The 57,671-nt window shown below is 59.8% G+C and carries 46 protein-coding genes and 1 tRNA gene (1 of these 47 cut by a window edge); 26 read left to right on the top strand and 21 right to left on the bottom strand.

Features of this window, described 5'->3' with window-relative positions; genetic code table 11:
* Window positions 1-63 precede the first annotated feature (63 nt).
* Window positions 64-3,552 (bottom strand): carbamoyl-phosphate synthase large subunit, encoded by a 3,489-nt coding sequence (carB, locus tag F3H58_RS02045; protein ID WP_003522842.1) that lies wholly within the window; start codon window positions 3,550-3,552, stop codon window positions 64-66.
* Between the two features lie 157 nt (window positions 3,553-3,709).
* Complete coding sequence (locus F3H58_RS02040) at window positions 3,710-4,576, bottom strand: LytTR family DNA-binding domain-containing protein (protein WP_188128735.1); 867 nt, start codon at window positions 4,574-4,576, stop codon at window positions 3,710-3,712.
* 47 nt (window positions 4,577-4,623) lie between these two features.
* On the opposite strand from F3H58_RS02040, the gene F3H58_RS02035 reads away from it, so the two are divergent.
* Window positions 4,624-5,112 carry a DUF2306 domain-containing protein gene (locus F3H58_RS02035; RefSeq protein ID WP_149741041.1) on the top strand — a complete coding sequence of 163 codons (489 nt, stop codon included), beginning with the start codon at window positions 4,624-4,626 and terminating at the stop codon, window positions 5,110-5,112.
* Window positions 5,113-5,209: 97 nt separating this feature from the next.
* The gene (gene ypfJ, locus F3H58_RS02030) at window positions 5,210-6,127 is read left to right on the top strand and encodes a KPN_02809 family neutral zinc metallopeptidase (protein WP_142845468.1); all 918 of its coding nucleotides are present in this window, start codon (window positions 5,210-5,212) and stop codon (window positions 6,125-6,127) included.
* Window positions 6,128-6,167: 40 nt separating this feature from the next.
* Here the strand turns inward: ypfJ and F3H58_RS02025 are convergent, their stop codons facing one another.
* Window positions 6,168-6,647 (bottom strand): DUF2938 domain-containing protein, encoded by a 480-nt coding sequence (locus F3H58_RS02025; protein ID WP_149741040.1) that lies wholly within the window; start codon window positions 6,645-6,647, stop codon window positions 6,168-6,170.
* A 301-nt stretch (window positions 6,648-6,948) separates the two neighbouring features.
* Complete coding sequence (mcpU, locus tag F3H58_RS02020) at window positions 6,949-9,039, bottom strand: methyl-accepting chemotaxis protein McpU (protein ID WP_149741039.1); 2,091 nt, start codon at window positions 9,037-9,039, stop codon at window positions 6,949-6,951.
* Window positions 9,040-9,369: 330 nt separating this feature from the next.
* Between mcpU and F3H58_RS02010 the strand changes: the two genes are divergently transcribed.
* Window positions 9,370-10,767, top strand: a complete 1,398-nt coding sequence (locus F3H58_RS02010; RefSeq protein ID WP_149741037.1) for an MATE family efflux transporter — start codon at window positions 9,370-9,372, stop codon at window positions 10,765-10,767.
* 38 nt (window positions 10,768-10,805) lie between these two features.
* On the opposite strand, the gene carA is transcribed toward F3H58_RS02010, so the two are convergent.
* A complete protein-coding gene (gene carA / locus F3H58_RS02005) occupies window positions 10,806-12,011 on the bottom strand; it encodes a glutamine-hydrolyzing carbamoyl-phosphate synthase small subunit (RefSeq protein ID WP_149741036.1) in 1,206 nt (401 codons plus the stop codon).
* Window positions 12,012-12,346: 335 nt separating this feature from the next.
* Between carA and F3H58_RS02000 the strand changes: the two genes are divergently transcribed.
* From F3H58_RS02000 to F3H58_RS01985, 4 genes are all read left to right on the top strand, one after another.
* Window positions 12,347-12,799 (top strand): GatB/YqeY domain-containing protein, encoded by a 453-nt coding sequence (locus tag F3H58_RS02000; RefSeq protein ID WP_003522833.1) that lies wholly within the window; start codon window positions 12,347-12,349, stop codon window positions 12,797-12,799.
* Between the two features lie 379 nt (window positions 12,800-13,178).
* On the top strand, window positions 13,179-15,164 hold the full coding sequence (gene dnaG, locus F3H58_RS01995; protein WP_149741035.1) for a DNA primase: 1,986 nt from the start codon (window positions 13,179-13,181) through the stop codon (window positions 15,162-15,164).
* A gap of 392 nt (window positions 15,165-15,556) precedes the next feature.
* A complete protein-coding gene (gene rpoD, locus F3H58_RS01990; protein ID WP_065655752.1) occupies window positions 15,557-17,611 on the top strand; it encodes an RNA polymerase sigma factor RpoD in 2,055 nt (684 codons plus the stop codon).
* A 195-nt stretch (window positions 17,612-17,806) separates the two neighbouring features.
* Window positions 17,807-18,727 carry a DUF930 domain-containing protein gene (locus tag F3H58_RS01985; RefSeq protein WP_188128734.1) on the top strand — a complete coding sequence of 307 codons (921 nt, stop codon included), beginning with the start codon at window positions 17,807-17,809 and terminating at the stop codon, window positions 18,725-18,727.
* 26 nt (window positions 18,728-18,753) lie between these two features.
* On the opposite strand, the gene F3H58_RS01980 is transcribed toward F3H58_RS01985, so the two are convergent.
* Window positions 18,754-21,306, bottom strand: a complete 2,553-nt coding sequence (locus F3H58_RS01980) for an HWE histidine kinase domain-containing protein (RefSeq protein WP_149741033.1) — start codon at window positions 21,304-21,306, stop codon at window positions 18,754-18,756.
* 254 nt (window positions 21,307-21,560) lie between these two features.
* Between F3H58_RS01980 and F3H58_RS01975 the strand changes: the two genes are divergently transcribed.
* Both F3H58_RS01975 and F3H58_RS01970 read left to right on the top strand, forming a co-directional pair.
* A complete protein-coding gene (locus F3H58_RS01975; protein ID WP_149741032.1) occupies window positions 21,561-21,983 on the top strand; it encodes a secondary thiamine-phosphate synthase enzyme YjbQ in 423 nt (140 codons plus the stop codon).
* Window positions 21,984-22,133: 150 nt separating this feature from the next.
* Entirely contained in the window at window positions 22,134-22,469 is a 336-nt protein-coding gene (locus tag F3H58_RS01970) for a hypothetical protein (RefSeq protein WP_065655756.1), read from the top strand.
* Between the two features lie 184 nt (window positions 22,470-22,653).
* Here F3H58_RS01970 and F3H58_RS01965 read toward each other — a convergent pair whose 3' ends face one another.
* On the bottom strand, window positions 22,654-23,397 hold the full coding sequence (locus F3H58_RS01965; RefSeq protein ID WP_149741031.1) for an SIMPL domain-containing protein: 744 nt from the start codon (window positions 23,395-23,397) through the stop codon (window positions 22,654-22,656).
* Window positions 23,398-23,577: 180 nt separating this feature from the next.
* Here F3H58_RS01965 and F3H58_RS01960 point away from each other — a divergent pair.
* Window positions 23,578-23,653, top strand: a tRNA-Ile gene (locus F3H58_RS01960).
* 162 nt (window positions 23,654-23,815) lie between these two features.
* Here F3H58_RS01960 and F3H58_RS01955 read toward each other — a convergent pair.
* Together F3H58_RS01955 and F3H58_RS01950 are read right to left on the bottom strand one after the other, a co-directional pair.
* Window positions 23,816-24,187 (bottom strand): hypothetical protein, encoded by a 372-nt coding sequence (locus F3H58_RS01955; protein WP_035261012.1) that lies wholly within the window; start codon window positions 24,185-24,187, stop codon window positions 23,816-23,818.
* A gap of 209 nt (window positions 24,188-24,396) precedes the next feature.
* Window positions 24,397-25,029 (bottom strand): outer membrane protein, encoded by a 633-nt coding sequence (locus tag F3H58_RS01950; RefSeq protein ID WP_149741029.1) that lies wholly within the window; start codon window positions 25,027-25,029, stop codon window positions 24,397-24,399.
* A gap of 444 nt (window positions 25,030-25,473) precedes the next feature.
* On the opposite strand from F3H58_RS01950, the gene F3H58_RS01945 reads away from it, so the two are divergent.
* Window positions 25,474-25,926, top strand: coding sequence for a hypothetical protein (locus F3H58_RS01945; protein ID WP_149741028.1), 453 nt, complete (start codon window positions 25,474-25,476; stop codon window positions 25,924-25,926).
* A gap of 210 nt (window positions 25,927-26,136) precedes the next feature.
* Complete coding sequence (locus tag F3H58_RS01940) at window positions 26,137-26,697, top strand: dual specificity protein phosphatase family protein (protein WP_125145567.1); 561 nt, start codon at window positions 26,137-26,139, stop codon at window positions 26,695-26,697.
* Between the two features lie 146 nt (window positions 26,698-26,843).
* Here the strand turns inward: F3H58_RS01940 and F3H58_RS01935 are convergent, their stop codons facing one another.
* The gene (locus tag F3H58_RS01935; protein ID WP_149741027.1) at window positions 26,844-28,091 is read right to left on the bottom strand and encodes an AGE family epimerase/isomerase; all 1,248 of its coding nucleotides are present in this window, start codon (window positions 28,089-28,091) and stop codon (window positions 26,844-26,846) included.
* A 192-nt stretch (window positions 28,092-28,283) separates the two neighbouring features.
* Here F3H58_RS01935 and metH point away from each other — a divergent pair, with 192 nt between their 5' ends.
* On the top strand, window positions 28,284-32,057 hold the full coding sequence (metH, locus tag F3H58_RS01930) for a methionine synthase (protein WP_149741026.1): 3,774 nt from the start codon (window positions 28,284-28,286) through the stop codon (window positions 32,055-32,057).
* 69 nt (window positions 32,058-32,126) lie between these two features.
* Here the strand turns inward: metH and F3H58_RS01925 are convergent, their stop codons facing one another.
* Entirely contained in the window at window positions 32,127-33,458 is a 1,332-nt protein-coding gene (locus F3H58_RS01925) for an MFS transporter (protein ID WP_149741025.1), read from the bottom strand.
* A 78-nt stretch (window positions 33,459-33,536) separates the two neighbouring features.
* On the bottom strand, window positions 33,537-34,313 hold the full coding sequence (locus F3H58_RS01920) for an AAA family ATPase (protein ID WP_149741024.1): 777 nt from the start codon (window positions 34,311-34,313) through the stop codon (window positions 33,537-33,539).
* Between the two features lie 331 nt (window positions 34,314-34,644).
* On the opposite strand from F3H58_RS01920, the gene F3H58_RS01915 reads away from it, so the two are divergent.
* Entirely contained in the window at window positions 34,645-35,289 is a 645-nt protein-coding gene (locus tag F3H58_RS01915) for a hypothetical protein (RefSeq protein WP_149741023.1), read from the top strand.
* A gap of 44 nt (window positions 35,290-35,333) precedes the next feature.
* Here the strand turns inward: F3H58_RS01915 and F3H58_RS01910 are convergent, their stop codons facing one another.
* The 6 genes from F3H58_RS01910 to F3H58_RS01880 all read right to left on the bottom strand — a co-directional run bounded on the left by F3H58_RS01910 (window position 35,334) and on the right by F3H58_RS01880 (window position 41,587).
* Window positions 35,334-36,377, bottom strand: coding sequence for a zinc-dependent alcohol dehydrogenase family protein (locus F3H58_RS01910; RefSeq protein ID WP_149741022.1), 1,044 nt, complete (start codon window positions 36,375-36,377; stop codon window positions 35,334-35,336).
* Between the two features lie 94 nt (window positions 36,378-36,471).
* Window positions 36,472-37,530, bottom strand: coding sequence for an ABC transporter ATP-binding protein (locus F3H58_RS01905; RefSeq protein WP_149741021.1), 1,059 nt, complete (start codon window positions 37,528-37,530; stop codon window positions 36,472-36,474).
* 12 nt (window positions 37,531-37,542) lie between these two features.
* Entirely contained in the window at window positions 37,543-38,325 is a 783-nt protein-coding gene (locus tag F3H58_RS01900; protein ID WP_035261247.1) for an ABC transporter permease, read from the bottom strand.
* A complete protein-coding gene (locus F3H58_RS01895; protein ID WP_149741020.1) occupies window positions 38,322-39,206 on the bottom strand; it encodes an ABC transporter permease in 885 nt (294 codons plus the stop codon). Before F3H58_RS01895 ends, F3H58_RS01900 begins: the two co-directional genes overlap by 4 nt.
* Window positions 39,207-39,310: 104 nt before the next feature.
* Window positions 39,311-40,417, bottom strand: a complete 1,107-nt coding sequence (locus F3H58_RS01890) for an ABC transporter substrate-binding protein (RefSeq protein ID WP_149741019.1) — start codon at window positions 40,415-40,417, stop codon at window positions 39,311-39,313.
* A 291-nt stretch (window positions 40,418-40,708) separates the two neighbouring features.
* Window positions 40,709-41,587 carry a MurR/RpiR family transcriptional regulator gene (locus tag F3H58_RS01880; protein WP_003522811.1) on the bottom strand — a complete coding sequence of 293 codons (879 nt, stop codon included), beginning with the start codon at window positions 41,585-41,587 and terminating at the stop codon, window positions 40,709-40,711.
* 174 nt (window positions 41,588-41,761) lie between these two features.
* Here F3H58_RS01880 and F3H58_RS01875 point away from each other — a divergent pair, with 174 nt between their 5' ends.
* The 9 genes from F3H58_RS01875 to F3H58_RS01835 all read left to right on the top strand — a co-directional run bounded on the left by F3H58_RS01875 (window position 41,762) and on the right by F3H58_RS01835 (window position 51,556).
* Window positions 41,762-42,535, top strand: coding sequence for an N-formylglutamate amidohydrolase (locus tag F3H58_RS01875; protein WP_149741018.1), 774 nt, complete (start codon window positions 41,762-41,764; stop codon window positions 42,533-42,535).
* A 226-nt stretch (window positions 42,536-42,761) separates the two neighbouring features.
* On the top strand, window positions 42,762-44,276 hold the full coding sequence (locus tag F3H58_RS01870; protein WP_149741017.1) for an amino acid permease: 1,515 nt from the start codon (window positions 42,762-42,764) through the stop codon (window positions 44,274-44,276).
* A 64-nt stretch (window positions 44,277-44,340) separates the two neighbouring features.
* Window positions 44,341-45,708, top strand: coding sequence for a glutamine synthetase family protein (locus F3H58_RS01865; protein ID WP_149741016.1), 1,368 nt, complete (start codon window positions 44,341-44,343; stop codon window positions 45,706-45,708).
* Window positions 45,709-45,726: 18 nt separating this feature from the next.
* A complete protein-coding gene (locus tag F3H58_RS01860) occupies window positions 45,727-47,115 on the top strand; it encodes an aldehyde dehydrogenase family protein (RefSeq protein WP_149741015.1) in 1,389 nt (462 codons plus the stop codon).
* The gene (locus F3H58_RS01855) at window positions 47,112-48,257 is read left to right on the top strand and encodes an iron-containing alcohol dehydrogenase (RefSeq protein ID WP_149741014.1); all 1,146 of its coding nucleotides are present in this window, start codon (window positions 47,112-47,114) and stop codon (window positions 48,255-48,257) included. Before F3H58_RS01860 ends, F3H58_RS01855 begins: the two co-directional genes overlap by 4 nt.
* A complete protein-coding gene (locus F3H58_RS01850) occupies window positions 48,258-48,632 on the top strand; it encodes a hypothetical protein (protein WP_149741013.1) in 375 nt (124 codons plus the stop codon).
* A gap of 162 nt (window positions 48,633-48,794) precedes the next feature.
* Window positions 48,795-49,511, top strand: a complete 717-nt coding sequence (locus F3H58_RS01845; protein WP_149741012.1) for an AAA family ATPase — start codon at window positions 48,795-48,797, stop codon at window positions 49,509-49,511.
* A 145-nt stretch (window positions 49,512-49,656) separates the two neighbouring features.
* The gene (locus F3H58_RS01840) at window positions 49,657-50,304 is read left to right on the top strand and encodes a TetR/AcrR family transcriptional regulator (protein ID WP_149741011.1); all 648 of its coding nucleotides are present in this window, start codon (window positions 49,657-49,659) and stop codon (window positions 50,302-50,304) included.
* A gap of 46 nt (window positions 50,305-50,350) precedes the next feature.
* Window positions 50,351-51,556 (top strand): MFS transporter, encoded by a 1,206-nt coding sequence (locus tag F3H58_RS01835; RefSeq protein ID WP_020813639.1) that lies wholly within the window; start codon window positions 50,351-50,353, stop codon window positions 51,554-51,556.
* Between the two features lie 69 nt (window positions 51,557-51,625).
* Here F3H58_RS01835 and F3H58_RS01830 read toward each other — a convergent pair whose 3' ends face one another.
* Entirely contained in the window at window positions 51,626-53,014 is a 1,389-nt protein-coding gene (locus F3H58_RS01830; RefSeq protein ID WP_020813638.1) for a L,D-transpeptidase family protein, read from the bottom strand.
* Between the two features lie 156 nt (window positions 53,015-53,170).
* On the opposite strand from F3H58_RS01830, the gene F3H58_RS01825 reads away from it, so the two are divergent.
* The 3 genes from F3H58_RS01825 (at window position 53,171) to F3H58_RS01815 (ending at window position 54,953) form a co-directional block, all read left to right on the top strand.
* Window positions 53,171-54,004, top strand: coding sequence for an aldose 1-epimerase family protein (locus tag F3H58_RS01825; RefSeq protein WP_149741010.1), 834 nt, complete (start codon window positions 53,171-53,173; stop codon window positions 54,002-54,004).
* A gap of 220 nt (window positions 54,005-54,224) precedes the next feature.
* Window positions 54,225-54,563 (top strand): protein tyrosine phosphatase family protein, encoded by a 339-nt coding sequence (locus tag F3H58_RS01820; RefSeq protein ID WP_003494827.1) that lies wholly within the window; start codon window positions 54,225-54,227, stop codon window positions 54,561-54,563.
* A 48-nt stretch (window positions 54,564-54,611) separates the two neighbouring features.
* The gene (locus F3H58_RS01815; protein ID WP_003494829.1) at window positions 54,612-54,953 is read left to right on the top strand and encodes a RidA family protein; all 342 of its coding nucleotides are present in this window, start codon (window positions 54,612-54,614) and stop codon (window positions 54,951-54,953) included.
* A 260-nt stretch (window positions 54,954-55,213) separates the two neighbouring features.
* Here the strand turns inward: F3H58_RS01815 and F3H58_RS01810 are convergent, their stop codons facing one another.
* Together F3H58_RS01810 and F3H58_RS01805 are read right to left on the bottom strand one after the other, a co-directional pair.
* Window positions 55,214-55,978, bottom strand: a complete 765-nt coding sequence (locus F3H58_RS01810) for a HugZ family pyridoxamine 5'-phosphate oxidase (protein ID WP_149741009.1) — start codon at window positions 55,976-55,978, stop codon at window positions 55,214-55,216.
* Window positions 55,979-56,165: 187 nt separating this feature from the next.
* On the bottom strand, window positions 56,166-57,671 hold the 3' portion of the coding sequence (locus F3H58_RS01805) for a thiamine pyrophosphate-binding protein (RefSeq protein ID WP_188128733.1). The gene runs 162 nt beyond the window's last position; 1,506 of the gene's 1,668 nt are visible here — the last part of the coding sequence; its start codon lies beyond the right edge, outside the window; it ends in the stop codon at window positions 56,166-56,168.

Here is a 57,671-nt window from a genome sequence, read left to right as displayed (position 1 = left end):
GCGGGCATGGTGACCCGCGGCGTTTTGTTTTCATTCAGCGTTGGAACCTGCGGTTCCCGCAGTTTACTGGAAGTAGCTCTGCAGCGGCTTCACTTCCAGATTGCCGGCCTTCAGCGCCTTGATGGCAAGCGCTGCCGCTTCCGCGCCGGCCATCGTCGTGTAGTAGGGCACCTTCTGCATCAGCGTCGCGCGGCGCAGTGACTTCGAGTCAGAAATCGCCTTGTTGCTGTCGGTGGTGTTGATGACGAGCTGGACCTGACGGTTGCGGATGGCGTCTTCGATATGCGGACGGCCTTCCTGCACCTTGTTGATCTTTTCGGCGTTGATGCCCTTTTCGGCGAGGAAACGCTGGGTGCCGCCGGTGGCCAGCACCTTGAAACCGCTTTCCACGAGAATGCGGATGGCGGGCAGAACGCCTTCCTTGTCCTCATCGCGTACCGAGACGAAGACCGCGCCGGAGCGGGGCAGGTCGACGCCCGCGCCGAGCTGGCTCTTGGCGAAGGCCAGCGCGAAATCGGTATCGAGGCCGATGACTTCGCCGGTCGAGCGCATTTCCGGTCCGAGCAGAATGTCGACGCCGGGGAAGCGGGCGAAGGGGAAGACGGCTTCCTTGACGGCAATGTGCTTGAGGTTGCGCGGATCGGGCTTTTCACCGTAAGCGGCAATCGCGGGATCGAGCTTCTCGCCGGCCATGACGCGGGCGGCGATCTTGGCGATCGGCGCGCCGATGGTCTTGGCGACGAAAGGTACGGTGCGCGAGGCGCGCGGATTGACTTCGAGAACGTAGATCGTGCCGTCCTTGATGGCATATTGCACGTTCATCAGGCCGCCGACATTCAGCGCCTTGGCAAGCGCCGTCGTCTGGCGTTCCAACTCGTCGACGATTTCCTTCGACAGCGAACGGACCGGCAGCGAGCAGGCCGAGTCGCCCGAGTGGATGCCCGCTTCTTCAATGTGCTCCATGATGCCCGAGACGAAGACGCTTTCGCCGTCACACAGCGCATCGACGTCCACTTCCACGGCATTGGTCAGGTAGCTGTCGAACAGCAGCGGGTTCTTGCCGAGCAGGGTGTTGATCTGGCCGGTCTTGTCGTTCGGGTAACGCTGCTTGATGTCCTCGGGTACGAGGCCCGGAACCGTGTCGAGCAGATAGGTCTGGAGCTGGCCTTCCGAATGGATGATCTGCATGGCGCGGCCACCCAAAACGTAGGACGGGCGAACCACCAGCGGAAAGCCGATTTCCGAGGCAACGAGACGGGCCTGCTCGACCGAATAGGCGATGCCGTTATTCGGCTGGGCCAGATCGAGCTTCATCAGCAGCTTCTGGAAGCGGTCGCGGTCTTCGGCAAGGTCGATCATGTCAGGCGCGGTGCCGAGGATCGGGATACCGTTCTTTTCCAGCGCTTCCGCGAGCTTCAGCGGGGTCTGGCCGCCGAACTGCACGATGACGCCGACCAGCTCGCCCTTTTCCTGTTCGGCACGCATGATCTCGATCACGTCTTCGGCCGTCAGCGGCTCGAAATAGAGGCGGTCGGAGGTGTCGTAGTCGGTGGAAACGGTTTCCGGGTTGCAGTTGATCATGATTGCCTCGAAACCGGCATCCTTCAGCGCGAAGGCGGCGTGGCAGCAGCAATAATCGAACTCGATGCCCTGGCCGATACGGTTCGGGCCACCGCCGAGGATGACGACCTTCTTGCGGTCGGAAACCTGCGCTTCCGAGCGGGCTGCGCCGACGAAGGGAATTTCATAGGTCGAATACATGTAAGCGGTCGGCGAGGCGAATTCGGCCGCGCAGGTGTCGATGCGCTTGAAGACCGGACGAACATTCAGGCTGTTGCGCAGTTCGGCCACTTCCTTCGGACGCTTGGACGTCAGGCTGGCGAGGCGGGCGTCGGAGAAGCCCATGGCCTTCAGCATGCGCAGGTTTTCGGCATCCTGCGGCAGGCCATGCTCGCGGATGCGGGCTTCCATGTCGACGATGGCCTTGAACTGGGCGATGAACCAGGGATCGATCTTCGAGTTTTCGTGGACTTCCTCTTCGCTCATGCCCATGCGCAGCGCCTGGGCGACCATGCGCAGGCGGTCCGGCGTTGGCGTGCCGATGGCGGCGCGGATGGCGTTCTTGGAACCTTCGCCTTCCTCATAGCCGGGGATTTCGATTTCATCGAGACCGGTGAGGCCGGTTTCCATGCCGCGCAGCGCCTTCTGCAGCGATTCCGCGAAGGTGCGGCCAATCGCCATGACTTCGCCGACCGACTTCATGGCGGTGGTGAGGATCGGCGAAGCGCCGGGGAATTTCTCGAAGGCAAAACGCGGGATCTTGGTGACGACGTAGTCGATGGAAGGTTCGAACGAAGCAGGTGTCGCGCCGCCGGTGATGTCGTTTTCCAGCTCATCCAGCGTATAACCGATGGCGAGCTTGGCGGCGATCTTGGCGATCGGGAAGCCGGTTGCCTTGGAGGCCAGAGCGGACGAGCGCGAGACGCGCGGGTTCATTTCGATGACGACCAGGCGGCCGTCCTTCGGGTTGACGGCGAACTGCACGTTCGAGCCGCCGGTTTCCACGCCGATCTCGCGCAGCACCGCAATCGAGGCGTTGCGCATGATCTGGTATTCTTTGTCGGTCAAGGTCAGCGCCGGCGCGACGGTGATGGAGTCGCCCGTGTGGACGCCCATCGGATCGATGTTTTCGATGGAGCAGATGATGATGCAATTGTCCGCCTTGTCGCGGACGACTTCCATCTCATATTCCTTCCAGCCGAGAACCGATTCTTCGACCAGAACTTCCGTCGTCGGCGAGGCGTCGAGACCGCCCGAGACGATGTCGAAGAATTCCGAGCGGTTATAGGCAATGCCGCCGCCCGTGCCACCGAGCGTGAAGGACGGGCGGATGATGGCGGGCAGGCCGACATGATCGATTGCCTGAGCGGCGATTGCCATGGCATGCGCCATGTAGCGCTGCTTGCGGTCGGTTTCGCCGAGATTCCACTGGTTTTCGAGATCGTCCAGCGCCTTGTCGAGATCGGGACCGGAAAGCTTGCCCTTCAGCTCGGTGCGCGCTGCCTCGTGCTTCTTGCGGTCGGCATCCTTGATTTCGGTGGCGTTTGCCAGCATGGAGCGCGGGGTTTCAAGGCCGATGCGGGCCATGGCTTCGCGGAAGAGGGCGCGGTCTTCGGCCATGTCGATGGCTTCCGGCTTCGCACCGATCATTTCCACATTGTAACGGTCAAGAACGCCCATGCGCTTGAGAGAGAGCGCGGTGTTGAGCGCGGTCTGGCCGCCCATGGTCGGCAGAAGCGCATCCGGACGCTCCTTGGCGATGATCTTGGCGACGACTTCGGGCGTGATCGGCTCGACGTAAGTGGCGTCGGCAAGGCCCGGATCGGTCATGATCGTCGCCGGGTTGGAGTTGACCAGGATGACCCGGTAACCCTCTTCCTTCAGCGCCTTGCAGGCCTGGGTGCCGGAATAGTCGAATTCACATGCCTGACCGATGACGATCGGTCCCGCGCCGATGATGAGGATGGACTTGATATCTTGGCGCTTCGGCATGGCTCTCTCGTTCCGCTTTTCGGTTGCGCAAAACACCGGCCAGGGTGGATGATCACCGGCCGGGGGGCGCAATTCAAATGTTTTCAGGCTAGAAGCGGCTTATAGGCAAATGTTTTTGAGAACGGAACCCCATAAATTCCGGAATCGACAGAAACTCTTAACGGGCAGGGACAAGCGTGGCGAAACGAGCCTGTACCGCGGCACTGTAAGAGCGGCTGACGGGGATTTCACTGCCGTCTCTGGTCATGACATGCAGACGGCCGGCCTGTTTGCGCAGGGAAACAAAGTCGGCATCGGCAATCCAGTGGGAACGATGCACCTGTAAACCCGCCGTCTGGCCGAGTTCTTTCAGCGCATCGGCAAAACGTAGCAGAACCAGCTGCTGCCCGCGCGTGGTGACGATTTGCGTGTAATGATCCTGCACCGATAGTCGCAGCAATTCTCCGCGCTTTTGCGGCGGCAATCGTTCCAGCAAGGGGATGATGCCTTTCACGTCCCTATCTGCATTTGTATTTGTGTCCGTTTCAGCGTCCGCCACCTTTTCGAAGGACTGGCGGGTCGTAAGGTAACTCAACAGGCAGAAGATCGCGCAGAGCGGCAGGGATGAGAGGCTGCTCTTCAGAACCGGCGCGAACCCCATCTCCTTGCCGTAGAAAATCTGATTGGTAATGGCTAGCAGTAGCCCGATCGGCAGTGCTGCCGTCAGCGAGCCGATCATCATGCGTGTCAGCATGTTGTCGATGTGGCCTGCAAGGATCGTCTTGGCGATGACCGAAAAGGAGATGGCGAGCATCCAGGCGCCCGCCTGAACGATTGTCCAGTAAAGCAGCCGGTCGGCGAAGCTCATGGTTTCGCTGGTCCCGAAAGGCCCGGTCAAGATGAAGATCGCCAGCACGGCAAGAAATGTCAGCCATAGCCTGCGCGATTGCAGCATGGCGTGCATTTCACGAAGCGTGAATTGCAGAGACGGGTGATCCACGAAGTTTTCCTGCTGATGGCGCCAATCCGTTTTTCTTCTCCGCATGTTTTGCCGAAATTGGCTTCGATTTCAACCGAACCGAAACAGCTCCCATGTCATTTCAGCCTTTGTTAGATGCACCGCTTGCCGTGCAGTTCCATGTCGCCACCGTCGTGCCCGCAGCCCTTCTTGGGGCCTTCATTTTCCTGCGCCCAAAGGGCACCGCCATCCACCGGCTGCTCGGCAAGATCTGGGTGGTGCTGATGGTCGCGACTGCGGCCTCCACCTTCTTCATCCATGAATTGAAGGTGTTTTATGGCTTCAGCCCGATCCATCTTCTTTCCGTCTTCACCATCTACGGGTGTCTGCAATCGATCTATTTCGCCCGCCGCGGCGATATCAGACGCCATATGCAGATCATGCAGAGCGTTTATCTCGGCGGCATCGTGATTGCCGGAGGCTTCACCTTCGTTCCCGGCCGCATCATGCATGAGGTTGCTTTTGGTGATGGAAAAGCCGGTTTTGTGGCCCTTTCCGCCGGCGCACTGGTGTTCGTCCTCCTGTTTCTGACGGTATTGAAACAGCGACGCCGAACCGTCTGAAAGGTTCCTTTGGTCGCCTCTGCTTTCTTCCGGAACAAGATGTATTATAGTGCCGTTATAAGGCAGCTTGTTGAGGCGGAACCGCCGGGAGAAGAGCATGGAATGGAGAGGGCGTCGCCAGTCGGACAATATCGAGGACCGGCGCGGGATGTCGGCGGGATCGGGTGATCCTTTTTCCCGCGGCGGTATGCGGGTGCCGATAGGACGTCGCGGCGGCGGCATCGGCATTGGTGGCCTTCTGGTCATTCTGTTGATCAGCTGGGTGCTCGGCATCAACCCGCTGACGCTGCTGACCGGCGGCGATCTGTCGATGGATGGCGGCGGTACGACGCAATCGGGGACCCAGCAGTCCGGCACGCGACCACAGGGACAATCGTCCGACGAGACGACCGCCTTCGTCCGCACCGTCCTTGCCGAGACGGAAGATACGTGGAGCGGCATTTTCCAGTCGGCCGGCGAGACCTATCAGAAGCCGACGCTGGTTCTGTTCTCCGGACAGGTGTCTTCCGCCTGTGGTTATGCTTCCGCTGCCAGCGGTCCGTTCTATTGCCCGGGCGACCGTAAGGTCTATCTCGATACCAGCTTCTTCAAGGAACTGGACCAGCGTTTCGGCGCGGCCGGCGATTTCGCGCAGGCTTACGTGATTGCGCATGAGGTGGGCCACCACATCCAGAACCTGACCGGCGTTCTGCCGGAGTTCAACCGCCGCCGTCAGTCGATGAGCCAGGTGGACGCCAACAAGATGTCGGTGCGCGTCGAGCTTCAGGCGGATTGTTATGCCGGCATCTGGGGCAAATTCACCGAGCAGAAGGGCATTCTCGAAACCGGCGACCTCGAGGAAGCGCTGAACGCGGCCCACCAGATCGGCGACGATACGCTGCAGAAGCAGACCCAGGGCTATGTGGTGCCTGACAGTTTCAACCACGGCACCTCGGCACAGCGCGCGGAATGGTTCAAGCGCGGTTTCCAGAGCGGCCGTGTCGAAGATTGCGATACGTTCTCGGCGAATATCTGAGAACCGGACAGGAGAGGGGGCTTTTCAGCCCCCTTTTCATTTAGCGCATCAAAAGCGCCACGGCATACATGCCGAGCGCGAAAACCGTGTGGGCCACGAGGTTGAGAAAGCGGACCTTGTTCGGGTTGGGGGTCTTCGACGCCGCCCAGCCAATGCCGAGCCCCGGCTGCAACAGGAACCAGCCCGCGCCAACCGTGACGATGCCGACGATCCACGGCTCAATGAACGAAGGATTGGCAAACCACGCGGCCGGGACTACCAGCGCGAGAACGATGCCATAAAGAATGCCGACGGCGTAATGTGAAATCCAGCCGAGCGCCAGTTCATGTTCATAGGGTTCAGCCGTGGCGATGCTGTCGTGAAATAGCCGGCCCTTCGGCACATGCCAGAACCAGCGGCCGACCGGCGCCCAGTTCGGGGCGGACTGGCCGAAGAACCGGTGCAGCACGATTGCCCATATATCCATAAACACGGTGCCGCCAATACCCATGGCAATGCCGCGCCCAATCAGTTCCAGCATGAATCTCTCCGCATGATCATGATCGATCAAGCTCTAGCGGATCGGGACGGTGGCGGGAACAGGCTTTTTTCGATTCCTGCGAATGGACATGAGAATGGCCGGATCGCTCCGGCCATCAGAGTGGTGAGAAAGGCGCAAGACCTCGCTTCCGTCATGCTCGGGCTTGTCCCGAGCATCTGCAACCGATCGGATTTAACGCGACGTGGTTGGATCCTCGGGACAAGCCCGAGGATGACGTCGAGAGTAGGTAGCGGCTGGCAGCGATCTGGTGACGATAGCGCTGGCCATGGTCTTTTCCCCGTCAAGCGGCCCGCCCATATTCCGCCTGCCGCCGGCTGGCCGTGGCGAGCTGGAACTGCGCCAGCAACTCGTTGAGCGCCGCCGCTTCCGAGGCGAGGCCATGGCTTGCTGCCGTCTGTTCCTCGACCATGGCGGCATTCTGCTGCGTGCCTTGATCGATGGTATTGATGGCGGTGTTGATTTCCTGAAGCCCGGTCGACTGTTCGCGCGACGACGTCACGATGGCGTCGATATGGCGGTTGATCTCCTGCACTTCGCGGACGATGGTTTCCAGCGCCTTGCCGGCATTGCCGACAAGTTCGACGCCGGACTGCACCTGCGACGTCGAGGCGTTGATCAGCGTCTTGATCTCCTTTGCCGCATTGGCGGAGCGCTGGGCAAGCTCGCGCACTTCCTGGGCGACGACGGCAAAGCCCTTGCCGGCCTCACCGGCGCGGGCGGCTTCAACACCGGCATTCAGAGCGAGCAGGTTGGTCTGGAAGGCGATTTCGTCGATCACGCCGATGATGTTGCTGATCTCGGACGATGATTTTTCGATGCCTTCCATGGCGCGAACCGCATCTTCGACGATGACGCCGGACTGTTCGGCATTGTTGCGGGCGCGGTCGACCAGACGGCCGACTTCTTCCGCACGGCGGGCGGAATCCTTGACGGTGGTGGTGATTTCCTCAAGCGCCGCCGCGGTCTCTTCCACGGAGGCCGCCTGCTGTTCGGTGCGTCGCGCCAGATCATCGGCCGACTGGCGGATTTCACCGGCACCCGCATCGATTGCGAGGGCGTTCTGGCCGACGGTGCTGAGGGCTGCGTTCAGCTTGGCGACCGAATTGTTGAAATCGCTGCGCAGGCGGTCGATACGGGCCACGAAAGGCGTGTCGATGCGATAATTGAGATCGCCGTCCGAAAGATGCGCCAGCCCCCTGGCAAGAGAATCGACTGCGAACTGGATATCCGCCGCGTCTTTTGCTGCCGTTCTTTCACGCTCGTTGCGCTCCTGTTCGGAGAGCGTACGGTTCTGTTCGGCGTCGCCTTCAAGGCGCAGGCGTTCCATGGCGTTCGAGCGGAACACGGCAACGGCTGCGGCCATAGAGCCGATCTGGTCGGTGCGCTCCTGACCGGGAATGGAGACATCGAGATTGCCGGCAGCAAGGCCTTCCATGGCAGACGTCATCTGCGTGACGGGGCGGACGATGAAGCGGGAAAGGACGGTCGCAAGCAGGGCGATCATGATGACGGCTGCGAGGATCGTAGCGATGGTTGCCGCCAGCCGGAACTGGCCGATTGCGCTGTAGGCAACATCGGCATCGACGACAAAGCCGAGATACCAGTCGACCGAGGGCAGGCCGGCGACCGGAATGAAGCTGGTGATCTTGCCCTTGCCGTCGATCTCGGTCTGGGAGATAGCGGAGGAAATCGCTGGCGTATTGACCTTGAACAGGTCGGCCATCGGCTTGTCGACGAATTTAGGGTCGGGATGGATGAGGATCTTTCCATCCTTGCTGACGAGGAAAGCATATCCATCCGCGCCGGCATCCACCGACTTGATCATCTTCACTAGCGAGTCCAGCGAGAAGTCACTGCCTGTCACGCCAGCAAGCTTTCCATCGATGGAAACGGGAATGGCGGCGGTGATGATGAGGCCGCCGGTCGATGCATCATTGTAGGGTTCGGTCAGAACCGTCTTGCCGGCTTTCACCGCATCCAGATACCACGGGCGCTTGCGCGGATCGTAACCTTCAGGCAGCGGCGTTTTTGGGAAGGTGGTGAAACTGCCGGTGTCGGCATTGCCGAAATAGGTCGACATGAACTGTGCCGTCAGCACGTCGTTTTCCAGAAAATGCAGCTTTGCTTCGTTATCCGGAAGCTTGGCCAGCGTCTTTGCCACCGTTTCGGTCAGCATGATGCGGCCATTCAGCCAGTTGGCGATGCTTTGCGCCGCCTGTTTGCCGGATGAATCGATATTTTCCGCCACTGCTTCCGTCGTGACGCGATGCTGAAGGCTGTCGATGTAAAAAGAGAAGCCGGCAAAGGCGGCGACGACAAGTGATGACGCAGCAACGAGAATGCGCGTCATGAGATTGGTTTTTTTAGGCAAGCTACACGTCCTTGAAACCGGGTGAATCCGTTCGGCTCATCTAGGGGAATGGTGGAGAGAGACATGCCTTAAAGGCGGGAATATTCTGCGTCATGCAGCTTTTGGTTTAGAAGAACTACGCAATATTCTAATAAGTAAATTGAAATGGTAAAATTCGGCTAAATTTGTCTTTTGTCATCGAGGTTCGCCGATGGGTGCGCCAGATTGCCGTTTTGCGTAAATTTTGATCATCGATCTGCAAAGGTTGCGTGCAGGAGGGGAATATTTTATTCATCACCGTGCTGCCGTTGCGCAATTCGCGGGCAATGGCCAAAGTTCAGGTGAATTACAATGTCTTCGTCGGTTGTTGCAGGAACCGTTCCTTCCGGATCGGGGTCGTGGTTTTCGCATTTCAAGGCTACGCTTGTGCTGGGAATTCCGCTTATCGGTGCACAGCTCGCGCAGCTTGGCATCCATACCACTGATATGGTCATCGTCGGCCAGCTTGGCGCTGAAAAGCTGGCGGCCATGGTGCTGGCCGGGCAGTTCTTTTTCGTCGTCTTTATTTTCGGCTCCGGCTTTTCCGTCGCTGTCGTGCCGATGGTGGCGCAGGCTTACGGGCAGGGTGATGCGACATCCGCGCGCCGCTCGCTGCGCATGGGCATGTGGGTGGCAATCGCCTATTGGCTGCTTGCATTGCCGATTTTCTTCAATGCCGAGCGCATTCTCATTTCTCTTGGGCAGAACCCCAATGTGGCGGCGCTGACCGGCCATTATCTCGCCATCGCGAAATTCGGCCTTTTGCCGGCGCTGCTATTTTACGTGCTGCGCGGGCTTGTGAGCGCCATCGGGCGGGCGGGCATCATTCTTTATGTTACCATCATCATGCTGGTGATGAATGGTGTGCTGGCCTATGCGCTGGTATTCGGCCATTTCGGATTGCCCACCATGGGCATGAATGGTGCGGCCGTCGTTGCCGTCATCGTCAATGCCTTCAGCTTCATCTTCATCGTCGCCTATGTGCAGACGCGGGAGGAAACCAGGAAATACGAGCTGTTCGTGCGTTTCTGGCGGCCTGATTGGCACGCGCTTTTCGAAGTGCTGCGTCTTGGCCTGCCGATCAGCATCACCATTCTTGCCGAGGTGACCCTGTTTGCGGCCGCTTCGATCCTGATGGGGCAGATCGGCACGGTGCAGCTTGCGGCGCATGGCATTGCCCTCCAGCTCGCCTCCATCGCCTTCATGATTCCGCTTGGTCTTTCCCAGGCGGCGACGGTGCGTGTGGGCGTGGCGCGGGGGCAGGGGGATTTCAGGAATCTCATCCGTGCTTCCATCATGATTTACGCCATCGCCTGCGGCATCGCCATTTGTGGCGGCATCTTGTTTGCGGCGGTGCCGGAATTTCTGGCGAAGTGGTTCCTCGATCCGAAATTGCCTGAGGCCGCCGAGGTGCTCGCTTATGCCAGCAGCCTCGTGGTGATTGCCGGCATCTTCCAGCTGGTGGACGGCATTCAGGCCGTGACGGCGGGCCTGCTGCGCGGGTTGAAGGATGCACGCATTCCGGCGATGCTGGCGCTGATTTCCTATTGGCCGATCGGGCTGGCGCTCGCCTGGACCATGGCTTTTCCGCTCGGTTTCGGCGGGCGCGGTGTCTGGTTCGGCTTTGTGATCGGTCTTTCGACAGCCGCCGTTCTTCTCACCATCCGCTTCGTGCTGCTTGTGAAGCGTGAAATGCAAACGGCCCGCTGAGAAGCGGGCCGTATAATCTTTCCGGATTTTACGAGGTATCAGCGCTCGGCGAGCGCTGCCTCACCCTTCTTTTCACGCAGCAGGTTGACGAAGCGGCGGAAGAGATAGTGGCTGTCCTGTGGGCCGGGCGATGCTTCCGGGTGGTGCTGGACGGAGAAGACCGGCTTGCCGGTGATGCGCAGGCCGCAATTGGTGCCGTCGAACAGCGAGATATGGGTCTCTTCGACGCCCTCGGGCAGCGACTTGGTGTCGACCGCAAAGCCATGGTTCATGGAGACGATTTCAACCTTTCCGGTGGTGAAGTCCTTGACCGGATGGTTGGCGCCGTGGTGGCCCTGGTGCATCTTTTCGGTCTTTGCGCCGACGGCGAGACCGAGCATCTGGTGGCCGAGGCAGATGCCGAAGATCGGCAGCTCGCTCTTGATGAGGTTCTGGATGACCGGCACGGCGTATTCGCCCGTCGCGGCCGGGTCTCCCGGACCGTTGGACAGGAACACGCCATCCGGCTTCAGCGCCAGAATGTCTTCAGCAGAAGTCTGGGCCGGAACCACCGTCACCTTGCAGTCGAGACCGGCAAACAGGCGCAGGATGTTGCGCTTGACGCCGAAATCGACGCAGACGACGTGGTACTTGGCATCGGCTTCGCCGAGCGCGCCATAGCCCTTGTTCCATACCCACGGCGTTTCCGTCCAGGTGGAGGACTGGCCGGAAGTCGCTTCGATGGCGAGATCGAGGCCGACGAGACCGCTCCACGCCTTGGCTTCCGCCTTCAGCGCTTCGATATCGAAGACGCCGTTCGGATCATGGGCGATGACCGCGTTCGGTGCACCGTTTTCGCGGATCCATGCCGTCAAGGCGCGCGTATCGATGCCGCAGAGGCCGATGACGCCGCGGGCCTTCAGCCAGGCATCCAGATGCTTGACGGCACGGAAGTTCGACGGCTCGGTGATATCGGCCTTGAAGATGACACCGACGGCGCCGCGACGGGCGGCGGGGGTCAGGTCTTCGATGTCTTCCTCATTGGTGCCGACATTGCCGATATGCGGGAAGGTGAAGGTGACGATCTGGCCGAGATAGGAAGGATCGGTCAGGATTTCCTCATAACCCGTCAGCGCCGTGTTGAAGCAGACTTCGGCCTGAACCTTGCCGGTTGCGCCGATGCCCGTTCCTTCAATCACCGTGCCATCGGCAAGAACAAGCATTGCGGTCGGTTTGCGGGTAGTCCAGGGCGCTGTCTCGGTCATCTCGTTCCGTTTCTGCCGCTTCGCACCCCGCCTCTTGAAAGGCAGGGGGTAAGGGGCCATTTTTGTCGCAGGCTTCGTGACATAAAGGGGCGCGCGATAAAGCTCGCGTTCCGACCCTTCGTTAAAATCTCGTGCAGGTGCCGGAAAATAACGAAAGCAGCCCAAGCGGTCAACCGCAGGGCCAAGATTTACGTGGAATTAAACCACCGTATTTTCAAGGTCTTATGCATTTGATTTGCTTGAGCGTGTCTGCTCGTTTATGTCGTTTCGCAAAATGAGGTGGAAAGTTTCCGTATCGAGAAGCTACGGAAAGCGCTTTCCCAAGGAGAAGAAAAATGATGCGCGACACGTTCGCAAACGCTTTGAAGGACGCATTGAAGGCTCGTGATGCACGCCGCACCTCGACCGTGCGCCTCATCCAAACCGCCATCAAGGATCGCGATATCGCCAATCGCGGCGTGGGCAAAGACCCCGTCAGCGATGAGGACATCATGCAGATCCTGACCAAGATGGTGAAGCAGCGGGAAGAGTCCGCCAATATCTATGAAGGCGCCGGCCGCCCCGAGCTTGCCGCTCAGGAGCGCGAGGAAATCGTCATCATCAAGGAATTCATGCCGGAAGAAATCCCGGCCGAGAAGGTGCGCGAACTCTGCCAGGCCGTCATCACCGAGACCGGCGCGTCCGGCCTGCGCGACATGGGCAAGTGCATGAATGCGCTGAAGGAGCGTTATCCCGGTCAGATCGACTTCGCCAAGGCTTCCGGCGTCGTCAAGGATTTGCTGAAGTAAGTTCGGGCATCCTTAAAAAGTAAAGGCAGGGCAGATGTGGGCTGCCCTGCCTTTTTTCTGTCGACGAAAACGCATTCCGGCGGATCAAAATGCGATCCTTCACAGGCTTTTTCGGGGGACGTGCCTGCGGGCGTCGGCAGATTATACGGAGGTCAATTGCTGCCTTCGCTGATGTTTTTACATCGCCGCTGCAGCCGGCTCAAATTACAAAAACATAATTTTCGGTGATGCTGCGGTGCCATAAATTTGCCCGAAGCGAGCGCAATGGCGATGTGATTTCGCCGTCGTGGCCTGTGAATATCGGGTATTCCTGTTCTTTAAGTTTTGTGCTGGCCTCTTTCCGCGCTTATATGAAAGACTGGCCTCGAATAGGTAACCCATGCGCTTTTCCAACTCTTTCCTTGATGAGATACGCGACCGCGTGAACATCTCCGATGTGATCGGCAGACGTGTGTCCTGGGACAAGAAGAAGACCAATGCGCCGCGGGGGGATTATTGGGCCTGCTGCCCGTTCCATGGCGAAAAAAGCCCTAGCTTTCACTGTGAGGACCGCAAGGGGCGGTATCATTGCTTTGGTTGCGGCGTTTCCGGCGATCATTTCCGCTTTCTGACCGAGCTTGAGGGCTTAAGTTTCCCGGAAGCCGTACAGCAGATCGCCGATATGGCCGGCATTTCCATGCCGCAGCCCGATCCGCAGGCGGAAAAGCGCGAGCGCGAGCGCACCTCGCTTCAGGACGTCATGGAAATGGCGACGCTGTTCTTTCAGGACCAGTTGCAGACCGCGCTGGGCGCGCGAGCGAGGGCTTACCTGCGCGATCGCGGGTTGACCGGGCGCACCATCGAGACTTTCCGGTTGGGTTATGCGCCCGATAGCCGCAATGCGCTGAAAGAGCATCTGGCGAGCAAGGGTGTGACGAAGGAGCAGATGGAGGCCTGCGGGCTGGTTGTGCATGAGAATGTGCCAGTCTCCTACGACCGCTTCCGCGACCGCATCATGTTCCCGATCCTGTCTTCGCGGGAAAAAGTGATCGCTTTCGGCGGCCGCGCCATGGCCGCGGATGCGGTGGCGAAATATCTGAACTCCAACGAAACAGAGCTCTTTCACAAGGGCAACGTTCTCTACAATTTCGCTCGCGCCCGGCGCGCCTCGCAGGTGGCCGGCGGTTCGGTCATCGCCGTCGAAGGTTATATGGATGTCATCGCGCTCTATCAGGCGGGTGTGGAAAATGCCGTCGCTCCGCTCGGCACGGCGTTGACCGAAAGCCAGCTCGATCTCCTCTGGAAAATGTCGCCGCAGCCGATCCTCTGCTTCGATGGCGATGGCGCCGGCATTCGCGCCGCCAACCGTGCGGCCGATCTTGCCCTGCCGCATATCAAGCCGGATCGTTCCGTCAGCTTCGCGCTTCTGCCCGATGGCAAGGATCCGGACGATCTCGTGCGGCTTGAGGGACGCGCGCCTTTCGACCGGGTGCTGTCTGAAGCCAAGCCGCTGGCCGCGATGATCTGGAGCCGCGAGACCTCCGGCGTCACTTTCGATACACCGGAAAAACGCGCGCAGCTTGAAAGCCGGTTGCGGCAGATCGTGGCCGTTATCGGCGACGAGACAGTGCGCCGTTTTTACCAGCAGGATATGCGCGACAGGCTGAATGGCTTTTTCCAGCCGCGTTTTCAGCAGGGTGGGGCTCAGAACGGCAATTTTCGCCGCAACGGCGCGCAGCCGGCGGGACGCGGCTTCCAGCGCAATGCGCCGGGGCGGGGCGGGGCGATGGCCGCGCCGGCCAGCAGCATTTCCGACCGGCTGGCGCAATCCGGTCTCGTCAGGGGCTATCAGACCAAGCCTTCGCTCCGGGAAAGCGTTCTTGCCATTACCATCGTCAACCATCCCGAATTGCTGCTCGAGGAATATGACGAGATCGCCGCTATCGACTACGAAAACCGCGATTTGCAGCGCCTGTGGTCGACGGTGCTGACCTATGCGGCGGAAAGTGCGGCGGATATTTCGCGGGCAGGGCTGATCGAGCGCCTGTCACAGCAGGGCTTCGAGGTGCTTTTGAAGGCCATGGACCAGCAGGTGCGCAATGCCCGCCTGTGGACGGCGACGGAGCAGGCGGCGATGGAGGATGCGCGTGAAGGTTATGTGCAGGCGCTTTCGCTTCATAAGAGGACGAAATCCCTGCTCTGGCAGAAAAAGGAACTGGAGCGGGAAATCGCCGAGGCGACGGATGACGAACGCGGTACATTGCTGGTGCGGGCGCTGGCCGAAGTGCAGCTGGAAATCGGCCGTATGGAAAATCAGGAGGCGATCATCGATGGTTTCGGGGTCATGTCCGGCCGGGTGAAGGGGCCGGCCGTCGGCCATGGCTGAGGGCGGTCGGCAGAATTGAAAGGTGTTTGGGGTTGCCTTTTGCGGCAGGCGTCCTAAATAGGGGATAGTCTGGTGATAACCCGCAAAATGCGGCTCTTTTTAAGAATTTCCTTGGTTGTCTCGCCCTCAAAGGCTTGACGGGGCGGGAAATAGCGGGAATCACCATTTCAGGAAAAGTAAGGTGGAATGAGCCTTGGCGGATAGAAATTGCATGAGCAAGCATTTCCGGGTGCACTGTCTTTGCATTCTGCCTGAGGCTGCCGTGGTTAATCGGCAATTAAAGATCACTCCGTTAGGTGTCTGACAGTGATTCGCGGCATGCGCCGGATGCTCAAGGGGCGGACGGCGATGCTGCGGAACAGGTGTTAGCGTCAGGGAAAGCGACGAGATAGATGGCAACCAAAGTCAAAGAAAACGAAGAAGCAGAAAACGAACGCGACGGTGCGACGGACGGCCCGCTTCTCGACCTTTCGGATGACGCGGTCAAGAAAATGATCAAGGCCGCCAAGAAGCGCGGCTATGTGACGATGGACGAGCTGAATTCCGTCCTGCCGTCCGAAGAGGTGACCTCCGAGCAGATCGAGGACACGATGGCGATGCTGTCCGATATGGGCATCAACGTGATCGAGGACGAGGACGCCGAGGAAGCCGCCAGCAGCGACGACGACAGCGATTCCGATAGCGACGATTCCGAGGGCGGGGAACTTGCCCCTTCCGGCGGCACCGCGCTTGCGACCGCCAAGAAGAAAGAACCGACCGACCGTACCGACGATCCGGTGCGCATGTATCTGCGCGAAATGGGTTCTGTGGAGCTTCTGTCGCGCGAAGGCGAAATCGCCATCGCCAAGCGTATCGAGGCCGGCCGCGAAACGATGATTTCGGGCCTCTGCGAAAGCCCGCTGACGTTCCAGGCGCTGATCATCTGGCGCGACGAACTCAACGAAGGCACGACGCTGCTGCGTGAGATCATCGATCTCGAAACGACCTATTCCGGTCCGGAAGCCAAGGCGGCTCCCCAGTTCCAGAGCCCGGAGAAGATCGAGGCGGACCGCAAGGCCGCCGAAGAGAAGGAAAAGACCCGCAAGCTGCGTGCGCCGACCGGCGACGAGGATGTGACGGATGTGGGCGGCGACGGCCTGCCGCCGGAAGAGGAAGAGGAGGACGACGACGAGTCCAATCTTTCGCTTGCCGCGATGGAAGCCGAACTGCGTCCGCAGGTCATGGAAACGCTCGATACCATCGCCGACACCTACAAGAAGCTGCGTAAGCTTCAGGATCAGCAGGTTGAAGCGCGTCTTGCCTGCACCGGCACCCTGTCTTCCGGTCAGGAGCGTCGTTACAAGGAACTGAAAGATCAGCTGATCACGGCCGTCAAGTCGCTGTCGCTGAACCAGAACCGTATCGACAGCCTGGTCGAGCAGCTCTACGACATTTCCAAGCGCCTGATGCAGAATGAAGGCCGCCTGCTGCGCCTTGCCGAATCCTATGGCGTCAAGCGCGACAGCTTCCTCGAGCAATATCACGGTGCGGAACTCGATCCGAACTGGATGAAGTCGATTGCCAATCTGGCCGCGCGCGGCTGGAAGGAATTCGCCCGCGAGGAAAGCAACACGATCCGGGAAATCCGTCAGGAAATCCAGAACCTCTCCACGGAAACAGGCATTTCCATCGCCGAATTCCGCCGCATCGTTTCGATGGTGCAGAAGGGCGAACGCGAAGCGCGTATCGCCAAGAAGGAGATGGTCGAAGCCAACCTGCGTCTGGTGATCTCGATTGCGAAGAAGTACACCAATCGCGGTCTGCAGTTCCTCGACCTTATTCAGGAAGGCAATATCGGCCTGATGAAGGCGGTCGACAAGTTCGAATACCGCCGCGGTTACAAGTTCTCGACCTATGCGACCTGGTGGATCAGGCAGGCGATCACCCGTTCGATTGCTGACCAGGCCCGCACGATCCGTATTCCGGTGCATATGATCGAAACGATCAACAAGATCGTTCGCACCTCGCGCCAGATGCTGCATGAGATCGGCCGCGAGCCGACCCCGGAAGAGCTGGCGGAAAAGCTGGCCATGCCGCTTGAAAAGGTGCGCAAGGTTCTGAAGATCGCCAAGGAGCCGATTTCGCTCGAAACCCCCGTGGGTGACGAAGAGGATTCGCATCTCGGCGACTTCATCGAGGACAAGAACGCACTGTTGCCGATTGACGCCGCTATTCAGGCGAACCTGCGCGAGACGACAACCCGCGTCCTCGCCTCGCTGACGCCGCGTGAAGAGCGTGTTCTGCGCATGCGCTTCGGCATCGGCATGAACACCGACCATACGCTGGAAGAAGTCGGCCAGCAGTTCTCGGTCACGCGCGAACGTATCCGCCAGATCGAGGCGAAGGCGCTGCGCAAGCTGAAGCATCCGAGCCGCTCGAGAAAGCTGCGCAGCTTCCTCGACAGTTAAGCTGTTTGTTTCCTTTAAAATTGAACCCGGTCAGTCAGCGCTGGCCGGGTTTTTTGTTTCCCGCACTGGCGAACTCTGCGACAAGCCTTATGTGTGAGAACAGGCTTTCCGCTTTATTGGAAATGCTCAGCTTCGATTTGGTTCGATGAGATGCAACAGGTTTCGGCAGGCAGATGGCGATGGAAGGGATGGGCTGTGCCCGTCTCCGTTCTGCTGCATCTTGCCGTTGTCGCGCTTTTCCTTTTCGAGCTGCCGGAGCGGATAGCCGAGCCGCAGGAGCCGGAAAGCATCAGCGTCGATCTGGTGTCGCCGCCCGAGGAGAAAAAGGCGGAAGAGGCCCCGCCACCGGGTGAAGAGAAGGCGAAAGAGGAAAAGCCGCAACCCCCACCGCCGCCGCCCGCTCCTCCGGCGGAAGAGGCAAAACCTTTGCCGCAGCCGCAGGCGACGTTGCCGGCCATCGCCATGAGGCCCGAGGAAGCGCAGGCGGACCCTGAGGACAAGCCGGGCAAGACGGAGGAAGCGGAAAAGACCGAGCCTTCCGAGGAGCCTGCTAGCCAGCCTGAAAAAACGGCTGAGGAAAAGCCCGCAGCTCCTGCCGCCAACAGCGATCTTCAGGCTTCCGCCGCACAGGGGGAGATCACGGTTTCACCCGTGAAGGAAGAAGCGCCGCCCGATCAGCCGCCGGTGCCGCAGGCCAAGCCGGCTGAGGAAAAGCCGGCGGAAGTGACGGAAAAGAAACCCGCGAAACTTCCGGCGGCCAAAAACCTCCTGTCTTCGTCGATGCTGTCACCGGCCCAGAGACGCCAGATGTTTGGCGATCTGCCACCGCGTCGCCGCGTCGTTCAGCTTTGCAGCACCGAAGCCTTGGCCCAGATTCAGGGTGCGGGATTTGCCGCCAGGGGCATGATCCCCTATTCTGACACGGGCGGCAGGATTTCCGGTAATTCGATCGATGCTTCCGGCGGCGCGTTCAACACCGGCAGTAGCTGGCATGACGTCTCGTTCCAGTGCGAAGTCGATCTGGAAAATTACACGGTGACGGAGTTCCGGTTTAAAATCGGAAATGAGGTCAGCCCGGAAGACGCGAAAAAGCGGGGCTTTACGAGATTTCAGTGAGGGCGGGTTTCCCAATCATTAGTCTCCTAAACCCGCTCCGCATCTCCCACCAGCAGCCCAATGCCCGCCATCAGCGCATCCTCATCATAGGGCTTCCTGATCACCGGCACGGTGCCGAATTCATCCGGCACCATGCTGCCATCCGCATAACCGGTTGCGAAGAGGAAGGGGACGCCGCGGCGGTGGAGTTCCCGGGCGACGGGGATCGATGTATCGGAGCCGAGATTGATGTCGAGAATGGCGACATCCGGCACATAGGTCTTCAGCTTTTCAATGGCCATTGCCGACGAGGTTGCCGTTTCGATTGCCTTGATGCCGTTGTCTTCCAGCATGTTCTCGACATCCATGGCGATCAGCATCTGGTCTTCGACGAGTAATACTTTCAACGGCTCCTCCCGGTTATAGCGTCTGGGCTGCGGCGCGGTTTCATCTTCGGTTTGCGTGTCGGTGACTGCCGTGGCCGAGGAAACGTGACGGGAGGGCAGGAGAATTTCCGCCTCCAGCCCGTCAGGCAAATAGCGTATCGTGCTGCGTCCGCCGAGATCGTATGGGATGCTGCGGCTGATGAGCGCCGTGCCGAAGCCCGCGCGCGATGGCGGGGGCAGTTTGGTGGGCAGGATTTCACGCCACTCAATCTCGCAATCGCGGTTCTCGTTGATGGTCCAGTGCACATGCAATTGCCCGCCATTTTGCGAAAGCGCGCCGTATTTGGCGGCGTTCGTCGCCAGCTCATGCAGAACAAGAGCCATGACGGAAAAAGCGCGCGAATCGAGCGTCACCTGCGGGCCGGTCAGTTTCACAACGGTTTCCGGCGAGCGATGCGGCGACAGTTCGGCATCCAGAAGATCGCGAAGCGCGCCGCCGCCTTCACCGCGAATGATCTGGTCATGGGCAAAGGACAATGCCTGAATGCGGCCCTTCAGGGCCGTCACATATTCCTGCAGGGTCTTGCCCTCCTGCGAGGGATTGCCGACCAGTGATTTGATGATGGCGAGAACATTCTTGACGCGGTGGTTGAGTTCCTCGTTCAGCATGCGCTGGCGCACTTCCGCGCGCTCTCTTTCGCCCGCCATCAGTTCGCTGTGATGGAATGCGACCTCGACCAGCGCAATCCTCGCCGCTTCCGCGATCTCCCGGTCGGCTTCCGACCAGGGCTGCGCCTGCAGGCGGACCGTCTCTTTCCAGATCGCAAAGCTCTTGCGCGGGGTAAGGCGGTCGCCCATCGGGCCGGTCTCATAGGATTTTTCCGGATTGCCGGCCCAGTTCAGGTTTTGCACGATCTCCTTGCGGAAAAACAGCAGGTAGTCGTTTTTCACCTGCGACAGCGGAATGGCTAGCATTCCGGCAGCCGTGCCGGCATAGATTTCCGCCTCCGGTATGGCCTGCGACAGCGCGTGCGTCGCCCAGACCTTGCCTTCCGACGCCGAGGCGACGAAGCGCGCCAGCCTTGGAATGGCGTCATGCGGCGGTGTTGCGCCATGGCCGTGCCAGTTGTTTCCCACCCACAGGCCGACGCCATCGCAGGGCATCAGATCGGCAAAATCCTGAAAGCTGTCGATCAGCAGTTCTTCGATGTTTGCGTGATGGGCGGCAAGCCGAAGGAAGCGGTCAAGCGCGGCATGGGCATGGTTGACGGTATCGAGCCTGCGCTTCTGTTTGAGAACCTGCAAATGCATGGAGAAAAACTCTCCGAACATTTCAGCGGCGATCCGGACGGGCATTGTCAGTACGCGCGGGGAATAATGATGGCAGGCGATCAGGCCCCAGAGCGCACCGTCGACAATCACCGAAATCGACATGGAAGCCGCAACACCCATGTTGCGAAGATATTCGCAATGGATGGGCGAGACGCTGCGCAGATGCGCAAAGGACATATCGAGAGCTTCGCCCGATGCGTCGAGCGCCGGCAGCACGGAAACCCGGGCGCCGCTGGCGTCGGATATGATGCGCAATGTGTTCTTGAGATAGAGCGCGCGGGCTTGCTGGGGTATGTCGCTGGCGGGGAAATATTGACCGAGAAAGCTTTCCAGCTCCGGCTGCTTCGCTTCCGACACGACCTTGCCGGCGCCGTCTTCCTCGAAACGGTAGATCATCACCCGGTCGTAACCGAGCGTCGCCTTTATCAGTCGCGTCGTTCTGGAGATCAGGCTTTCGACACTGTCCGCCTCGCGGATGCGGTCCACCATCTTGCGCGCGGTGCCCAGCGGCTGCGTTTCGCTGCGGGAGGGTTCGAATTCGATGATCGTGGTGGATTTGTAGCGGTGCAGGGAAATATCGAAGCTGCGGCCGTCGCTCATTTCCATGGCGGGCAGCATGGCGGGACGCGTGGTTCTGCCGGTGACGGTGAGCGCATTGCGAAGATCGTGGACGAGTTTTTTGCCGAGCACCTCCTCGGCCGTCCTGCCATTGATATCGCCTTGGACGCCCAGCAGTTCGCGGCAGTTTTCAGAATGCCGCAGCACCATGCGCATGGCATTGTCGCAGGCGATGAGACAGCCATGCGGTTGAATATAGCCTGGGATGTGGATGGGTTCGCGGTCGCAATTGGTCAGGTCGACATGATAGTCACTGGGGGCCATGAATCAGTCTTTCGCACCCTGTGCCTGTCTTGTACGGGGAATATTCTGTTCGTCGAGGAACGGGTAAGCTTGAATAATTCATTCTGATAGTGCCAACCCTTCCCCGTTTTTTTGCAACTGTGACGCCGGTTTTCCGTTCTGCTCTTATAGGCCGTCGTCACGCACTTGTCGTATCCCTTACGTCATCGGATACAATTTGACATGCTGAAACGTTGGCAGCGCCGATTTTGTTCCAACCCGTTGAAGGAAAAAATGTGCCGCAGAGAAAAATGATCGTCGCCACCCGGGGGCAGGGTCTTTATGAATTCACATCCGAGGCCAAGGCATTCGTCAGCCATGCCGGCGTGGAAGAAGGCCTGCTGACGATCTTCGTCCGCCACACATCCTGTTCGCTGCTTATCCAGGAAAATGCCGATCCCGATGTGCGACGCGATCTCACGGTGTTTTTCTCCCGTCTCGTGCCGCCCTCCGACGATCCATCCATGCGCTGGATCATCCACACGCTCGAAGGCCCGGACGATATGCCCGCCCATATCAAATCGGCGCTCACCACGGTTTCCATCGGCGTGCCGATCAGCGACGGCAGGCTCGTGCTCGGCACCTGGCAGGGCCTTTATCTTTTCGAACACCGCGATGAGCCGCATCGGCGCGAAATCTTGCTGCATATCTCGCCGTGATATCCGGATCCGGATCGAGGCGTTCCGCGTTAACCTCCCTGAACGCCTGCTGAACATTCGGTTCTGCTGATATTCAGGCGGGCGAGTCTAGGGTCTCGTCAATCGCAGGGGGATGTTCCCCTGTCGGCAAAGAAACAACGGAGTGAGTTCATGTTCAGCACCTTCGCAAAAGCCGGCCTGGCTGCCCTCATCGCCCTCGGTGGAATTTCCTTCACTGCGCCGGCGGCTTCCGCTGGCTCGGATGTTCAGTTCAGAGTTCAGGTTCAGGATGGCTATGGCCATCGTCCCGGCTGGGGTCGCCCGGACCGCCCGCGCCGTGGCTGCTCGCCCTGGCTGGCGGAAGAGAAAGCGAGCCGCATGGGCCTTCGCCGCGCCCGCGTGGTTGATGTATCGCCGCGCCGTGTCGTGGTGGCTGGCTTCAACCGTTACGGCCGCGACCGCGTCGTTTTCGCCAATGAGCGCGGCTGCCCCGTCATCCGCCGCTAATATGTAATCCGCCGCTAACAGCGGCGACCTTATCGATCTGCCGATATCGCCGTATGGTAGATGGATCAAAAATGCCCCTCGCTTGTCCGGAAAGGCAGGCGAGGGGCATTTTATTTCGGGTTATGTGAATGGCTGAACGCAAGATGGGGCAGGAGCGGTGCCGAGGCGCCGCCCGCCGTCGATCTTATTGCTCGAGAGCGAAGGTGACGTTGACCACCACGCTGTAGCTGTTCTCGCCCGAAGCGACCGGAACGCTGTCGGCTTCCTTCATCATCGAAGCGCGCATCATGCCCGCCGGTACCGGCATCGGGCGCTGCGAGTTTTCGCTGATCTGAATGACCCGGCCAAGCTTCACGCCTGCCGCTTCCGTCAGCGTCTTCGCCTTGGCCAGCGCATCGGCAACGGCCAGCTTGCGGGCCTCGGTCACCGTCGCTTCGGGCTTGTCATTGGTGAAAGTGATGTCGCCGCCCTGGTTGATGCCGAGCTTGACGGATGTATCGAGGATCGCGCCAAGCTTTTTCAGGTCGCGCACGCGCACGGTCAGGCCGTTGGACACCTGATAACCGGTGATCTCGGGCGCGACATAGACGCCATCCTTGGGTTCATAGTGCTTGTAGAGCGGCTGCACCGAGAAATTGCTGGTCTGCAGGTCGCGCTCCTCGATGGCGGCCTCTTTCAGCGCCTTCAGAACATCGGCAAGCGCCTTGGAGTTTTCGGTCAGCGCCGCAGCTGCGGTCTCCGCCTGCTTGACGACGCTGAAGGACAGGATCGCCATGTCGGGGGCAATGGCCGACTGGCCCTCACCGGAAACACTGATGGTGGCTTCGCGAGGAGTAGCCTCCTGCGCAGACACCTGGGCGGCAAGCGGCATCATGGCTGCTGCGGTCATTGCGGTGAGTGCGAAAAGGCGGGCCGTTTTTGTCTTCATGGTGTTTCCTCGTTGATTGAGTCCCTTTGAAGGGTATTGCCTTAGATTGTGTAGCTAATACGGCGGCACTGCTTTGCGAAAGCATCATTGGCTTGTCGGGCTCAAAAAATTACGTTAGAGCGTGACCCACCGGATTCGAGCCATTGCGAAACCGGTGTTTCGGACTGGTTTTTCCGAAAAGGGCCTGTAGCTCAATGGTTAGAGCCGGCGGCTCATAACCGCTTGGTTGGGGGTTCGAGTCCCTCCGGGCCCACCATTTTCTTTCAAGATCAATTGCTTGGGATGTTTCGCGACTCTTCGCGAGCGCACGTCTGATGCGTGATCTGCTATGCCGATGGCAAAGTCCGGCTGCGGAATGAATGCATCGGTGCCGATCCGGCGTGCCGATGGGGCAAGCCGGATCGAGAAAGCTTTAATGTCAGTTACAAACCCGCATACTTTCCGTATGCCAGCCGCCGTCATAGGAATTGGGAACGCGGCGGTCTTCGAACCAGCAGCGCGGGCGGGGCGGCGGTGGCGGTTCGTAGTAGCGCGGGCCGTTGTTGCTGTTGGCGATGGCGCCGCCGATCAGGCCGCCGATGACGCCTGCGGCGAGGCCGCCGGCAATCGCTGCGCCGTCATTGTGGCGGCGGTGTTCGCGGTAGGGCGGCGGGGGTGGGCCGCCGCGGTCGTAGCCACGGTCATAGCGCGGGCGATAGGGATAGTCCTGCGCGGCAGCGGTGCCATAGGATGCAAAAATGCTGCCGGTGGCGACCAGCGCGGCAATAGTGGAAAGAATTATCTTTTTCATCTGGGCTACTCCATAAGCCTGCTTCGGGAGATAGAGGCTCATTATGCCCGGATCATGGCACGGGACGGGTGAACGGCCTGTGAATATTCCATTTCTGCACAGTTCATATTTTTCTGGTTTCAAAATGTAGAATTTAAGCCGGTTCAGGCTTTCAGTGACGAAAAAGCCCGGCGGATGGCCGGGCTTTTTGTCGAAACGATTGGTCGCGATCAGAATTTTACGCCGAGACCGACCTTCACAGTGTGCTGGTCGACATCGGTGTTGATGCCGAAGATGTCCTTGTCGCTATAATCGTTGTAGCGATATTCCAGCCTGCCGAACACATTGTCGGTGAAGGCATAGTCCAGACCCGCGCCAACGGTATAGCCGTTGAAGGTGGTGCTGTCCTTGCCAGCGCCGGGCGTTTCGATGAAGCCGCGTGTCGCGGTCCAGCCGGCGGTGGCATAGAGCAGGGCATGGTCGAAGGCATAACCGACGCGGCCACGGACGGAGCCCTGCCAGTCGGTGCCGATCTCGGTGCCCGCATAGTCATTGTCGTTCCAGTTATAATCGACGTCACCTTCGATGCCGACGACGAAATTATTGTCGAACTGGTAATTGTAACCGGCAAAGGCACCCAGAATGCCGCCATTGAAATTATCCGAAGCGACGGGGCCGCCAGCCGAAAAATCGCCATTCGCCCACCCCGCGCCGCCTTGGATACCCAGATACGGACCAGACCAGGTGAAGACCGGCAGGGTTTCCTGCGCGACCGGAGGTGCCGGCGTTTCGTAGACGGCATCCGCAGCCATTGCGGTGCTGGCGGAAAGGGCCAGAAGTGACGTTACGATCAGCGTTTTCATCGTTTTTCTCCCTGAGCTGACTGACATCCATAGCATAGATTAGCTGCTTTTAATATGGGGCGGGGTTCGGCGGTTCCAAGAGGCGCTCGTGTCCTCCCGGCGTTGCTGGCCGTCTTGCCCCGGATCGCGGCTTTTTATCGCCCCGCCATGCTGTTCTGATGCGGCGAACGTCTTTGGCCGTGTTTGGTTCCCTTCGCCGTTTCGTCAAAAGTCTGGCAGGGTGGCGGGCCGACGTCACGCTTGGTTGTCTTGACAGCGCAGGGCGCGACCATAGAGTTGTGGTAGACTATGGCGGTGCCAATGTTTTTCGCCGCATCGCCGGCGGCATAAGCTGCGGTTGAGACTACACCGTTGCGGCTTCCCGGCGAGGGGGATCGTTGCGGGCGGAAAGGGCATGGGAGGACGAGATCGCATGAGGCTTTATTTTAGCGGAGGAGGGGCGACGTGATTGTCGGAGCCGTTCTCAGCGCCATTCTTCTTCTCGCCCTCATTGCATTTCCACGGCATCTCAAATCCGTCGTTATCTGCCTGCTGTTGATCTGGACGGCCACCGCCGCCTTTGTGATCTATGACTGGTGGCGTGGCAACCAGCGGCTCGACCATATCGTCGCCAGCGCCGGATTCGATGCGGCCTGCCCGGATGCAGCACTGCCAATCCGCGTCAGCTTCCGCAACGACAATAATGTCGCCGTAGAGCGGCTTACCTATACGCTCGAAGGGTTCGAACCGGCCTTCCGTGCCTCCGTTTCCTTCGATCCCTATCAGGTGAGCGAAAGACGGATCGAAGCCGGGGAGACTTTCTCGGCCTGCCGGGCGTTCCGTATGCGCAACAATGAAAGGGTGGAGCCGCAACGGCTGGAATGGCGTGTCACCGTCATTTCCGCGGAATTCGACTGAGCGGTTCGTGTGGCTGCCCGTTATCACGACATTTTGAAAAATTTCGCGCCGGTGAGCGGCGGCCGGAAAATCCCTGCATGACAGCGGTTTCGGGCGGATGGGTGAATTCTCATCGTCCGCAACGGAACCCGCTGGGCAGTCCCTGACTTGTTTTCGTCCATTTGCGATGCCATCTCCCCCTCCATTCGATGAATGTCGCGGGTTGATGTTTTGCGTATTGTTCTGAAGTTTCTGAAAATAACCGCCATCGGCCTTGTCGCCCTGCCGGTTCTGGCGGGTGCGCATATGGGCATCGGCCAGCTCACCGGAAATTTTCACGAAGTCATTCCCGGAGAGCTTTACCGTTCGGCCCAGCCGAGCGGTAAGGACATCGCGGCCTATGCCAAGGCTTATGGCATCAAGACGATCATTAACCTGCGCGATGAAAAGCGTGAAGGCTGGTACGATGCCGAAAGTCTTGCGGCCAGGAACAACGGCATCCGGCTTGTCGATTATCCGCTGAGTTCAAGCGAAAAGGTCTCGGTGGACGATTCGGAAACGCTGGCGGCTGTGCTGCGCAATGCTGAAAAACCTGTTCTCATCCATTGCGAACATGGCGCCAACCGCACCGGGCTCGCCTCCGCCATCTATGTGGCCGCCGTGGCCGGCAAGAGCGAGGCGGCCGCAGAATTTCAGCTTTCCCCCTATTACGGGCATGTGCCGATCCCCGGTATCGGGCGGTATGAAATGTACCAGTCCTGGGACGATTTCGAGGAAACCATCGGGTTTTGAGACGCCGCCATACATCGTCACCCCGAATTTGATCCGGGGTCCAGTGCGATCAAGTCATTGATCGCAAAAGACTCTTTCACGGCGCAGACGCGCCGTGGCTGGATGCCGGCTCAAGGCCGGCATGACGGACGGTTGCGCAGCGCGCCTCAATAATCCCCGCCGCTTTCCCTGATCACCTTCGTCAGGCTTCCCGTCGCCGGGAAAAGCGGGATGAGGCAGGCCTGCAGCGCGTGGTAGATATCGCCCTTGCCGGGGAACAGCGTGTGGGCGGGAACCAGATCTTCCGTCAATTCCTCGTGCCAGCCGCCATTCTCATGGTCGATGAAATTGTTGGCGATGGTGCTCCAGATGCGGCGATAGCTGTCTTCATAGAAGTTGTCCGCCGGCAGGTTCTCGTTGAGGAAGTGGGCAGCGCCCGCCGCTTCGCACATCGGCCACCAGAGCTTGGCGCGCTTGTCCGGATTGTCGTTCCAGTCGAGCGTATAAAAGAAGCCGCCCTTTTCCCGGTCCCAGCCGAGCGCCATGGATTGCACGAACAGCGATTTCGCGGCCACCGGCATCCAGTCATGGCGGCGCTCGCCCAGCACCCATAATTGCAGGATGAGGCGCGCCCATTCCAGCCAGTGGCCGGGGGTGGAGCCGGAGGGGCGGAACATTTCGTTGCCGCGATACTCCTTGTCGAGCGTCCAGTTCTCGTCGAAATGCTCCGGCACGCGGAAATCCAACTCGCCGGCGCGGCGGCGGATGACGAGATCGGCGATGCGCTCCGCCTTGCTGAGGTAGCTATTGTCGCCGGTAACCTCATAGGCCGCCATCAGCGCTTCGGTCAGGTGCATGTTGGAGTTCTGGCCGCGGTAATTCTCGATGGGCGACCAGTCGCGATGGAATTCCTCGGCGATGGCGCCGTGTTTTTCTTCCCAGAAGCGGGTTTCCAGAACCTCGGTAATATCGGCGAGCATCTTGTCTGCCAGCGGGTGGCCGACGGTCTTGGCGGAAGAGGCGGCCAGAAGCACAAAGGCATGGCCGTAACCCTGCTTGGTGGCGTCCACTGGGCCGGCATCGTTCACCTGCCAGAAATAACCGCCATGCTCGCCATCGCGGTGCCTGTTCCAGAGATAGGTCATGCCGTGATCGACGATATCGCCGCAGCCCGGACGGCCAAGCAAGTGGCCGATTGAGAAGCAATGCACCATGCGGGCCGAAGCATGAATGCCGCGCACGGGGTCGTTTGGCTGCAACGGCGCGCCTTTGGCATCGAGATCGAAGAAGCCGCCGACAGGATTGAGGGCACGATACTGGAAGAAATCGAAAAGTCCCTCGGCCTGTTTTACCAGCCATTGGCGATGCCAGGGCAGGGTGTTCCAGTTGCGGCTGTTGTGATCGTCCTCGGGCATTCTCGTCCTCCATGCGGTTTGCTGCTTCGGCTTATATCCTTGCTGTATAAACCTGTCATCTGTCAGCGATATTTCGTAACGTGCTGCAACTGCGCAAAGCCATGCCTGTCCCTTGAAGATATATTGACATAAACATATCTTTATGTGACTTGACGGCTTGCGATCTTGCAAATCGAAATGAGGAGTGTGCCCGTGTTTGACGATCTGTTCGGCCCTGAAGGGGCAAAGCGTGACGGCGCGGAAATTTTCAAGGCGCTGCGCGAAGCCGCCAGCGAACGCATCCTCATTCTCGATGGCGCCATGGGCACGCAGATCCAGGGGCTGGGTTTTGACGAAGATCATTTTCGTGGCGATCGTTTTATCGGCTGTGCCTGTCACCAGAAGGGCAATAACGACCTTCTGATCCTGACCCAACCGGATGCCATCGAAGACATCCATTACCGCTACGCCATGGCGGGTGCGGATATTCTCGAAACCAACACGTTTTCGTCGACGCGTATCGCGCAGGCCGATTACGAGATGGAAAACGCCGTCTACGACCTCAACCGCGAAGGTGCCGCGATTGTCCGCCGTGCCGCCCAGCGCGCCGAGCGGGAAGATGGCCGCCGCCGTTTCGTGGCGGGCGCCATCGGCCCTACCAACCGCACGGCTTCCATTTCGCCCGACGTCAACAATCCCGGTTACCGCGCCGTCAGTTTCGACGACTTGCGTATCGCCTATGGCGAGCAGATCGATGGCCTGATCGACGGCGGGGCCGATATAATCCTCATCGAGACGATTTTCGATACGCTGAACGCCAAGGCCGCGATCTTCGCCTGCGAGGAGCGTTTCGAGGCAAAGGGCATCCGCCTGCCGGTGATGATCTCGGGCACGATCACCGACCTTTCCGGCCGCACGCTTTCCGGCCAGACGCCGTCTGCGTTCTGGAATTCGGTGCGCCACGCCAACCCCTTCACCATCGGCCTGAACTGCGCGCTGGGTGCGGATGCCATGCGTCCGCATCTGCAGGAATTGTCGGATGTCGCCGATACTTTCGTTTGCGCCTATCCGAATGCCGGCCTGCCGAACGAATTCGGCCAATATGACGAAACGCCCGAGATGATGGCGCGCCAGGTGGAAGGTTTCGTGCGTGACGGTCTCGTCAACATCGTCGGCGGCTGCTGCGGTTCGACGCCGGAGCACATCCGGGCGATTGCCGAAGCGGTCAAGGACTACAAGCCGCGCCCGATCCCTGAACACAAGCCCTTCATGTCGCTTTCGGGTCTTGAGCCCTTTGTGCTGACCAAGGATATTCCCTTCGTTAATGTCGGCGAGCGCACCAACGTCACCGGCTCTGTCCGCTTCCGCAAGCTCATCACCGCCGGCGACTATACGGCGGCGCTGGCGGTTGCCCGCGATCAGGTGGAAAACGGCGCGCAGATAATCGACATCAACATGGATGAGGGTCTGATCGATTCCGAAAAGGCGATGGTGGAGTTCCTGAACCTCATCGCCGCCGAGCCGGATATCGCCCGTGTGCCTGTGATGATCGACTCATCCAAGTTCGAGATCATCGAGGCCGGCCTGAAATGCGTTCAGGGCAAGTCGATCGTCAATTCGATTTCGCTGAAGGAAGGCGAGGAGAAGTTTCTCCAGCAGGCGCGGCTCGTCCATAATTACGGTGCTGCGGTCGTGGTCATGGCCTTTGACGAGGTCGGGCAGGCTGATACTTACGAGCGCAAGGTCGAGATCTGCTCGCGTGCCTACAAGCTCTTGACCGAGAAGGCGGGCCTGTCGCCGGAAGATATCATCTTTGACCCCAACGTCTTTGCCGTTGCGACGGGTATCGAGGAGCACAATAATTACGGCGTGGATTTCATCGAAGCCGCTAAGACCATCCGCGAAACCATGCCGCTCACGCATATTTCCGGTGGCGTTTCCAACCTGTCCTTCTCCTTCCGCGGCAATGAGCCGGTGCGTGAGGCGATGCATGCCGTGTTCCTTTACCACGCCATTCAGGTCGGCATGGATATGGGCATCGTCAATGCCGGGCAGCTTGCGGTTTACGACAATATTGACCCTGAACTGCGTGAGGCCTGCGAGGACGTGGTGCTGAACCGTCGCGACGACGCGACGGAACGGTTGCTGGAGGTCGCGGAGCGTTTCCGTGGCACGGGCGCCAAGGATACGAAGGTTCAGGACCTTTCCTGGCGCGAGCTGCCCGTTGAAAAGCGGCTGGAACATGCGCTGGTCAACGGCATCACCGACTATATCGAGGCCGATACGGAAGAGGCGCGCCAGAAGGCGGAGCGCCCCTTGCACGTCATTGAAGGGCCGCTGATGGCCGGCATGAATGTGGTCGGCGATCTCTTCGGTTCCGGCAAGATGTTCCTGCCGCAGGTGGTGAAATCCGCCCGCGTGATGAAGCAGGCGGTTGCCGTGCTGCTTCCTTACATGGAAGAGGAAAAACGCCTGAATGGCGGGGCCGAGCGCAGTGCTGCGGGTAAGGTGCTGATGGCGACCGTGAAGGGCGATGTGCACGATATCGGCAAAAACATCGTCGGCGTCGTTCTCGCCTGTAACAATTACGAGATCATCGATCTCGGCGTCATGGTGCCGACGACGAAAATCCTCGAAACGGCGATTGCCGAAAAGGTGGATGTGATCGGCCTTTCCGGCCTCATCACTCCGTCGCTGGACGAGATGGTGCATGTGGCGGCCGAAATGGAGCGGCAGGGTTTCGATATTCCGCTGCTGATCGGCGGCGCGACGACGAGCCGTGTGCATACGGCGGTGAAAATCCATCCGCGTTATGAGGCGGGCCAGGCGATCTATGTCACCGACGCTTCACGCGCCGTGGGCGTCGTGTCGGCGCTTCTCTCCGCCGAGCAGAAGCCCGCTTATATCGACGGTATTCGCAGCGAATATGCCAAGGTGGCGGAAGCGCATGCCCGCAACGAGCGTGAAAAGCAGCGCCTGCCGATTTCCCGCGCCCGCGAGAATGCGCACAAGATCGACTGGTCGACCTATAGCGCCGTCAAGCCGCAATTCTTCGGCACCAGGGTGTTCGAAACTTATGATCTGGAAGAGCTTTCCCGTTACATCGACTGGACGCCCTTCTTCCAGACCTGGGAATTGAAGGGTCGTTTCCCGGCCATTCTCGATGACGAAAAGCAGGGCGAGGCGGCGCGGCAGCTTTACAGCGATGCGCAGGCGATGCTGAAGAAGATCATCGAGGAAAACTGGTTCCGGCCGCGCGCGGTGATCGGCTTCTGGCCGGCAAACGCCGTGGGTGACGATATCCGGCTTTTCACGGATGAAAGCCGCGGCGAAGAGCTTGCGACCTTCTTCACGCTGCGCCAGCAGCTTTCCAAGCGCGATGGTCGCCCGAATGTGGCGCTGTCGGATTTCGTCGCACCTGTTGATAGCGGCGTTGCCGATTATGTCGGTGGCTTCGTGGTGACGGCGGGCATTGAGGAAGTGGCGATTGCCGAGCGTTTCGAGCGGGCGAATGACGATTATTCGTCAATCCTCGTCAAGGCGCTGGCAGACCGTTTCGCGGAAGCCTTCGCCGAGCGCATGCATGAGCGGGTGCGCAAGGAATTCTGGGGTTATGCGCCGCAGGAAAACTTCAACGGCGATGAGCTGATTGGCGAAGCCTATGCCGGCATTCGCCCGGCACCCGGCTATCCTGCCCAGCCCGACCATACCGAAAAGAAGACGCTGTTCGCCCTGCTCGACGCCACCAATGCGGCGGGTGTGGAATTGACGGAAAGTTATGCCATGTGGCCCGGCTCTTCCGTCTCGGGCATCTATATCGGCCATCCCGAGAGCTATTATTTCGGTGTCGCCAAAGTGGAGCGCGATCAGGTTCTCGATTATGCGCGCCGCAAGGATATGCCGGTGGAAGAGGTGGAGCGCTGGCTCGGACCAGTCCTCAACTACGTGCCGACGAACGGCGCTGAGGAAATCGACAGCGCGGCCTGATGTTCGGTGTGCGGCCATTCAATAAAAAAGCGCGGGTAAGACCCGCGCTTTTTGTATTCATTGGGTCGTTTAAGACCGTAACGCCGCCAGTTCCTCGATGCCGACATGGCTCTCCACCTCGCTGCCGCGCAGATAGAGGTAAAGGCCAATGCAGAAGGCGAGGACGGCGATGAAGACCAGATACCAGGCGTGGGCCATGGGGTTAATCGCAAGCGCCGTGGTCACGCCGATCGGCGTCAGCCCGCCGAAGACGGCATAGGAGACGTTATAGGCAAAGGAGAGGCCGGAGAAGCGCACCGAGGCCGGGAAGGCGCGGACCATGACGTATGGCACCGCGCCGGCCATGCCGACCGACAGGCCCATGACGCCGTAAAGCACGAACATGGTTTGAAGGGATGTGCCGGCATAGCTGTAGAAGGTGAAGGTGGCGATGCCGAAGAAGATGCTGGCCCCCATGAAGAAGATGCCGGAGCCGACACGGTCGATCAGCGCGCCGGCGATGATGACGCCGAAGATCAGGAACAGCGTGCCGAAGCTGGTGCCGGCCAGCGCCTGTGTCGGGGTATAACCGTAAAGCTTCTGCAGGAAGGTGGCCGTCATCAGTGTCGTGACGACGATGGCGGCCGAGAGAACCCAGGTCAGCAGGGCGGAAATGACCACGCCGCGCATATGGTGCTTCAGCACCAGCCCAAGCGGCAGCTTGTCTGTCAGCGATTTCGACTTCTTCATCTCGGTGAAGATCGGCGTTTCTTCCAGCCAGCGACGCAGATAGACGGCGATGAGGCCGAAAATGCCGCCGAGCAGGAAGGGAATGCGCCAGGCGTAACCGGCCACGTCTTCCGGTGTGAAGAGCGAGTTGATGGCGAAAGCGATCAGCGAACCCAGCATGATGCCGAAGGAAAGGCCCGATGTGAGGAAGCCGCAGGCGAGGCCAACGCGGCGGAAGGGCACATGTTCGGCAACGAAGGTCCATGCGCCCGGCACTTCACCGCCAATGGCAGCGCCCTGCAGCATGCGCAGGACGATGAGCAGGATGGGGGCGGCCACGCCGATGGTGGCATAGGTCGGCATCAGCGCCATACCGAGCGTGGAGAGCGCCATCAGCAGGATGGAGAAGGCGAAGACGCGCTTGCGGCCGTAACGGTCGCCATAATGCGCGAGCACGATGCCGCCCAGGGGGCGCACCAGATAACCGGCGGCAAAGATGCCGAAGGTCTGGATCATCACCAGCCAGTCCGGCATTTCCGGCGGGAAGAACAGATGGCCGATGACGGTGGCGAAAAATACGAAGATGATGAAATCGTAAAATTCGAGCGCGCCGCCGAGGGCCGAAAGGCCAAGAGTTCTGTAATCCTGACCGTTAAGGGGCCGGGCTACCGCCGGTGTGGTGGTGGGAGACATGAGGCTGCTTCTTTTCTAAATTACGTATTACTTATGGGCATGCGGCAAGAGCGGCGGGATTTCAAGCCTTATCGGTCGTCAATCGTTCAGGTATTTGGATGGACGATCGAGAAAGCGCCGCAGGAAGGCGATGTTTTCCAGCTCGTCATAGAGGCGCTCGGTGATGCCATCTGCGTCGAAATGATAAATCGTGGCTTCGGGAATGGCCAATAGCACCGGTGAGTGGGTGGCGATGATCAATTGCCCGCCACTATCGGCGGCGTGACGGATGAGGGCGGCCAGCTCCAGCTGCTTTTGCGGCGAAAGCGGGCTTTCCGGTTCGTCGAGAAAATAGAGGCCGGCGCCATGCAGGCGCCGATGCATGATATCGAGGAAGCCTTCGCCATGCGATCGCCGGTCGAGGCTGTTGTTCCTGACAATCCCGCGAAATGTCTCCGGCGTCTCTTCCGGAAAATCCTCGCCGTTTTTCAGAGCCTTTTCCCGCTCCCAGCGAAAATCGTCCAGTGCTTCCTCGTTCTGTCGACGGATATAGCCAAGCACGTCTTCCGCGCGCAGAAACATGCGGATCTTCGGATATTTTTTGCGGGCAAAATAGAAGGCCTTCGCCACGGTTTCGGCATGCTGGAGATAGAGATCACCCTTGACCTGGCCATGATTGCCGATGGCATAGGCCGTCATTCCCGCCGCCAGACCCTCCAGCAGTGTCGATTTTCCCGAGCCGTTATTACCGGCGAAAAAGGTGATCGGCGTCTTGAATTCGAGGCGTTCCAGGTGGCGTAACGCCGGAACGGAGAAGGGATAGTCGTCTCTTCCGTCCGGCGTCTCTTTCATGGTTACGCTATCGAGAAACAGCATGTCGCGTTCCTTATCTAATCCGTCATGTTCGCCGACGTTGCGCTCTGTCGCATCATCGCGGCGCTATGCTCAAAGCAATTGCGTGTGATTGCGGCTTAACGTGGGGCGCTGTTCGCACCAACGGTTTGCAGGGTTGGCGGAGATACGACATGCCGAATCGTTCGAAGTTCATTTTATTATAAATTAGTACAAACAATTTTTGGTAATAAATCGATCAATATTAGATATATGCAATATTTATCTTAATCTTGGGATGTTGTCGTAAGTATAAACTTCAAATTAATTCAGCAATGCCAGTTGTTGTCATTCTCGTTGTTGTTGGGGAGAGTGAATGAAGCATATTGTGCTTTTTTCGGTCGCGTTTCTATTTTCCGCGATATTCGTGAGCGAAGCTGAGGCGCGGAAGTCCCGGTTTTTTGCCATCCCCGGATTCGGCGGCGGCGAGACGATCGATCTCGTTTACGATCTGCCGGATAACGAGCCTTTTCTTCGCGACGGGGGAGCATTCGACATTGGTTATCTCAACAGCGGGGATAGGAGCGGTTATGTGCTGTATCGCGGCGAGCGGTACGGCAGGCTCAGCGATGCGGATATCGCCAGGCTGAAGGCGACGCTTGGTTTTGATCCGACGACAAAAGACCGCATGGAGCGGGCGGCGAGGGCCAGCGACGCGCCCTGGAACCTCGTGATTATCATAGCGGTCGCAATTGTTGGTATCTTCGCGCTTGTTCACAAGGGCATGCAGCTAGTGCGGTGGATTTCGCGACTGGCGACGATCTCCCCAGCTGCGGGAAGTAAGCGGCAGGAGGAGGAGGACACCCCCGACCCGCTGGAGGTCCGCAAGAAACAGCTGGTAAACCGTCAATGGAGCGATAGCCAGACGGATCACGCGGCGCGTGTTCCGGCAGCATCGCCGGCCCATGCGTCTGCGCGAGGAACCACTGCGGTCCGGACATTCGGACGCAGGAGCGCCTGAGCGGTGCAAAATCCCTAAACCTCAGGCGGCCTCAGGAGCCTGCACTACTCGAACCGGTCGATGATGCTGATGCCGCTTTCCTTAAAGCTGTCCATGGCGGGCAGGGCGGTTGCTGCCTCGGAAAGCGTGATGTGGCGACCGATCAGCTTTTCCGGCGCGAGCCTGCCGCTTTCGATCATCGCCAGCATGTCCTCATAACGCCATGCCTGCATGCCGTGGCTGCCGTAGATCTCCAGCTCATGCGCGATCACCCGGGCCATGGGGATGGCGGGCATGGCGTGATCGGCCAGCATGAGGCCCACCTGCACATGGCGGCCGCGCCGACGCAGGTTGCTGATGGAGTTGCAGCAGGTCTGCGGGTGGCCAAGCGCATCGACAGAGACATGTGCGCCGCCGCCCGTCACCTCGCGAACCGCCTCGGCAACATCGGCAACCGCGCGGCTGTTGATGGTAGCGGTCGCGCCGAGCTGCCGCGCAAGTTCGAGCTTGTCTTCGGCAATATCGATGGCGACGACCTGCGCGCCGAGGCCAGCGCCGATCATGATAGCGGAGAGGCCGACGCCGCCGCAGCCATGGACCGCCAGCCATTCGCCGCCCTTCAGGCGTCCCTGATCAGTCACGGCCCGGAAGGAAGTGGCGAAACGGCAGCCGAGGCCGGCAGCGGTGGCATAAGTCATCGATTCCGGCAGGTGCACCAGATTCTGATCGGCATAATCGATGGCGACATATTCGGCGAAGGAGCCCCAATGGGTGAAGCCGGGCTGGAACTGCGCCTCGCAGACCTGCTGGTTGCCGGAGCGGCATTCATGGCAATGACCGCAGCCGGAGACGAAGGGCACGGTGACGCGGTCGCCGGTCTTGAAGCGGGTGACGTTTTTGCCGACGGCGGCGACCACGCCTGCGAATTCGTGGCCGGGAACATGCGGCAGGCGGATATCCGGGTCATGTCCCATCCAGCCGTGCCAGTCGCTGCGGCAAAGGCCGGTCGCCTTTACCTCGATGACCACGCCGCCATCGGTCGGTTCCGGATCCGGCAGGGTTGCGACAACCGGGGTTTCGCCGAACAGTTCGTAAAAAAGCGCGCGCATCATGGCCTCAATGTTTGGTATGCAGGTTCGAAGTCATACCTGCTCTACCATGTCCCGCAAATGGGCGAAGCGGTTTTACGTCTGGAAAAGCGCTTTAGTCCTTGATGACCATCAGGTCGCCGGCTGCGAATTTCAGCGTCACCTGCTCACCGACCGCGGGCGGTGCTGTGCCGGGATCGTTGAACATATCGAAAGACAGGGTCGAGCCGCCGAGATCGAGGCGGGTGCGGATCACGGAGCCGAGGAACTGGCTGGAGGTGACGAGGCCGGAAATGGCGACATCGCCTTTCGCTTCGCTGCCGAGCGAGCCCGCTTCCGGCCGAAGGGCAAGGGTGATTTTTTCGCCGTTCGCCGCATCGACCGGCTTGTGCAGGGTGATCTGCTGCTCTCCGACACGGATGGTGTTGGATGAGGAATCGACCACAGTGGCGTCGATGAGGTTCAGCGTGCCGACGAAAGAGGCGACGAAGCGGGTCGCGGGCTTGTTGTAGATGTCGAAAGGGGAGCCGATCTGGTCGGCGCGGCCGCCATTCATGACGACGATGCGGTCGGAAATCGACAGGGCCTCTTCCTGATCGTGAGTCACGAAAATGGTGGTGATGCCGAGTTTCTGCTGAATCTGGCGGATTTCCTCACGCAGCGACACGCGAATCTTGGCATCAAGCGCGGAGAGCGGTTCATCCAGCAGAAGCACTTCCGGCTTCGGCGCGAGCGCGCGGGCAAGCGCCACGCGCTGCTGCTGGCCGCCCGACATCTGGTAGGGGTAACGGTCCGCCAGATGCTCCAGATGGATAAGCTGGAGCATTTCCTTCACGCGGGCGTCGATCTCGGCTTTCGGCTTGCCGGCGACTTTGAGCCCGAAGGCGACGTTTTCATAAACATTCATGTTGGGGAACAGCGCATAGGCCTGGAACACCATGCCGATATTGCGCTGGTTCGGTCTGAGCGCCGTCTGGTCCTTGCCGTTGATGACGATCGATCCGCCACTCGGGGTTTCGAAGCCGGCGATCATGCGCAGCACGGTGGTCTTGCCGCAGCCCGATGGCCCGAGGAAGGAGACGAACTCGCCCTTTTCGATGGCCATGTTGAAATCATGCACGACCTGCACGGAGCCGAAGGATTTCTTGATATTGCTAAGTGTCAAAAAGCTCATGAAAAATTGTCCTCAGGCCTTGGGAGGCGCGCCCTTCTGGTAGCGTGAAACGAGTTGGATCAGACCCAGGCAACCCCAGGTGATGCCGAAGGAAATCACGGCAAGTGCGGCCGGTTCATAGGCGCGGTTGGCGCCAAGCAGCTGCATGTAGGGGCCGAAGGCCGGGCGGTTCAAAAGAGCTGCCATGGTGAATTCACCGATGACGATGGCGAAGGTCAGGAACGCACCGGACAGCACGGCGACCAGAACATTGGGCAGGATGATGCGCGAGAGAATGGTCGTCCAGCCCGCGCCGAGGCTCTGAGCCGCTTCCGTGAGCGTCGCCACATCGATGGTTCTGAGACCGGTATCGACGGCGCGGTACATATAGGGCAAGGCCAGTGTGGCGTAACCGAACATCAAAAGCAGGTTGGTGCCGAAGCTCGTGCCGGTCAGTGGCAGCCAGCTCGACGTGTTGTAAAGCCGGATGTAACCGAAGACGATGACGATGGCCGGGATGACCAGCGGCAAAAGCGTGATGAATTCGATATAGGGGCGCAGGCTCGGCAATTTCAGGCGCACCCAATAGGCGGTGGGCACCACCAGCAGAACCCCGAAAACGATGGTGAACAGTGCCATCACCACAGAATAGCTGAAGGTCTCCTGGAAACGCGGATCGGTCAGCACCTTGCCATAGGCGTCGAATGAGTATTCGCCGCGCCGCATTTTCAGCGAGAAGTTGGTCATGCCGATCAGCGGCAGGGCGAAATAGAGCAGGCCGAAAATCAGCGCGCCCCAGGCGAAAAACCGCTTCATTTCAGCCACCTTTCGCTGCGGGCGCGCAGCCAGATATAAAGCGCATTGGCGATGCCGGTGACGACGATCATACCGAAGGCAAGGGCGTAACCGAGATGCGGGTTGCCGAGAACGTCGCCACGGATTTGCGCAAACAGCAGGATGGGCACGATGTTGAGCGAGGAACCGGTAAGGGCAATTGCGGTGGCCACCGCACCGAAGGCATTGGCAAACAAAAGCGACATGGTGCCAAGCAGCGACGGCAGCAGGATGGGGAAGGCCACCATGCGCCAATATTGCAGGCCGGTTGCGCCGAGGATTTCCGCAGCCTCGCGCCATTCGCGTTTCAGCCCGTCCAGCGCAGGCGTAATGATGAGGATCATCAACGGTATCTGGAAGAACAGATAGGTGACCGTTAGACCCCAGAAGGACAGGATGTTGAAGCCGAGGAGCCTGAGATCGACGCCGACCTGCGTTTTCAGAAAGATGGTGAGAAGGCCGACCGGGCCGAGCGTGGCGATGAAGGCGAAGGCGAGCGGCACGCCGGCGAATTGCGAAGCGACGCCGGAAAAGGTCAGCAGCGGTCCGCGAATGCGCTGCGGCAATCCGCCAAGCACCACGGCGGCCGCCACGGCAAAACCGATCAGGCAGCCCAGCGCCGCCGAAGCGAGGCTGATCTTGATCGAAATCCAGTAGGCCGCAAGGATGGAGGAGGTGAAAAGCCCGGCGATATTTTCCAGCGTGAAGCTGCCATCCGTCCGCTGAAACGCGCCGATGACGATCTTCATCGTCGGCAGAATCAGAAACAGCAGAACAAAAACGGCAAAAGGTACGATCCCTATCCAGTGAAGAGGCAGTTTTCTGCCCGCGTCGGAAGGTCCGCCGGTGTTGGTCGATGACATGCCTTGTCCCCAAACGCCGCTTTCAAAACGGTCTGTCTATTAAGGTATTTATTATAAAAGAAGCACCCCGGCTTTTTGATTGGCCGGGGTGCGTTTTCAACAGTTTACTTCACGTTCGCGCCGACGACGCTGTCCCAGCCGCCGGTGACGGCAGCCTTGTTGGCGTCGACTTCCTCGAGCGTCGGGAAGATCGCCTTTTCATAGGCTGCTGCCGGCGGCAGGCTGTCGATCAGCTCCTGTGGAACCTTGCCGGCCTTGACCATGGCGTTGAAACGGATCGGGTGGCAATAACCCTTCAGCCAGCCGAGCTGACCGTCGTCGGAGTAGAGGTGCTCCATCCACAGCTTGGCGGCATTCGGATGCGGCGCGTAGGCGGAAATGCCCTGAACGTAAACGCCGGCGAGAACGCCCTTTTCAGGCACGACGACTTCGGTCGGCGGGTTGTCGTTCAGCGTCTTTTTCCAGGAAAGGGCGTTATAGTCCCAGGCGATGATGATCGGGGTTGCGCCCTGTGCCAGCGTGCCGGCCTTGCCGATGACGGGCAGGAAGTTGCCGGCCTTGTTGAGGTCGGCGAAATACTTCAGGCCAGCTTCACCGGCTTCCTTGCCAGACTTTGCGCCGGTGGAAAGACCGGCGGCGAGAACGCCGAGGATCGCCTGGTTGGAGGCGCGCGGATCGCCGGCAAGCGCTACCTGACCGGAATATTCCGGCTTCTGCAGGTCGGCCCAGTCCTTCGGCGTGTTCTTGACGAGGTCCTTGTTCACGAACATCGACATGACGCCGTAGTAGTCGCCGTACCAGTAGCCGTCTGCATCCTTGACGTTGTCAGGGATTTCATCCCAGGTGGAGACCTTGTAGGGCTGCAGCAGGCCTTCGGCCTTCATCTGCGGGCCAAAAGCGAGACCGACGTCAACGACGTCAGGAGCCTGCGGGCCCTTGTTGTCCTTGTTCGCCTTGATGGCTTCGACTTCATCGGCGGAGCCGGCGTCGGGGTTCAGTTCGTTGACGGTGATTTCCGGATATTTCGCCTTGAAGGCGGCAATCACGTCGCCGTAACCGCACCAGTCGTGCGGCAGGGCGACGGTGGTCAGCATGCCTTCCTTTTTGGCGGCCGCGATCAGCTCGGCGCTCGGTTCAGCGGCGGCAATTGCGGTGGAGGCGATGACCAGTGCAGTGGTCGTAGCAAGCAGTCGGCGGCAGTGAGAGATCACTTTTTTCTCCTCTTCGTGTTCTCATATTGCGGACGCTGATACGGATTCTCGATGAAGCTAATGTGACGGCTGGATTGCAATTTATTTATCCGGATTCCGTCACTTTACGCCCGTTTTCCGCCATCACCCGGCTTTTTTGCCTGCAATTGCGGGAGATTCCCTCATGATCCGTGGTGGCCAGATATGTTCCCCAGCTTGGTTTCTTATCCTGTTTTATCGTGCTGGTAGCGATGACAGGTATCCAATCAGCGTGCGGCATCCGCGTCAAGCAAGTTGCCCGGCTATGTAGTTTCATGTTCTGTCCGGTCTGCGGAACAGCCGCGTCTGTTCGAACAGGCCTTCAAGCGCGTTCATGCGTTCCCTGGTTTCATCCCAGGTGCCGTTCTGCACCGCTTCGATCAGCGCTTCGACCACGAACAGCGTGACCACGGAGGAATCCCATGCCGAGGGAGCTTCGATCCTGACACGGAAAGTGTGCAGCGCGTGGCGCGCCACCGGCGATGTCCATTGATCGGTGAAGAGAATGATCTGCACGCCGTTGGCTTTCGCCACTTCGGCCAGCGTCGTCATGTCGTGCTCGTAGCGGCGGATGTCGAAGATAACCAGTATGTCACCGGCGCTCATGTTCAACATATATTGCGGCCAGGCGCTGGAATTCGACGACATCAGCGTCGTCTTCGGCCGGATCACCTGCATGTGGGTGAAGAAATATTCGGCAATCGCGCCGGTGATGCGCCCGCCGACGAAATAGATGCTGCGCTTGCGGTCGGAAAGCAGCGCTGCGGCATTGTCGAAGACGGCGGTGTCGAGATCGCTCAGCGTATCGCGCAGATTACCGGTGATGGCATCGGCGAAGCGGTTGAGAATGTGCAGGCCGGGCGCATTGGTTGCCCAGCGGTCATGTTTGGCGATGGGGCCGGAGATCGTCGCTTCCAGTTCCTGGTGCAGATGCGCCTGAAATTCCGGATAGCCCTTGTAGCCGAGCTTCTGCACCATGCGCGCGACCGTCGGCGTCGAAACGCCGGCATTTTCCGCAATGGTGGTGATGCTGCCGAGGCCGGAGACGGGGTAGTTGCCGAGCAGGCTCTCCGCCAGCCGTTTTTCCGAACGGGTCAGTGCGTCGTAATGGGCATGAATGACATCCGACACGGTCGCCGTCGTGCTGCGCAAATTTTTCCCCTTCCGGTCTTCTGCCGGTGCATGGCTAAAATAAACATCTGTGCCAGCTATCGAGTCAATCGGAAAATGAAGAGAAAATTTCAAAATTCCATTTGACACTCGCAATAATGTGAAGAATTCTTTTCGGCGTTGACGGGACGTGGGGGTTCCGGGTGGGGTTCGTGCATGACGCTGCGGTCACGGTTTTTCACAGAAGCGGAAGGGCAGGCCGTCGGCATCGAGAATGCTGGGGCTAAGGGCGACGTCCTTCTCGTCTGCGAACATGCCTCCGCCACCATTCCGCAGAAATTCGGCACATTGGGTCTTTCGCCGGAGGTGCTTTCGAGCCATGCGGCTTGGGATCCGGGCGCTCTGGCCGTTGCCCGGCTGCTTTCGGAAAAGCTTGACGCTACGCTCGTCTATCAGCGGTTTTCGCGTCTCGTCTATGATTGCAACCGGCCGCCCGAATCGCCTTCCGCCATGCCGGTGAAAAGCGAGATTTACGATATTCCCGGCAATTTCGATCTCAGCGAAGCGGAGCGTTTCGCCCGAACCTCCGCACTTTATGTGCCGTTTCATGACCGGGTGAGCGAGATCATCGCCGCGCGGCAGGCGGATGGCCGTAACGTGGTGGTGGTGACCATCCACAGTTTCACACCGGTTTATCACGGCCGGTTCCGAAAGGTTGAGATTGGCATCCTGCACGATGCCGACAGCCGCCTCGCGGATGCGATGCTGGCGGGCGCCGAAGGGTCCGCGCTCACGGTCAATCGCAACGATCCCTATGGCCCGGAAGACGGCGTGACGCATACGTTGCGGCTGCATGCGCTGCCGGACGGGCTTTTGAACGTCATGATCGAGGTCCGCAACGATCTCATCACCAATGAAGGAGAGCAGGCGGCAATCGCCGGTTTTCTTTACGAGCTTATGGGGAAGGCGCTCTCATCGATCGATGAGTGAGGGAGCTATGGCCGGCCGATGGTGAAAACACCGGGGCCGGCTGCCAGATGAGACTGCCGCCATTTTATAAAAACCGGCCACGCAGCCGGAAAAACACGAAGCGGCAAGGGAACAGCAAGTGCGTGCGGCCAATCGCGGGAGACTCCCGGGTGAAGCTGGAAACTGGGGCACAATCGGCCAATAACGGCTGACTGGCTTGTTTTTTTCTTATTCAGGAGAGAAGGGCATGGACAGTTCATCGTCAGGCGTCAGCTACAAGAAGGCTGATGCATCCTATTTCGAAAAACGCGGACTATCCCGTTATGCGGGCGTGTGGTCGCTCTGGTCGCTCGGCGTCGGCGCGGTCATTTCCGGGCATTTTTCCGGATGGAATTTCGGCTTTTCCACCGGCGGCTGGGGCGGCATGCTGGTGGCGGGCATCATCATCGCCATCATGTATCTCGGGCTGACATTTTCGATTGCGGAAATGAGCCCGGCCTTGCCACATACCGGTGCGGCCTATTCCTTTGCCCGCACGGCCATGGGCCCATGGGGCGGCTTCATCACCGGGCTTTGCGAGAATGTCGAATATGTGCTGACGCCGGCGGTCGTCGTCACCTTCATCACCGCCTATGTGAACTCCATTCTCGGCCTCGATCCTGCCTATTCACCCTTCGTATGGATAGCGTTTTACGCGATATTCCTTGCGCTCAATGTCTTCGGGCTTGAGCTTTCCTTCAAGGTGACGCTGGTCATCACGCTGATTTCGCTTGCCGTTCTGGTGTTCTTCTGGATCAGCGCCATCCCGAATATCGATTTTTCGCGTTTCGCGCTCAATATCGGTGTCGGACCTGACGGCAAGGCGGTGGAGCTGCCGGAGGGCGGCGGTTCCTTCTTCCCCTTCGGTTTCTCGGGCGTTCTCGCCACGCTGCCTTTCGCGGTCTGGCTGTTCCTTGCCATCGAGCAACTGCCGCTGGCGGCGGAAGAATCGGTCGATCCCAAGCGCGACATGCCGAAGGGCATCATCCTTGGCATGGTGACGCTGATGGTTTCGGCCTTCATGATCGTGCTGCTCAACCCGTCCCTGCCGGGCGTCGGCGCGTTCCATCTCAGTTCTTCGCTTGAGCCGCTGCTCGATGGTTTCAAGGCGATCTATGGCGATGGCGGCGTGGTGGTGCTGGGTCTCGTTGCCTTGACCGGCCTGATCGCCAGCTTCCATACGATCCTCTACGCGCAGGGCCGGCAGATCTATTCGCTGTCGCGTGCGGGTTACTTCCCGACCGTGCTGTCGATCACTCATTCCAAATACCGTACGCCATATGTGGCCAATATTTCCGGCGCGATTGTCGGCTTGGCGGTCATGCTCGTCATCTGGTTCGCGCTGGGTGCGGAACAGGGCGGTAGCATCATCGGCAGCGTGCTTTTGAACATGGCCGTGTTCGGTGCGATGTTCTCCTACATCATGCAGGCGATTTCCTTCATCCTGCTCAGGAAGAACCTGCCGCATATCGAGCGGCCGTTCCGCTCGCCCTTCGGCATTCCGGGCGCGGTGCTAACGATCATCATCGCCATCGTCACGCTGCTTTACCAGATCCAGGATCCGAACTTCACCAAGGGCGTGCTTTGGGTGGCGGTCTGGTTCGCCGTGGCGATTGCTTACTTTGCCTTTGTCGGACGCCACCGCCTCATCCTGTCGCCGGAAGAGGAATTCGCGCTGGAGCACAAGCAGGCTGCGGTTGCCGCAGCGGCTGCAAAGGCCTGATGCTCAAACAAACGGGCGGCCGCATTCCGGCCGCCCGGCCACGACAATAAAGGGAACGGACAAAATGACGAGCTACACATTCGACGCGCTTAAGATGGATGTCGCCGAGGGGCGCATCGACACGGTTCTGGCCTGCCTTGTCGACATGCAGGGGCGTCTGATGGGCAAACGGTTTCAGGCGGAGTTCTTCGTTGAAAGCGCCTTTGAGGAAACCCATAGCTGCAACTATGTGCTTGCCACCGACATGGAGATGGAAACCGTTCCCGGTTACAAATCCTCCAGCTGGGAAAAGGGTTATGGCGACTATGTGCTGAAACCCGATCTTTCGACGCTGCGGCGCGTGCCGTGGCTGGAAGGCACGGCGCTGGTGTTGTGCGATGTGCTCGATCATCACACCCATGAAGAAGTGCCGCATTCGCCGCGGGCGCTCTTGAAAAAGCAGGTGGCGCGGCTGGAGGCCATGGGGCTGAAGGCCTATATGGCGACCGAGCTGGAATTTTTCCTGTTCGACCAGACTTTCGACGCGGCGCGCGCCAGCGGCTACAGGGGGCTGAATCTCGCCAGCGGTTACAACGAGGATTACCATATCTTCCAGACGACCAAGGAAGAGGACGTCATGCGGGCGCTGCGCAAGGGCCTGCAGGGCGCGGGAATTCCGGTCGAGAATTCCAAGGGCGAGGCCTCTCCCGGTCAGGCGGAAATCAATGTGCGTTATGCCGAGGCGCTGACCATGGCCGACCGGCACGCCATCATCAAGAACGCCACCAAGGAAATCGCCTGGTCCAAGGGCAAGGCCGTGACGTTCCTCGCCAAGTGGAACTACAATGCCGCCGGCAGTTCTTCACACATCCACCAGTCGCTATGGAGCCTCGACGGCAAGACCCCGGCGTTCCTGGACAAGGGTGCCAAGCATGGCATGTCGGAACTGATGCGGCATTATGTTGCCGGGCTTCTGGCCCATGCCAGCGAGATCACCTATTTCCTCGCGCCCTATATCAATTCCTACAAGCGGTTCATGGCGGGCACCTTTGCGCCCACCAAGGCGATCTGGAGCCTCGACAACCGCACGGCCGGATATCGTCTCTGCGGCGAAGGCACCAAGGGTATCCGTATCGAATGCCGCGTCGGCGGCTCCGATCTCAATCCCTATCTCGCCATGGCGGCTTTGCTTGCGGCGGGCATTGACGGTATCGAAAATAAACTTGAACTTGAGCCCGCTTTTGTCGGTGACGCCTATGGCGGCAAGGACGTGCGCGAGATACCCAAGACCCTGCGTGACGCCACTGCCTTTCTGGACGGATCGAAAATGCTGCGTAACGCCTTCGGCGACGATGTGATCGATCATTACGTCCATGCCGGACGGTGGGAACAGGAAGAATACGACCGCCGCGTGACCGACTGGGAAGTGGCGCGCGGTTTCGAACGGGCCTAATCATTACGGGAAAATATCATGACCATGATCCAGAATATCTCGCCCATCGATGGCTCGGTTTATGCCGAGCGGGAGGCGATGTCGCTGGAGGCGGCGCGGGCCGCCGTTTCGAGAGCGCGCAAGGCGCAAAAGGACTGGGCGCGGCGTCCGCTTGAGGACCGCGTTCAGCTGGTTCTGAAGGGTGTCGCCCGCCTCAATGAAATGGTGGATGAGGTCGTGCCGGAACTTGCCCATATGATGGGCCGTCCGGTGCGTTATGGCGGCGAGTTCAAGGGCTTTAACGAGCGCTCCAACTATGTCGCCTCCATCGCCGCCGATGCGCTGGCGCCGCTCGTCATAGAGGAAAGCGGCAATTTCGAACGCCGCATCGAGCGCGAGGCGCATGGCGTGGTCTTCGTCATCGCGCCGTGGAACTATCCTTACATGACGGCGATCAACACCGTCGCACCCGCCTTGATGGCCGGTAATACGGTCGTCATAAAACATGCGGCGCAGACGCTGCTGGTGGGCGAGCGCATGGTGCGGGCTTTTGTCGAGGCCGGTGTGCCTGACGATGTCTTCATCAATGTTTTCCTGGACCATGGCACGACCTCGGCGCTCATTTCCGAGGGCCTGTTCAATTTCGTCAATTTCACCGGTTCGGTGGAAGGCGGCCGTGCCATCGAACGCGCCGCTGCCGGCACCTTCACCGGTCTCGGGCTTGAACTCGGCGGCAAGGACCCCGGTTACGTGATGGAGGATGCCGATCTGGACGCCGCCGTCGATACGCTGATGGATGGTGCGACCTATAATTCGGGGCAATGCTGCTGCGGCATCGAGCGTATTTACGTCAACGAAAACCTCTATGACGCCTTCGTCGAGAAGTCCGTGGCGTGGGTGTCCAACTACAAGCTCGGCAATCCGCTGGTTGAGGAAACGACGCTCGGGCCGATGGCCAACAAGCGTTTCGCCAAGGTGGTGCGGGCGCAGGTCGCCGATGCTGTTGCCAAGGGCGCCAAAGCGCTGGTCGATCCGAAGCTTTTCCCCGCCGATGACGGCGAGAGCGCTTATGTCGCGCCGCAAGTGCTCGTCAATGTCGATCATTCGATGGAGTTCATGACCGAAGAAACCTTCGGCCCGGCCGTCGGCATCATGAAAGTGAAGAACGACGACGAAGCCATCGCGCTGATGAATGACAGCAAATATGGCCTCACCGCCTCGCTGTGGACGCAGGATGCCGCCCGGGCCGGGCGCATCGGCCGCGAAATCGAAACCGGCACCGTGTTCATGAACCGCGCCGATTATCTCGACCCCGCCCTTTGCTGGACCGGCGTCAAGGAAACCGGCCGAGGCGGCTCGCTATCCGTTCTCGGTTTCCAGAACCTGACCCGCCCGAAATCCTACCATCTGAAGAAAGTCACGAAATGAATATCGTCGCCAACTGGAGCTATCCCACCGCCGTCAAGCTTGGCCGTGGCCGGATCAAGGAACTGGCGGAAGCCTGCAAGACGCTCGGCATCCAAAAGCCGCTGCTCGTGACGGATCGCGGCCTTGCCAATATGGCGATCACCGCGCATGCGCTCGACGTGCTGGAAGAGGCGGGTCTCGGCCGGGCGATCTTTGCCGAGGTCGATCCCAATCCCAACGAAATCAACATGGAAGCCGGCGTGAGGGCCTATCGCGATGGCGGTCATGACGGCGTCGTCGCCTTCGGCGGCGGCTCTGGCCTTGATCTCGGCAAGACCATCGCCTTCATGGCCGGGCAGACGCGCCCGGTCTGGGATTTCGAGGATATCGGTGACTGGTGGGCCCGGGCGGACGCTTCAAAGATCGCGCCCATCGTTGCGGTTCCGACGACGGCGGGCACCGGTTCGGAAGTCGGCCGCGCCAGCGTCATCACCAACTCGCAGACCCATGTGAAGAAGATCATCTTCCATCCGAAGCTTCTGCCCGGCGTCGTCATATGCGATCCGGAACTGACGGTCGGCATGCCGAAGGTCATCACGGCAGGTACGGGCATGGATGCCTTTGCCCATTGCCTCGAAGCCTATTCGTCGCCCTTCTATCATCCGATGAGCGCCGGTGTGGCGCTGGAGGGGCTGCGGCTCGTCAAGGAATTCCTGCCGCGCGCCTATAAGGACGGCACGGATATCGAAGCGCGCACCAACATGATGGCGGCGGCGGCGATGGGGGCGGTCGCCTTCCAGAAGGGCCTCGGCGCCATTCACTCGATCTCGCATCCGATCGGCGCGGTCTACAACACCCATCACGGCATGACCAATGCCGTCGTCATGCCGGCGGTGCTGCGCTTCAACCGCCTCGCCATCGAAGACAAGATTGCCCGCGCGGCCGCCTATCTCGGCATTTCCGGTGGCTTCGACGGCTTCTATAATTATGTGCTGGGGCTTCGCAGGGAACTCGGCGTGCCGGAAAACCTGACCGCCCTAGGCATCAAGCCCGATCGTATCGACGAACTCGCGGCGGAGGCGATCAAGGATCCGAGCTGCGGCGGTAATCCGGTGCCGATGACGCTGGAGAATACGAAGAAGTTGTTCGAGGACTGCTTTTAAATGAGATTTTCAGCATTGTCGCCATTGCTGGCAGTGGCGTTCTTAAGTCTGCCTTATGTGGCGCAGGCCGCTTCTTTTAAGGAGCTTTCCGGTCAGGGTTACAAAGTCGGAACCCTATCGAGCAACAAGGCGGGAATCCGGGGATGGAACTTGTCCAAGGGCTCCGACCGCTATTTCTGTGAGATGCGCGCGACTATGGCGTATTCCGGAAAGAATGGCATGGTATCCTTCACCAGCGCCGGCCGCATGATCACGCTTGATCGTGCAACAGTTGAGAAAAGCCTGGGCAGTTCCCTGAATTTGCCAAAGTACGAAGATCTCAAAGCCGGCCGCCTGCGCGCGGACGATGTCGGGTCCTGCCGAAAGCTGGCGTGATCAATCGGATGACAGAAGCCCGCGATTTATCGCGGGCTTTTTGTTGTCCCCAAAAACGATCTTAGTCTTTTCTTAACCATGTTCGTTAAGGTTATGGAAAGCACCATGAATTGCTTCGGTGCGTGAATGAGCATGAAACGGCTCTGACCAACAGGGGGTGTCATGTCAGTCATCACTTTCGCCAACACCAAGGGCGGTGCCGGAAAAACGACAGCAGTGCTGCTTCTGGCAACCGAACTGGCCCGCAGCGGTCACCGCGTGACGGTTCTGGATGCCGATCCGCAATTGTGGATTTCCCGCTGGCACGACTTGTCCGGCGAGATCGAAAATCTCTCGGTGATTTCGCATGTGACGATGGCTTCGCTTGAAGGCCATATTCGCGAGAATAAAACCAATACCGACTGTTTCATCATCGACCTGCCGGGTGCGAAAAGCCCGCTTCTGACCATGGCGCTCGGCATTTCCGATCATGTGCTGATCCCGGTTCAAGGTTCAGCCATGGATGCGCGCGGCGCTGCCGAAGTTCTGGATCACATCGAATTCCTGAACCGCAAGATGGGCAAGGCTATCGCCCATTCGATCGTGCTGACGCGGGTGAATGCCATGGTGGCGACGCGCTCCCTGCTGCTCGTCAAAATGCTGCTGGCGGAAAAGAACGTCTCGGTGCTCAATACGCCGATTGTCGAGAGAGCGGCCTATCGCGATATTTTCGATTATGGCGGTACGCTCCTCTGTCTCGACAAGGACAAGGTCAGCAATATCGACAAGGCGGTGGAGAACGCGAAAGCCTTCGCCACCGAAGTCATCGGCCTGCTGCCGAAACGTCTTTTGCGGCTGGGCACGCAACCTGCGCGTCTTTTCACCCGCAAGGCCGCCTGAAACATTGATTTCGGCGTTCTATCCGTCTGCGGTCTTCATCACCGCAGACGGATGATGATGCCTTGGACCATTGGCCGCCGTTGAGCTTGTCCGGGCATCGGTCGACGTTTTTCCGCGCCGGTTTCATTATTCGCTTGAATTGGAAATGATCATTTCCTATATTCCGGCCATGAGCAATATCAACCACACCAATTCACCGGAACAGCGCCATCGCGGCAGGCCGCGCGAGTTTGACGTCGACCGTGCGCTCGATGGGGCGATCCGCGTTTTTTCGCGACGCGGCTATCATGCCACCTCCGTCGGTGATCTCACCGATGCGATGGAACTGGCGCAGGGTAGCCTTTACAAGGCTTTCAAGGACAAGAAAGCCATCTTCATCGCCACGATGGAACGCTACAGGATCGTGCAGACCGAGCGTTTCGAAGCGGCGGTGGCCGGTTGTGACACCGGTTATGAGCGCCTGAGGGCGGGCCTGATGTTCTATGCGGAACGGTCGTATGGCGGTGTCGGCTCTGACGGATGTCTGGTGGTTGGTGCTGCTGCCGATCTGGCGGCTCTGGATGACGATATTGCAATCGTGGTCGAGCGGGCGGTGAAGGCGAGGGAGCGAATTGTCGCCCGCCTCGTTGCCGAAGGGCAGAAGGATGGTTCCGTGCGTTCGAAGGCCGATCCCGACGATCTCGCCCGGGCGATGTTGTGCATGATGTACGGCATGCGCGTGGTGGGAAAGACGGGGCGCAGCCTCAAAGACATGGTGGCCGTGGTGGATATCGCCATGAAGCTTGCCGAGTGATTTTGTGACTATTTAGGAAACAATTGTTTCCATATTGGAGAAAATGATGACGACGCGTGTAATTGAAGGGGATGATGTCGAGGCAACATCCATTTCCCCGGCCTTGACGTTCCTCTTGGCGACTGCCTGCGGACTGATTGCCGCCAATCTTTATTATGGCCAGCCGCTGGCCGGCATCATCGGGGCGGAACTCGGTCTTTCTGCCGGTGCGACGGGGCTGATCGTGACCCTGACCCAGATCGGTTACGGTATCGGTCTGCTGTTTGTCGTGCCGCTCGGCGATCTCGTTGAAAACCGCAAGCTGGTGGTCAGCGCCGTTGCGATGGCGGTGCTTTCCCTTGTGGCGGCAGCATTTGCGCCGCATGCGGCCCCGTTTCTGATTGCGGCCTTTCTGGTCGGCGTCAGTTCCGTGGCGGTGCAGGTCATCGTTCCCTATGCCGCCCACATGGCGCCGCATGCCATTCGCGGCCGGGTGGTCGGCAATGTCATGAGCGGGCTGATGGCCGGCATCATGCTGGCGCGGCCGGTTTCCAGCCTTCTGTCGGAAGTGGTCTCCTGGCGCGGTGTGTTTCTGACCTCGGCGGCCGTCATGGCGCTTCTTGCCGTGGTGCTTTTCCGGCTTCTGCCCGCCCGTATGCCCGATGCGCGGCTGAGCTATGGGGCCTTGATGGCTTCGATGGGCCGGCTGGCGCTGCACACGCCGATCCTGCGGCGGCGGGCGATCTATCACGCCTTCCTGTTTGCGGCTTTCAGCCTGTTCTGGACCACGACGCCGCTTTATCTGAGCGGACCGCATTTCAATCTGAGCCAGGGTGAGATCGCGCTTTTCGCGCTGGCCGGTGCGGCCGGCACCGTGGCCGCGCCGATTGCCGGGCGGATGGCGGACCGTGGCTGGACGCGTGCGGCCACCTTCTTTGCCCTGGTGGCGGTGGCGCTCTCCTTCGCCGTCACGCATCTTGCGCCCGAAGGCTCGCATCTGGCGCTCGCCATTCTGGTCGTCGCCGCCATTGTTCTGGATTTCGGCGTCACCACCAATCTGGTGCTTGGCCAGCGTGCTATCTTCACGCTCGGGGCGGAATTCCGCAGCCGTTTGAACGGCATCTATATGGCGACGTTCTTCATGGGCGGCGCAATCGGTTCCGCCGTTGGCGGCTGGGCCTATGCCGTCGGCGAATGGCAAGCCGCCTCTTGGATCGGCTTCGCCTTGCCGGTGGCAGCCCTGCTTTATTTCCTCACGGAAAAACGTGACTGAAACGCCACCAAATGAAAAAAGCCCGGCAGACCAAACCGCCGGGCTTTTTCTTTTTTCTTTCGGTCGATCCTATTCCGCGAATTCGACCACCACGCCGGGACGGACCATTTTCGCCAGTTCGGTCGCATCCCAGTTGGTCAGGCGGATACAGCCGTGGCTGTTGGTCTTGCCGATCTTCGAGGGTTCCGGCGTGCCGTGAATGCCGTAGGTCGGCTTCGACAAGGCAATCCAGACCGTGCCGACCGGGCCGTTCGGACCCGGGGGAATCTGCAGGATCTTGTCGTTCTGGCCCTGCTTGAAGTTGATCTTCGGATTATAGGTGTAGCCGGGATTGAGCGCGATGCGCTCCACCGTGTGCGTGCCGCTTGGCGAGGGCGTGTCCGTGGAACCGATGGTGGCCGGATAGGCGGCGATCAGATTGCCGTCCTGACCATAGGCGAACACCTGCTTGATACCCTTATGCGCGACGATGCGGGCAACCTGTCCTTTTTTTGTCTCGCCCGGATTGACGACCTTGATGATGGTGCCGGGAACGGAAAAATCGATGCCGGGGTTCAGTTCCTTCAGATAGTTCTCATCCATGTGGAAACGTTCGGCGAGCGCTTCCGACGTCGAGGTGAAGGAGAGGGCAGGCAGCTGCGACTTCTCGGCATAGTCGTCCGGGATGGAGGCGACATAGGGGCCGGCGGCGTCGGCGGCGGTAATGGTGTAGTCGACGATCGGCATGCCGCCGGAAGCGCGCAGACGCTCCAGAATGTCATCGGAATTGTTGGGGTCGAGCTTTTCGCCGGTCATGTCTTGCCAGGCGGCAATCGCCTTGTTGACGTTGTCGCCCATCTTGCCGTCGATAACGCCGGGCGAGATGCCTTCACGGTCGAGGAATGTCTGGAGCGCGACGATTTCCTGGCGCGAGCGATTGACCGGCGTTGTTACCGGCGTATGGCGCTCGATCAGGTGGTCCGGCTGCGGAACGGCGGCCGTGGTGCTTTCGCCCGGCATCGGCTGGCCGAGCGGGCCGCTTTCCACCGCACCGGGTGCGGGAACGGAGCCGGTATAGAAATTCTCGTCGGAACCATCGCCGCGATATTCGCGGTAATCGCGCACGCTGCCATTGTCCTGATAGCCGTAGTCGCGTTGTGGCTCGCGATATTGGCCGCCGGGGGCGGGCGGGTAATAGGTGGTGTCGCGCTGGCGCGCCTGCTGTCGCTGCTGGTAGCCCGAGGGCATTTCGGTGGCGAGGAGATTGCCGTACTGGTCGTAAAACACCGTGCGTCCCATGGAATCGCGGCTGATGACGATATCGCCGCGCTCCGGCATGAAGTCGAGCACACGACCGTCCGGGGTCACCAGCATCGTCTGCTGATCGCCATAACGCTGCTGCGCGCCAGCCTGTAGCGGGGCGATAGCTGCCGCCAGCGCGACTGTCAGACCCAGAGCTGCGTTAAGAAACTGTTTCACGATTCTGCTATCCCTTACTTGTTCACCGATAAACACACCGCAATCTTGACCCTATTGTGAAAAAGGTGAATTCGCGGTTAATGCAATCTTAATTTCCGTCACGGTTAGTAGCGTTTCCGTGAAGCATGCGTTTTCAGGGTGACAGGGAGGTCTATCTTGCGTTCGTTTCAGGCTGGCAGATCGCCACGCATTTTCCTCGATGAAACCTCCGTCTTCGATATCGGCGCCTGCGTCGTCGATGGCATCGACATCGCGCCCGGTCGCGCCATTCCCGACGATGGCGATGCGCGCATCGACCACTCGCTGGAAGGCTTTCTGTTCACCTGCGGCCCCGACCATATCCGCCATCCCGAGCCGATCGATGGCGGCGGTGAGGGACGTCGATATCCGCTGCATGGGTCCTTTTCCTCGCATCCCGCGACGGTCATTGCGTTCGATGTTCAAGAGTCCAATGCATTGGCGCGCGTCGAGGTTCCCGTGAAGCTTGCCGATGGCGGCACGGCCCTTCTGGAACGGACATGGCGCATCGACGGAGAGAGCGGCGAGGTCAGCCTCGATGATAAGATCGTCAACACGTCCGAGCGGCCCATTCCAGTGTTCCTGATGTATCATATGAATGTCGGCGCGCGCCTCTTCGACAATGCCGTGCGGCTTGAGGGCGCGATGTTGGAAGGCGGCGGCCACGGCTGGCGTTTCGGCGAGGAGCCGGGCAATGTTTTCTGCGTTGCCGCCGGTGATGACGAGTGGGCGTCGCTCGCGCTCGGACCGATTGCGGCCATTGGCGGGAAAACGCTGACGGTGCGTTTTCGCACGCAAACGCTGCCCTATCTGCAGATGTGGCGCAACCAGCAGGCGCCGGCCAATGTGCTCGGCATCGAGCCGGTATCGCATCGCTGGGTCGGGCGGAGCGAGCTTGAGGCTTCCGGCGAGTTCAATATTCTCCAGCCGGGCGAAAGCCGTTCCTTCGGCCTGCGCTTTTCCATCCTCTGAACTGTAGCGAATGACGGTGCGCCATCATTGACGCACGGGGTTTGACCGCTTACATCGGATGCGGATTTCTAGATCGTTTTGGCTTTTCTTCGAATCGCCAAACCGATCTAGCTCTTTGATTTTACGCGTTGTCCGGACGTAAAAGCGTTTCCGCTTTTACTGGAAACGCTCTAAGGGTGACAGCCAGCGGCGCGGACGCCGGTTTCAGCGGAGGCATGACATGGATATCAGGCGCATAGACGACGAATATTCGGTAACGGGACAGATCAGCGTCGCCGATCTCGACGAGATCAAGGCGCTCGGCTTCAAGTCGATCGTCTGCCACCGCCCTGACGGCGAAGAAGACGGCCAGCCGCTTTTCGCCGATATTGCCGAGCGTGCCGAACAGCTTGGCCTCACCATCATGCATGTGCCGGTTGGCCGCTATGGCGTCGATGCCGATGCCGTTACCGGCATGGTGGATGCACTGGACGAATTGCAGCGCCCGATGCTCGGCTATTGCCGTTCCGGTGCGCGCTCGACGGCAATCTACGAAAAGACCCATCACCTGCGCGGCTGATTTTCCGCGCATCATTCTATTTTAAATGCCAATCAACAGGAGTTTTCCATGACCATCAAGCGTATCGAGCCGGGCAAGCGCATGAGCGGCGCCGTCGTTCACGGCAACACCGTTTATCTGGCCGGCCAAGTTGGCGAAGGCACGAGCGTTACGGAACAGAGCAAGTCCGCTCTCGCTGAAGTCGACCGCCTGCTGGCCGCTGCCGGTTCGGACAAGTCGAAGATCCTGCAGACCATCATCTACCTCTCCGACATGTCCACCTTCGGCGAAATGAACGCCGTCTGGGAAGGCTGGATCGACCCGGCAAACCCGCCGGCCCGCGCCACCAGCGGTGCACCATTGGCCACGCCGGACTACAAGGTTGAGTTCATCGTGACCGCTGCTCTCTGAGCATCCGTCTGAGTTTTCAAGAAAAGGCCGGGTCGCGGAATGCGGCCCGGCTTTTTTGATGGGATGGGGTCAAAAACTCTCCCCGTCATGCCGGGCTTGATCCGGCATCCAGCCACGGCGCGTCTGCGCCGTGAAGAGAGTCTTTCGGGATCAATGACTTGATCGCGCTGGACCCCGGATCTAGTCCGGGGTGACGGCGCGGCGTTGCGACATGGCCACAGAATGCCAAGTTTTCATGTTTTTTGAATCGCTTGCGTCCGTCACCTCACCGGCGAAGCAAGCGCCTTCTCAAACTGCTTCAACGTCGTCACCCGCTCCGCAAACCACAGCCGCGCCAGATCGCTCGCCGAGGCGAGATCGATGCCATCCGGGTCGATGGAGGTGATCGTCCAACGGCCGCTTTTTGCGCCGGCCAGAACGGCAAGCCGGGCCGCTTCGCCCTTGATGGCGTTAAGGCGGATCACTTCGCTTTCCGCCGCCGCCATCAGTTCGTCTGCACCTGACAGATCGGTGCGCAGATCGGCCGGGGTGATGTTGCTGGCATTGCGGGCCGGGCCGCCATTGATCTGCACGCCTTCCGTCCGCAACCGGTAAAGTCTCGTGTCGGGAAGGGAGAGATAAAGTTTCGCTTTGGGGTAGCGGGCAATGTAGCGCGCGATGGCGAGCGGCACTTCATCCGGGCCGATTTGTTCCGCCTTGCCCACCAGTGTCAGCCGCGGCAGCGTCAGGGCATCGCCCTTGCCGAAGGGGGCGAGCGTCAGCGAGATGCGTGCGTCCGCCTCCATGTTGCGGGCATGCAGCGTCAGCCCCGCCGCGAAGAAGAACGGCGTCCCGTCCGGCTCGATGCCGATATTGGTGGCGGTCGTATAGGGATATCCACTGAGGGGATCGAGGGTCGCAAGCGCTGCCGTGCGGGACGTGTGCAGCACATCCCGGGCCACGCGCACGGCCTCGAAAGGCGCGCCGGCCGAGGGTTCGATTTTTGCGCCGCGCGGGGTGATGACGAGAGGGGCTGTATCCGGCATGTCTTATCCTGAGTGAGTGGATGCTGAGAGAAGCATAAAACCTCTCCACGTCATGCTCGGGCCTGTCCCGAGCATCTGCAACCGATCGATTTAACTCGACGTTATTGGATCCTCGGGACAAGCCCGAGGATGACGTCAAGCGAGCGTCAGGATTTACACCATGCCGGAGCCGTGTCCATGCGTAATATCAGCTTCCGGTCCTGATCTGTGTCAGGGTACGCGTTGGCGTGATGGCTTCGGCATCCAGCTTCACCTCGATGATGGCCGGCTTGCCGCTTGCCCGCGCCCGTTCGAAGGCGGCGGCAAAGTCTTGCGTTCTTTCCACCGTTTCGCCGTGGCCGCCATAGGCTTTGGCAAAGGCGTTGAAATCCGGATTGACGAGATCGGTGCCGCTGACACGGCCGGGATATTCCCGCTCCTGATGCATGCGGATCGTGCCGTAGGTGCCGTTATTGACCAGTACGGTGATGATCGGCAGGCCGTAACGCACGGCGGTGATGAATTCCTGCCCATGCATCATGAAACAGCCGTCGCCGGCAAAGCAGATCACCTCACGCTCGGGGAACAGATGCTTGGCCGCGACCGCTGCCGGCAGGCCGTAACCCATCGAGCCTGATGTTGGGGCCGATTGTGTATTGTATCGACGGAAACGATGGAAGCGATGCACCCAGGTGGCATAGTTGCCGGCGCCATTGGTGAAGATCGCATCCTGGGGCACATTGGCCTCGATCCAGTCCATGATCGGACCCATCTGCACAGCGCCGGGGCCGGTCTTCGGCGGGGTGGACCAGCTGAGATAGGCCGCATGCATGGCGGCGGTGCGATCCGCCCATGCGGCGCTGCCGGAAACTGTGATGGAGGAGAGGGCGGCGATAAAATCGTCCGGTGCGGCGCAGATTGCGAGATCGGGACGGTAAACGCGGCCAAGCTCTTCGGCTTCCGGATAAATATGGACGAGTTTCTGCGACGGGTAGGGGATGTCGAGCAGCGTATAGCCGGAAGACGGCATTTCGGAGAGGCGGCCGCCGAGCAGCACCACGAGATCGGCCTCCTTGATCTCCTTGGCCAGCGCCGGGTTGATGCCGATGCCGACATCGCCCGCATAGGAGGGGCTCAGATGATCGAACAGCATCTGGCGGCGGAAGGAGCAGCCGACGGGCAGCTTGTTGTTTTCCGCAAATGCCTTGAAGCCTGCGACGCTTTCCTCGGACCAGCGTGTGCCGCCGATGATGAAGACCGGGCGCTTCGCCTCGCCAAGCATTTTTGCGAAGGCGGCCATCTGTGACGGGCCGGGATGCGCTTCGACCGGAGTATAGGGCTTTGCTTCGGGCGCTTCGACCTCTTCCACCAGCATGTCTTCGGGCAGCGTCAGCACCACCGGGCCGGGGCGGCCGGAGGTGGCGACGGCAAAGGCGCGGGTGACGAATTCGGGGATGCGGCGCGCATCGTCGATCTCACCCACCCATTTGGCGAATTCGGTGAAGGCGCGGCGATATTCCACTTCCTGAAACGCCTCGCGCTCGCGGGCGTCGCGCTGCACCTGACCGATGAAGAGGATCATCGGAATGGAATCCTGCCTTGCGATGTGCAGGCCGGCCGAGGCGTTGGTGGCGCCCGGTCCGCGGGTCACCATGCAGATGCCGGGTTCACCCGTCAGCCGGCCCCATGTGTCGGCCATCATGGCGGCGCCGCC

The organism is Rhizobium sp. NFACC06-2 (genome assembly GCF_900101425.1).
In the GTDB taxonomy this organism is placed as follows: Bacteria; Pseudomonadota; Alphaproteobacteria; order Rhizobiales; family Rhizobiaceae; genus Agrobacterium; species Agrobacterium leguminum.
Note: the sequence above shows the minus strand (reverse complement) of the source record. Positions and strands in the feature narration are given on the sequence as shown.

What these genes read in the sequence shown, in the direction of transcription:
- carB (WP_003522842.1), bottom strand. Translation starts at nt 3,552, where the DNA reads ATGCCGAAGCGCCAAGATATCAAGTCCATCCTCATCATCGGCGCGGGA.
- F3H58_RS02040 (WP_188128735.1), bottom strand. Translation starts at nt 4,576, where the DNA reads ATGCGGAGAAGAAAAACGGATTGGCGCCATCAGCAGGAAAACTTCGTG.
- F3H58_RS02035 (WP_149741041.1), top strand. Translation starts at nt 4,624, where the DNA reads ATGTCATTTCAGCCTTTGTTAGATGCACCGCTTGCCGTGCAGTTCCAT.
- ypfJ (WP_142845468.1), top strand. Translation starts at nt 5,210, where the DNA reads ATGGAATGGAGAGGGCGTCGCCAGTCGGACAATATCGAGGACCGGCGC.
- F3H58_RS02025 (WP_149741040.1), bottom strand. Translation starts at nt 6,647, where the DNA reads ATGCTGGAACTGATTGGGCGCGGCATTGCCATGGGTATTGGCGGCACC.
- F3H58_RS02010 (WP_149741037.1), top strand. Translation starts at nt 9,370, where the DNA reads ATGTCTTCGTCGGTTGTTGCAGGAACCGTTCCTTCCGGATCGGGGTCG.
- carA (WP_149741036.1), bottom strand. Translation starts at nt 12,011, where the DNA reads ATGACCGAGACAGCGCCCTGGACTACCCGCAAACCGACCGCAATGCTT.
- F3H58_RS02000 (WP_003522833.1), top strand. Translation starts at nt 12,347, where the DNA reads ATGATGCGCGACACGTTCGCAAACGCTTTGAAGGACGCATTGAAGGCT.
- dnaG (WP_149741035.1), top strand. Translation starts at nt 13,179, where the DNA reads ATGCGCTTTTCCAACTCTTTCCTTGATGAGATACGCGACCGCGTGAAC.
- rpoD (WP_065655752.1), top strand. Translation starts at nt 15,557, where the DNA reads ATGGCAACCAAAGTCAAAGAAAACGAAGAAGCAGAAAACGAACGCGAC.
- F3H58_RS01980 (WP_149741033.1), bottom strand. Translation starts at nt 21,306, where the DNA reads ATGGCCCCCAGTGACTATCATGTCGACCTGACCAATTGCGACCGCGAA.
- F3H58_RS01970 (WP_065655756.1), top strand. Translation starts at nt 22,134, where the DNA reads ATGTTCAGCACCTTCGCAAAAGCCGGCCTGGCTGCCCTCATCGCCCTC.
- F3H58_RS01965 (WP_149741031.1), bottom strand. Translation starts at nt 23,397, where the DNA reads ATGAAGACAAAAACGGCCCGCCTTTTCGCACTCACCGCAATGACCGCA.
- F3H58_RS01955 (WP_035261012.1), bottom strand. Translation starts at nt 24,187, where the DNA reads ATGAAAAAGATAATTCTTTCCACTATTGCCGCGCTGGTCGCCACCGGC.
- F3H58_RS01950 (WP_149741029.1), bottom strand. Translation starts at nt 25,029, where the DNA reads ATGAAAACGCTGATCGTAACGTCACTTCTGGCCCTTTCCGCCAGCACC.
- F3H58_RS01935 (WP_149741027.1), bottom strand. Translation starts at nt 28,091, where the DNA reads ATGCCCGAGGACGATCACAACAGCCGCAACTGGAACACCCTGCCCTGG.
- F3H58_RS01925 (WP_149741025.1), bottom strand. Translation starts at nt 33,458, where the DNA reads ATGTCTCCCACCACCACACCGGCGGTAGCCCGGCCCCTTAACGGTCAG.
- F3H58_RS01920 (WP_149741024.1), bottom strand. Translation starts at nt 34,313, where the DNA reads ATGCTGTTTCTCGATAGCGTAACCATGAAAGAGACGCCGGACGGAAGA.
- F3H58_RS01915 (WP_149741023.1), top strand. Translation starts at nt 34,645, where the DNA reads ATGAAGCATATTGTGCTTTTTTCGGTCGCGTTTCTATTTTCCGCGATA.
- F3H58_RS01910 (WP_149741022.1), bottom strand. Translation starts at nt 36,377, where the DNA reads ATGCGCGCGCTTTTTTACGAACTGTTCGGCGAAACCCCGGTTGTCGCA.
- F3H58_RS01905 (WP_149741021.1), bottom strand. Translation starts at nt 37,530, where the DNA reads ATGAGCTTTTTGACACTTAGCAATATCAAGAAATCCTTCGGCTCCGTG.
- F3H58_RS01900 (WP_035261247.1), bottom strand. Translation starts at nt 38,325, where the DNA reads ATGAAGCGGTTTTTCGCCTGGGGCGCGCTGATTTTCGGCCTGCTCTAT.
- F3H58_RS01895 (WP_149741020.1), bottom strand. Translation starts at nt 39,206, where the DNA reads ATGTCATCGACCAACACCGGCGGACCTTCCGACGCGGGCAGAAAACTG.
- F3H58_RS01875 (WP_149741018.1), top strand. Translation starts at nt 41,762, where the DNA reads ATGACGCTGCGGTCACGGTTTTTCACAGAAGCGGAAGGGCAGGCCGTC.
- F3H58_RS01870 (WP_149741017.1), top strand. Translation starts at nt 42,762, where the DNA reads ATGGACAGTTCATCGTCAGGCGTCAGCTACAAGAAGGCTGATGCATCC.
- F3H58_RS01865 (WP_149741016.1), top strand. Translation starts at nt 44,341, where the DNA reads ATGACGAGCTACACATTCGACGCGCTTAAGATGGATGTCGCCGAGGGG.
- F3H58_RS01860 (WP_149741015.1), top strand. Translation starts at nt 45,727, where the DNA reads ATGACCATGATCCAGAATATCTCGCCCATCGATGGCTCGGTTTATGCC.
- F3H58_RS01855 (WP_149741014.1), top strand. Translation starts at nt 47,112, where the DNA reads ATGAATATCGTCGCCAACTGGAGCTATCCCACCGCCGTCAAGCTTGGC.
- F3H58_RS01850 (WP_149741013.1), top strand. Translation starts at nt 48,258, where the DNA reads ATGAGATTTTCAGCATTGTCGCCATTGCTGGCAGTGGCGTTCTTAAGT.
- F3H58_RS01845 (WP_149741012.1), top strand. Translation starts at nt 48,795, where the DNA reads ATGTCAGTCATCACTTTCGCCAACACCAAGGGCGGTGCCGGAAAAACG.
- F3H58_RS01840 (WP_149741011.1), top strand. Translation starts at nt 49,657, where the DNA reads ATGATCATTTCCTATATTCCGGCCATGAGCAATATCAACCACACCAAT.
- F3H58_RS01835 (WP_020813639.1), top strand. Translation starts at nt 50,351, where the DNA reads ATGACGACGCGTGTAATTGAAGGGGATGATGTCGAGGCAACATCCATT.
- F3H58_RS01820 (WP_003494827.1), top strand. Translation starts at nt 54,225, where the DNA reads ATGGATATCAGGCGCATAGACGACGAATATTCGGTAACGGGACAGATC.
- F3H58_RS01815 (WP_003494829.1), top strand. Translation starts at nt 54,612, where the DNA reads ATGACCATCAAGCGTATCGAGCCGGGCAAGCGCATGAGCGGCGCCGTC.
- F3H58_RS01810 (WP_149741009.1), bottom strand. Translation starts at nt 55,978, where the DNA reads ATGCCGGATACAGCCCCTCTCGTCATCACCCCGCGCGGCGCAAAAATC.